Source organism: Hymenobacter mellowenesis (genome assembly GCF_030581005.1).
In the GTDB taxonomy this organism is placed as follows: Bacteria; Bacteroidota; Bacteroidia; order Cytophagales; family Hymenobacteraceae; genus Hymenobacter; species Hymenobacter mellowenesis.
Genome location: NZ_JAUQSX010000022.1, coordinates 1 through 57287 on the forward strand (window position 1 = coordinate 1; position 57287 = coordinate 57287).

Here is a 57287-nt window from a genome sequence, read left to right on the forward strand (position 1 = left end):
CAGCAGGTTGGTGGCCGCGCGCGACTCTTCTGCCGCCAGCTCGGGATATACCGTCCCGGTATCGTCGGCCGTGGCCACCGTGCGTTCAAACGTGGAACGCACGGCCGTGGCGCCGGCCAGCAGCTCCACCTGCCACGGCTGTTCGGTGTTGGCTATCAAGCCGTAGCGCACCAACAACGGCAACGCCAATGTGCGCAGACGGGTATCGCGCAGGTCGTAAGCGGCGCTCCGCCGGCCCGTAGGAAAGGTGCGCCCATACGCGTAGATGCTGTGGCTCCGGTCCTGGCCATACACCGCGCTGAGCTGTACGGCCAGGTACGGGCTGAGCTGCACGCCCACGCTGGGCACGGGCGAGAGCACCCGCCGGCCCGACTCATCGCGCTGAAGCTGGTAGCGCCCGAAGCCCGCGCCCAGGCCCGCAAACCAGCGGGGCCGCCAGGGCTCCCGCAGCGTGGCCGCCGGCAGGGGCAATGCGCTGCCCGACGGGCCAAAGCGGTAGCGCAGGCCCAGCAGCACGGTGCCGGTCAGGCGGTCTGCCAGCGGCGGCACCGGCTGAGAATACAAGTAGTAGGCAATCCGGTTCTGAAACAATGGCTCACGGGGCGTCAGCGACAGATGGCCCAGGGCATCCAGTGTGAGCTCCAGGTGCCGACTCAGCGTCCGGTGCAGGCCCAGGCCTGCCGTCAGGTTGGCCCCGGTGAAAGTTTCGCTGTATTCGGACCGGCGGAAAGTAGTGCCCGCCGTCGTAATGTTCTCCACCTCGTTCACGGCCAGCCGCTGGGTTTGCAGCCACGCCCCGCCGGCCAGCACGTCGAACTGCCAGCCCGCAGTGGGGTTGCGGGTCAGTCCGTAGCGCAGCAACACCGGCACGGTGAAGGCGCGGCGGCGTTCGGTGTTAGACTCGATTTGGGTGAGTAACGTGCCGCCCGGGTTGAAATGGGCCGCGTCGTAGGTGCCATTGAACCCATAAAAATCCAACCTTTGATAGAACACTAAACCCACCTGCACGGCCAGCCGCGGCGTCAGGTAGCGCCCCGCCGTCACGGCCGGGCCATAGCCCTCGTGTTGGGCCAGCCGCGCCGGTTCCTGAAAGGTGCCCCAGGCCCCGCCCACGCCCACAAACCAGCGGGGAAGTGGCGGTTGGGCCGTGTCCTGGGCCAGCCCGGTTATCGGAAAAGCCAGCGCCAGCAGGCCGCCCCATGCAATGGTTTTCGTGTTCATAAAAGAAAAAAGGACGATAGAATTATTTCATAACTGAGGCGAACAGAACACCGGTGAGTAAATAGTTATTGTGTTTTAAAGGCAAATAATTCGCAATCAATTAATAGCGAAGCCCGGTGCCAAATAGTGCCAGATTTCTCTGGCAACTCAGCTGCCGCCGCTGCACCGCCCAAGGCCCGCAACCACGGGTAGCAACAAAACGAGCGGACCCAAAGGGCCCGCTCGTGTGGTGTGAAGGCAATTGGGCAGACGTCTCCGCCGCCTAATACTGCGCCTGCAGCTGCTGGAGCCGCCGGTGCGTCTGCTGCGATATTTCGTACTGGCGCTCTATCTCCCGGCGCAGCGAGCCCATGACCGTGCGGTCGCGCAAGGCTTCCTGGTAGGCGGCCAGGGCCCATTCCTCGCCATAAACGTTGGAGGCGAGCACGGCGGCTTCGCTGTAGCCGGTCACGGCCGCTTTGGCTTCCATCCAGGCGCGGTAGAGCTTGCCCTTGAGGGTGGTGCCGGTTTCCAGGTCGCTCTGCTGCACGCGCAGGTAGCCGTTGAGGCGGATGGCAAACTGCTTGCTCTGGCCCGCCAGGTCTTCGTAGTAGTTGCGCAGGTCGGCGTCCTGGCTTTCGCTGGCGGCGCGCCGGTAGCCCTGCACCCGGTCGTTGACAAAGAGCAGCAACTCGTGCAGTGCGCCGACCGGATTGGCGGCGCGCTGCCGCCTGCTGGCTTTGCCGGGGCGCAGCAGGAGCCAGCCGGCGCCCGCCAGCACGGCTCCCCCCAGTACTTTTTGGGTGGTCGAAAGCTGGCGCCAGCCGTTGCCGGCCCGGTCGGTCAGGCGCTTGAGGGGCGCAGGGATTTCCTTGAGTGAATCGGGCAAGTGGACGCCCTGCACCCATTGCTGGGCCTGCGACAACAGGGCTGCGGGGCCGGCGGCTGGGGCGGCCGGTTCGGCGGTGCCGTCGGTGGCAGCGGTGGTGTCCTGGGTCGGTTGGGCCTGCTCGTCGTCGGCATGGGAGAGGGCAGTGGCGGCAGCAGAATCGTTGCCGACGCGGGGGCTATTGGGGTGGCTCATGAGAAATGAAAACGTGCGCGGTGAAGGCCGGACCAATGCAGCCACGCCGGTTTCTTTTTCGCGTAAGCCACCCGAAAGGTTGCGAAAAAAGTAGGTTGTGGCGATTGGTTTTGGCTGGCAAAGTATTGAAAATAAGCCATGTTCAAGGCTTCGCTTCGCCTACTGCAGCGTGCGAATTAGATTCAGTATGCCGGCTGCAAATCAGAAAGCCCGGCACTTTTTGGTACCGAGCTTTCTGATAACTTCACAGCTGCTTAAGCTTCGGCAGTCGCTTAGTGCCGCTACTGCCAGCCGCCCCCCAGTGCCCGGTACAGGCCCACGCTTTGCAGCAGCTGGCGCTGGCGCGACTCGGCCAAGCTCAGTTCAGCCTCCAGCACGCTGCGCTGGGCAGTAATCACTTCCAGGTAAGTAGCGTAGCCGGCCACGAATAGCTTGTTCGAAGTAGTCACAGCCTTGGTGAGCAGCTCCACTTCCTGCTGGCGGGCGGCCGAGGCGGCGCGGTAGTTTTCCAGCCCCTGCAGGCCGTTCACTACCTCGCGGAAACCGGTTTGCAGACTCTGCTGGTAGCGGTAGTAGGCCTCGTAGCTACCAGCCGTGGCCAGGCGAAAATCGGCTCGGAACTGCGCCCGATTGAGCAGCGGGCCGGTGAGGCCGGCCAGCGCCCCGTAGGCCAGCGAGGCGGGGTCGAAGAGTGTGCCGGTGCGGTAGGAGTTGAAGCCCACGTAGGGCGTGAGGGTGAGCGAGGGCAGGAAGGCGGCGCGGGCGGCGGCCACGTCGGCGCGGGTGGCCTGCAGTTCCAGCTCGGCCTGGCGCACGTCGGGCCGGCGCAGCAGGGCGGAGGCGGGCACCCCGGCACTCAGCCGCTCAGGCAGCGCCTGGCCGGGTAGCGGCTGGCCGCGGGTGATGGGCTGCTGGTAGCGCCCCAGCAGTTGGTTGAGGCCGGTTTCGGCTTCGGTCACGCGCTGACGGGCTTCGTGCGAAAGGCTTTCGGTGCGGGCCACCTGGGCCGCAAACTGCTGCACCGCCAGCTCCGTAGCGCGCCCAGCCTGCTTCTGGATACGCATCAGCTTCAGCGCCTCGCGTTGCAGGGCAATGTTGCGGTCGAGCACGGCCAGCTGGTTGTCGGCCGTCAGCAGCTCGTAGTAGAGACGGGCCACCTCGGCCACCACGTTGGTCGTGACGAGGTGGCGGCCCTGCTCCGAAGCCAGTACGCGCAGGTAGGCGGCCTGGCGGCGCTGCTTCAGCTTGCCCCAAATGTCAATTTCCCAGGAGCTCCGCAGCCCCACAAAAAAATCCGGCGTCAGCGGCCCCGGGATGCGCTGCTGCCCGTCGATGTTGGGCGAGAGGTTGGTGTCGAAGTTGCCCACGCCGTTGAGGGTGTAGCGGCCGTAGCGGTCGGCGCTGGCCGTGGCAGCGGCGGCCACGGTGGGCAGCAGGGCGCCGCGCCGGGCCAGGTAATTAGCGCGGGCCGTTTCCACGCGTTGCAGCGCCACTTGCAGGTCCAGGTTCTGGCGCAGGGCCGTGTCGATGAGGGCCGTGAGGGCGGGGTCCTGGAAGAACTGCCGCCAGGGCTGGCGGCCGGCGCTGGTGGTGTCGGCCGTGGCGTTTGGGGCGAAGGCAGCGGGCACGGCCGGGGCGCCGGTGGGGTCGGCGGGGGCGGCCACGCGGCAGCCGGCGGCGAGGAGGAGGATGGAGAGGAGGGCAGGGAGTAGGCGCATGGGATGGTCGTTCTGGCGTGGCGCCTCACCCCCCGGCCCCCTCTCCCGTGGAGAGGGGGAGCCACGGCGGCGCGGGCGGTGTAGCGCGGACTCTGCGAGTCCGCGTCTGGGCCGGGTTGTTGGTCAATCAATGCGCGGACTCACAGAGTCCACGCTACAAATCGTCAGGCTCCCCTCTCCGCGGGAGAGGGGCCGGGGGTGAGGTCAATGCGCCACCAACTCCCGCACTTCTTCTGCTTCTGCAGGCTCCTCAGCATCTACGTTCTTCACCTTTTCAAACGAGGCAAACAGCACGTACAGCCCCGGAATCAGCACCATGCCGAACAGCGTGCCGATGAGCATGCCGCCCGCCGCCGCCGTGCCGATGGAGCGGTTGCCCAGCGCGCCGGCGCCGCTGGCCACCACCAGCGGAATCAGGCCGGCGATGAAGGCGAAGGAGGTCATCAGGATGGGGCGCAGGCGGGAGACGGCGCCCTCCACGGCGGCGGTGAGCACGCTGGCCCCGGCCCGGCGGCGCTGCTCGGCAAACTCAATGATGAGGATGGCGTTTTTGCCCAGCAAACCCACCAGCATCACCAGCGCCACCTGGGCGTAGATGTTGTTTTCCAGCCCCAGCAGTTTGAGGCTGAGAAAGGCGCCGAAGATGCCGGTGGGCAGGCTCAGCAGCACGGGCAGCGGCAGCAGCAGGCTTTCGTACTGCGCCGCCAGCAACAAATACACGAAAATGAGCACCACGCCGAACACGTACAGGGCTTGGTCGCCGCTCAGGATTTGCTCGCGCGTCATGCCGCTCCACTCGTAGGCGTAGCCGCGCGGTAGCTCCCTGGCGGCCACCTTTTCGATGGCCGTGATGGCGTCGCCCGACGAGAAGCCGGGGGCCGAGTCGCCGTTGAGCATGGCCGAGGTGTACATGTTGTAGCGCGTGAGCTGGTCGGGGCCGAACACGCGCTCCAGCTTGATGAAGGTGGAAAAGGGCACCATCTCGCCGCGGTTGTTTTTCACGTGCAGGGCCAGCAGGTCGTCGGGCCGCGTGCGGTACTCGGGGCCGGCCTGCACCATCACCTTGTACATCTGCCCGAAGCGGATGAAGTTGGAGGCGTAGTAGCTGCCCATCAGCGTTTGCAGGGTGCTCATGGCCGCGTCCACGGTCACGCCCTTTTTGGCGGCCATGTCCTGGTCGACGTGGATGAGGTACTGCGGGAAGTTGGGGTCGAAGCTGGTGAAGGCGCCGCCGATGGCCGGGTCCTTGCGCAGCGCGGTGAGGAAGGTCTGCGACACGGCGGCGGTTTTCTGCAAATCTCCCGTGCCCGACTTGTCCAGCAAGCGCAGCTCGAAGCCGCTGCTATTGCCGAAGCCCGGCACCGTGGGCGGCGGCAGAAACTGAATGTCAGCGTCGGCAATGTTCCTGGTTTTTTCTTCCAATTCAGCGATAAACTGCGCCACCGACTGCTCCCGCTTGTCCCAAGCTTTGAGGTTAATCATGCCCATGCCGTAGCTGGAGCCGGCCACCTCGTTCACCAGGCTGTAGCCCGCCAAGGTCGAAACCGATTCCACCGGCCCCAGGCGGCTGGCAATGCGCTGCACCTCGTCCAGCACGGCCTCGGTGCGCTCCACGGTGGCGCCGGCGGGCGTGGTCACGTTTACGTACACCATGCCCTGGTCCTCGGTCGGGATGAAGCCCGAAGGCAAAATTTTATTCACGCCCCAGGTAGCCGCGCAGAAGCCCAGCAGCACCAGCAGCGTCACCAGGCGCCGGCCGGCCACGGCCCGCAGCAGGCCCTGGTAGCGTCCCGCCAGCGCGTCATAGCGTTTGTTAAAGCCGGCGAAGAATCGATTAATAAGCCCTTTAGGCTGTTTACCCTCCGCCAGCTGCGTATGCTTGAGCATGAGCGCACACAGGGCCGGCGTCAGCGTCACGGCGTTGATGCCGGAAATGACAATGGCAATGGCCAGCGTGAGCGAAAACTGCCGGTAGAACACGCCCACCGGCCCATCCATGAAGGAAACCGGGATGAACACGGCCGACATCACCAGCGTGATGGCAATGAGCGAGGAGCTGATTTCGCTCATGGCCTCGAAGGTGGCGGCGCGGGCCGGTAGGTGCTTTTCCTGCATCTTGGCGTGTACGGCTTCCACCACCACAATGGCGTTATCGACCACAATGCCAATGGCCAGCACCAGCGCAAACAGCGTGAGCAGGTTAATCGAAAAGCCCAGCATCTGCATGAACGCCAGCGTGCCTACCAGCGCCACCGGCACCGCCAGCGCCGGAATCAGCGTCGAGCGCCAGTCCTGCAAAAACAGGTACACAATCACGAACACCAGCAAAAACGCCTCCACCAGCGTCCGCAGCACTTCGTGAATACTCGCGTCGAGGAAGCGCGACACGTCGTAGGCAATGCTGTATTTCATGCCGGGCGGAAAGCTGGTTTCCTGCAGCTCGGCCATGCGCGTTTTCACGTTGGCAATGACGTCCGAAGCGTTGGAGCCCGGGCGCTGCTTGAGCATGATGGCCGCCGAGGGCCGGCCGTCGGTTTTGGAAGCCATGCTGTAGGTGAGCGAACCGAATTCCACGTCGGCCACCTCGCGCAGGCGCAGCACCGAGCCGTCGGCATTGGCCCGCACCACGATGTTGCGGTACTCCTCGGGCTCGAAAAACTTGCCGGTGTAACGTAGCACGTACTGCATGGCCTGCGCCTTGTCGGCCCCCGAGCTTTCGCCCGATTTGCCCGGCGCCGCCTCCACGTTCTGCGCCCGAATGGCCGCTACCACCTCATCTGTGCCTACATCGTAGGCCGCCATGCGGTCGGGCTTGAGCCACACCCGCATCGAGTACTCGCGCGAGCCCATGATTTCGGCAAAGCCCACGCCGTCAATGCGCTTGAGCTCCTGCAACACGTTGATATCGGCGAAGTTGTAAATGAACTTCTCGCCCACGGCCTTGTCGTCGCTGGTCACGTTGAGGTAAAGCAGCATGGAGTTCACCTCCTTCTCCGTCGTCACGCCGGCCTTGATGACTTCCTCCGGCAGCTCGTCCAAAATGGTCGTCACCCGGTTCTGCACGCCCACGGCGGCCAGGTCGGGGTCGGTGCCCACCTTGAAAAACACGGTGATGAGCGTCACGCCGTTGTTGGAGCTCACCGAGTTCATATAAGTCATGCCCGGCACGCCGTTGATGGCGCGCTCCAGCGGCGTGGCCACGGCCTTGGCGCACACCTCAGCGTTGGCGCCGGTGTACTTGGCCGTCACCGTCACCGAGGGCGGCACGATATCGGGGAACTGCGTGATGGGCAGCGTGAACAGCGCCAGCCCGCCCAGCAGCACCAGAAACACCGAAATAACCAGCGAGAGTATCGGCCGGCGAATGAAGATATTGAACATAGGAAGTAGCGCGGACTTTCAGTCCGCGGCTAAATGGATGTTTGTGATGTAGCGTGGACTCTGCGAGTCCGCGCATTCCGGAACGTTCGACCAGGCGCGGACTCGCAGAGTCCGCGCTACAGCCCTACCGCGCCGCCAGCAGCGAGTCCAGCGTCACCGGATGTGGGCTGATGCGCTGCCCGTCCTTCAGGCTGGCGGCGCCTTCGTACACCACCCGCTCGCCAGGCTGCAGGCCGTCCTTCACCACGTAGAAATCGCCGGTGCGCGCCTGGGGGTGGAAGTTGCGCATGTGCACCACGCCCTGCCCGTCCACCACGTACACGTAGTTTTTGTCCTGAATCTCGAACACTGATTTCTGCGGCAGCAGCAGCGCCGCTGGCAGGGTAGTGGTCAGCCGCACGCGGCCCGAAGCGCCGTGCTTCAGCATGCGCTGCGGGTTGGCAAACCGCGCCCGGAAGGCCAGCGAGCCCGTATTGGGGTTGAACTCGCTCTCAGTGGTTTCGATGCGGCCGGCCAGCGGGTAGGCCGAGCCATCGGCCAGCGTGAGGCGCACCGAGTCGGAGTGGCGGTCGGGGTGGCGCTCCCGGGCCTTGATGTAGCGCAGGTACTCGCCCTCGCCCACGTTGAAATAGGCATACACCTCGTGCAAATCCGACACCGTGGTGAGCAGCGTGCCTTCCTCTACCACGCTGCCCCGCTTGAGCGGAATCCGGTCAATAATGCCGTCAAACGGCGCCCGCACCAGCGTGTAGCCCAGGCTGAGACGGGCGGCGGCCGCGCCGGCCCGGGCCTCGGCCACGCGGGCCTCGGCGTCCTTCACCTTGCTGGTCGATAGCGCCAATTCAGTCTTGGCAATGATGTTTTCCTGCACCAGTAGGCTCACCCGGCCGCGCTCCAGCCGGGCGGCGCTGGCCTGGGCCTGCGCGCTGGCCAGCGCCGCCTGCGCTTGGCTCAGCCGGTTCTGGTGGGCGCTGGCGTTGAGGCGAAACAAGGGTTGACCCTTCTTCACGGGCCGCCCCTCGTCTACCAAAATTTCCTCCAGAAAGCCCGCCACCTGGGCCCGCACTTCCACGTTGCGCACCGCCTGCACATCGGCCACGTAGTCCTGAAACAGCTCCTGCTCGGTGGTTTTGAGGGCCACTACGGGCAGCACTTCCGGCGCGGCGGCCTTCTCTTGGTTCTTGCCATCGGCCTCGCCCGAGCAGGCGCCCAGGCCGGCCGCCAGCAGCACCGCCAGCGCGCTACCCCAGAGCCTGCGGAAACGCAGTGCCCCAGGTATTTTCGGTACAATAAACAGGGTTGGGGTCAGCGAAGACAAGCTCATTTGGAAGAGGAAAAAGCAGATGAATGGTCGGCCAACGCGGGGCTGCCCACCGGGCCTTGCAGCCTCACCAGGCTGTCTTGCCGCACCTGCTGCTGCTGGCACTGGGCCAGCAGGCGCTGGGTGAGGTGCAGGTCGGCGGTGGTGGCGGCCAGCGCGTCATCGTCGTCGGGCCAGACCTCGGGTCGGGCCGTCAGCAGCACCCCGTTCAGTCCCAGCGACAGCACCAGCGCCCCGCCGAGTAGCAGGGCCAGCAGGTTGGTCGGTTGGGATTTAAGTGGAGTCGTCGGCATAGGCTAGAGCCTCAAATGGAAGTGCCACAAAGGACCCGCCGCAACATTAGAACGAGATGAGAACGGTATTAGAAAACATGAAAACGGCCCTGCCGGTGAGGCAGGGCCGTTTTTAGAGTTCTTTTGATACGGTAGTATGATGGCGCATCCGTAGCGTGGGCTCTGCGAGTCCGCGCATTCCAGAACGCATTCCAGTACGTTCGACCAGGCGCGGACTCGCAGAGTCCACGCTACAAATCTTCTGGTTCCTCTTCAAGGCCTCGCGTCAGGCCGCCGGCAGCCACACCGTGGCCGTGGTGCCCTCGCCGGGCGCCGACGTAATTTCCAGCCGCCCGCCGTGGCGCTGCACCACGCGCTGCGTGAGCGGCAGGCCCAGGCCGTAACCAGGGCGGCCCAGCGCGCCGGTGGCCCGGTACAGGGGCTCGTATATCTGGCGCAGCTCGTCGGGCGAGAGGCCGGGGCCGGCATCGCTCACTCGCACGCGCAGGGTGGTGGCATCGGCGTAGGCTAGCTCAGTGCGCACGGGACCGTTGGAATACTTGCCGGCGTTGTCGAGCAGGTTGAGCAGAGCCGTCACCAGCAGCTCGGCGTTGCCGGGCACCATGAAGGGGTCCGCGTCGGTATCGGTCGGGAACTCGCCGAAGCTGAGGCGCCACTCGCGGCCGGGGTACTTGGCGCGGGCAAACTGTAGGGCCTGGTTCAGGCACTCGTCGAGCCGCACCGGGGCGAAGGCCGGCAGGGCGCCGTCGGCCTTGGCCAGATTCAGCAAGCCGTTGGTGAGGGCGCTCAGGTGGCGGGCGGCGTCGAGGCTTTGGGCCAGGCTTTGGCGGGCATCGGGCAGCGTGGTGTCGTAGGCTAGGGCAGTTTCGAGGGTTCCGGTGAGGGTGGTGAGCGGCGTGCGCAGCTCGTGCGAGGCGTGCGCCAGAAAGCTTTTCTGGCCTTCAAACGCCTGCTCCAGTCCCGCCAACATGCCGTTGAAGGCGTGCGCCAGCTGGGCCAATTCGTCGCGCCCGTTGCCTTCCGACAGGCGCCGGCCCAGGTTGGTGGCTGAAATTCGGCCCGCCTGCCGCGTGATGCGCGCCACCGGCCGCAACGCCGCCCCGGCAAAAAACCAGCCCGCCAAAATGGTGAGCACCAGCGCCCCTACGTTGCCCAGCACCAGCAGCAACCCCAGCTGCCGCAGCTGCGCCGCCCCAATCCGGTCTTCGGCCGACACAAAAATTCGGTACGGCTCGGCCCCAGCCTCCGACTCGTGCAGAAACACCAGCCCGATGGCCTCGCGGTGCCCCACGGCCGGGTACGTCACCGTCTTACCCGGCTGCAGGCCCGCCAGCCGCGCCCGGTTCACCGCCTGGTCAATGTGGTCGGCGCTGCTGTAGCGCAGCGATTTATCGGGCCCGTAAATGCTGACTTCTTCCGCGGCTAGCGTCAGCAAGTCGCCGCGTCGCAGGCTGCCCAGGATGCCGGTTTCCAGCTTGTGGGTGCGCACCAGCAGGCGGCCCGCCAGCAAGGCGCTGTTGGTAAGGCGGTGCTCGAAACGCTGGGCCCGCATGCTGGCGTTGAAGTAAAAGATGAACGCCGAAAAGCTAACCTGGATGCCCAGCACCAGCAGCGTAAAGCGCAGCATCAGCTTATTGCGAATCAGCATAGGCTCAACTGGTTATCCTTCACGCATCACGTAACCCATGCCTACCACCGTGTGAATGAGCTTGGGTGTAAAGTCGCGGTCAATCTTCTTACGCAAATAGCTCACGTACACGTCAATGACGTTGGTTGTGGTATCAAAGTCCAGCTCCCAAACCCGCTCGGCAATGTCCACCCGCGATACAATGCGCCCCTGGTTCAGCAGCAAATGCTCCAGCAGCGAATATTCCCGGGTCGTCAGGTCGATGCGCTGCCCGGCGCGGGTCACGATTTTCGACTCCAGGTTCAGCTCCAAATCGGCCATGCGCAGCACCTGGGCCACGCCCGTTTCCGAGTAGCGTTTGGTGAGGGCCCGGGCCCGCAACAGCAACTCCCGAAAGGCGAAAGGCTTGACGAGGTAGTCGTCGGCGCCCGCTTCAAAGCCCGCTTCCTTGTCAGCTAAGCTGTCGAGGGCGGTGAGCAGCAGCACCGGCACGCGGTGATGGCCCGCCCGAATGCGGCTGCACAGTTCCACACCATTCAGATAGGGCAGGTTCACATCCAAAATCACCAGGTCGTAGGGCTGCTGCTGGTAGAGCGACCACCCCGAGCGCCCATCGTAGGCCACGGTCAATTCATAGCCTTCGTGCTCAAAGCCCTTTTTGACAAAAGAAGCCAGTTGGGGCTCGTCTTCAACCAGCAAAACTTTCATAGCCGCAGTGCATCACAGAGGCTCAAAAGTACGCACCGACGCGGGACGCGGGCAGCTGCCCAAGCGTCCAACCTCATCCCCGGCCCCCCTCTCCAAAAAAGAGGGGGCACCGGTCCTGCTCCTAATGAGTTTAGCCGTGAAGTCGTCCTCACAAGCCGGTGCCCCCTCTTTTTTGGAGAGGGGGCCGGGGGTGAGGTCAACGCTAGGACGACACCAACAAAAAAAGCCCGGCACCTCACGGCACCGGGCTGGTAGAAATGGGAAAGGAATAGATTAAGCAGCCGCTTTCTCGCCATTCTCGCGGTCGTCGATGGCTTTGCGCAGCTTGGCGATGGCCTGCACGGCGCGCTCCTCATCGAGGCGGTTAATGTTGAGCAGCATCTTGGTCTTCTCCGGACGGGTGATGACCGGGTGGTTGAGCAAGCGGATGATTTCTTCTTTCTGCGCGGCCGTAGCGTACTGCACGGGGGCCACGGCGGCTTGCTCGGCAACGGGGGCCGGGGCCTCGGCGGGCACTACCTGCATGGCGGGCACGGCCTGCGCTACGGCTACAGCCGGGGCGGGCGCAGCGGCAGCCACCGTGTTGGTGTTGTAGTCCATTTCCTCGGCGGGCGTGGGCTCGTAACCGGCGGCGCGGATAATCCAAGCCAGGCAGTTGCGGTAAGCCTTGCCGATGGCGCGGGTCTGGGCCATGCTCATGATGGCAAATTCCTGGTAGAATTTCTTGCCGCTCTCCTTGTTCGAGCACACCGCAAAGCCGGCGCCCACCGTGGTGCCGTGGCGCAAGTCAAACAGCGTCACCTTGGCCTGGTACTTCATTTCCTCGGGCGAGCTCACGTTGATAACGTGCTCCACGATGGGCACGATGCCCAGGCGCGAGCCGGCGTACTGCCAGCCCTCCACGTTCACGAACTCCTTGCCCTGCACGTTGGTGGTCAGCTTGTTGTCCTTGATGAACTTAGCGAGGTCCTTCGCCAAATCCAGCGTTTCATCGGAGCGGCTGATGTCGTAGCTCTCGACTTTAACTTTTTTGGTAATGTCCTTGGTGGTTTTGGTGGCCTCGTTCATGGCGGTGGGGTGTTTTAATGTGTCCAACTGATGTTCGTGTTTATAACCCAAAGTTAGAAAGAAACGTGCCAGAAAAGCCAAAAATATTGGTAAATTTTATTGCTGTAAATCAGGTATTTAAAAGCAATAAGAAAATTTGTTTGAGCTAATTAGTTTGGGAATGCGTCGTTCGGATGGGAAACACCGGCTGCTTTACTAAAATTCCGGCTCATTCTTTATTTATAAGCTGAGGGTTTAGCCAATGAATTTGGGGCGCTTGTAGAAGCCGCCGGAACCTGGGACGTATTTCCCAGTGCACTTCGCTGCCTCGCCCCACCGAATATTCCGCACCGCCCAGCCAACCATTTTCCGCTGCCTTCCGAGTAGCAGGTAAAGCCCCCAACCCCGGCGCGCCTGCCCTCACCCAGGCCGCGCATGGGGCGCCGGCTGGCCCGTGAACGGGCGGCCGGAAGTCGGCGCCGACTTCCAGTTGCCCGCTCACCTGCCGGCTGGCCGTTTTCCTTCTTTTTAACTCAGCCCGGCGCTTCGCCTGGCTTCCGCCTCCCAGCCCGTTTCCGGTTGGGACCGGGACTCGCTGCGCCAAAAAATAAGCCATCAGGTCCGCAATTCACTTTTCTCTCAGTCTCTTAATCGACTACTCACATGGTACAATCGGTAAACTCAATGCTAACGCGGTTCTGGTCTTTCGGGCTCGCCCTCACGCTGGCTGCCGCGCTAAGCGCCGGCACCGCCGGCTGCAAAAAAGATTCCACTCCGGAAGCCGACCCGGACGCCGTGGCCAACGTGAAGCTGGCCACCTCGGCCACCCTCGGCACATACATGACAGATGCCAGCGGCAACACGCTCTACTTCTTCGCCCGCGACGTGGACGGCACCAACGCCTGCACCAGCGCCACCTGTATGCCCCTGTGGCCGGTGTACTACGAAGCCAACATCAAAGTGCCCAAGGCGCTGAACGCGGCCGATTTCGCCACCAAAACTACCACCGACGGTCGCCTGCAAACCACCTACAAGGGCTGGCCGCTCTACTACTATGCCCCGGCCACGGGCGGCGTGTATACCCGCGAGGCGCCCGGCACCACCGGCGGCAACGGCATCGGCGGCATCTGGCACGTGCTCAACCCCGACTACGGCGTGGTGCTGGCCAGCAAAACGGTGGTCGACAAAACCGCCGGCACGTCGTCGTCCAAAACCTTCCTGACGGATATCAACGGCCGCACGCTCTACTATTTCGCCAAGGACAACACCAGCCCCGGCACCCTGCCCACCAACTGCACGGGCGGCTGCGCCGCCATCTGGCCGGCGTTGTACATGGGCAAGCCGGCCATGCCCTCCACGCTGGTGGCCAGTAAATTCACCACCATTGTCCGCGACGGCAACCGCGAGCAGCTCGTCTACAACGGCCACCCGCTCTACTACTACGCCGGCGACGCCGCCTCGCGCGGTAAGGCCGAAGGGCACAACCTGAATGATTCCGGCGACTTCTGGTTTGTGGCCGACCCGGCGCGGTAGGCGCGGGGTCTGGAAGGAATTAATGTCGTAAAATAAGAACGTCATGCTGAGCGCAGTCGAAGCATCTCTACCGCATTAGTAATTTGATTTACTGCTGCGGTAGAGATGCTTCGACTGCGCTCAGCATGACGTTCCTTTTTCGCTTTATTGCTTCCTCCGACCGGAGCCCTACCCGCCTTCCATAATATGCCCGTCGCGCATCACAATCTTGCGGTCGGCCATTTCGGCCAGCTGGTCGTTGTGCGTCACGATGACGAAGGTTTGCCCCAGCTCTTTGCGCAGCAGGAAGAAAATCTGGTGCAGCTCCTGGGCGTTTTTGGTGTCGAGGTTGCCGCTGGGCTCGTCGGCGAAGATGATTTCGGGCGAGTTGATGAGGGCGCGGGCCACCGACACGCGCTGCTGCTCGCCGCCGCTCATTTCGCTGGGCTTGTGCTCGGCGCGGCCTTCGAGGTTGAGCATGCCGAGAAGCTCGCGGGCCCGCACGCGCACTTCTTTTTCGGAGCGGCCGGCCAGGTAGGCGGGCAGGCACACGTTTTCGAGGGCCGTGAACTCGGGCAGCAAGTTGTGAAACTGGAAAATGAAGCCGATGTGCCGGTTGCGAAACCGGGCTAAGTCGTTGCGCCCCAAGGAGCTAACCGACTCGCCATCGAACAGCACCTCACCCGAATCCGGGTTGTCCAGCGTGCCCAGAATGTGCAGCAGCGTGCTCTTGCCCGCGCCCGAGGAGCCCACGATGCTGACGATTTCCGACTTCTCAATCGTTAAATCGATGCCCTTGAGGACGTTCAGAGCGTTGTAGCTCTTATGAATGTTGATAGCTTGCAGCAACGGAGCCGGCGATAGACGTGAACGGAATGCGGTAGTGGCAAAGCTACGCACAATCCGGGCGCAGCGAAGCCGGGCCTTATACGCGGTTCGCACCTTGGCGTCGCTGTTCTCCCTCCAATGGCGGAAATTTCACCTATGATGCCTACGTTTCTTTCGGTGCGCCGCTTATTGTTCGCGGCCGGGTTTGGGGCGGCTTTGCTGTGTGTGCTGTGGTGGCTGTTCGGCCAGTGGCTGGCTTACCACAGCGAAAGCGGCCCGGCTGCTCGGGGAATAGAAGCCGAGTTTGCTAATGCTTCGGCGGTGGCCCCCAGCAATCAGGCCGTGATTTTCGACAGCACCCGGCTGCGCGGCGTGAGTTGGGTGGGCGGCGACTCGGTGACAGAGGCCGAACTGGCCCCGCCGCTGCGCGACCACATCACCTGGATTGCCCAGATGCCCTTTGGCTGGCAGGCCGGCGCTACCGAGCCGGGCATTCGCACCAACACGGCCCGGCCTGTGGGGCGCCGGGGCCTGTGGGGTGAAAGCGACGCGGGCCTCGTCTACACGGCCCGGCTGGCGCGGCAGCACGGCATCCGCACGCTGCTCAAGCCGCATCTGTGGGTGCGTGGCCGCGCCGCCTGGCCCGGCGACATTAATATGACTAACAAAGCTGATTGGGATGCCTGGTTTGCCAACTACTCGGCCTTCATGCTGCACTACGCTGCGCTGGCCGAAAGCGCGCATTTCGACAGCCTTTGCATTGGCACCGAGCTGCTGCACGCCACCGAGCCGGCCCACGAAAAGGCTTGGCGCGGGCTCATCAAGCAGATTCGGAAAGTGTATCACGGCCCGCTCACCTACGCCGCCAACTGGGCCGTGGAGTACCAGCAAATCCGTTTTTGGGACGCGCTGGACTACGTGGGCATTCAGGCCTATTTTCCGCTGAGCCCGGCCGCCAGCCCGCCGCTTGACACGCTGCTGCGCGGCTGGCAGCCCCACCTGCGCGCCCTGGCCGCATGGCAGAAAAAAATCAAGAAGCCCATCGTTTTTACCGAAGTGGGCTACAAAACCACGCCCGATGCCGCCGCCCGGCCCTGGGAGTGGCCCGAGCGCCTGGCCACCGCTACGCCCGACGAAGCCACCCAGGCCCGCTGCTACGAGGCGCTGTTCCGGGCCACCTGGGGCCAGCCGTGGCTGAAAGGCATGTTTATCTGGAAGTGGTACCCGGGGCTGGCGGCCGACGGCCCGGCCCGCCGCCACGCCGATTTCACGCCCCAGCATAAGCCCGCCGAAACCGTGCTGGCGCGCTGGTACGGGCAATAACATGTAGCGTGGACTCTGCGAGTCCGCGCGTTTGCCGGAGCGGGAATGCGCGGACTCGCCGAGTCCCCGCTACAATGCTTGCCATTCGGTTGCGACAATCAAATCCGGGCGCCGTACTTTCGCCTTCGCAACCGCAGGGCTGCAAGGCACAACCCACCCCTTTACCGTTTTTATGAACATTCACGAATACCAGGGTAAGGAAATCCTGAAAAAATACGGCGTCCGCGTGCAAGAAGGCATCACCGCCGACACTCCCGAAGAGGCCGTAGCCGCCGCCGAGAAGCTGACCGCCGACACCGGCACCAGCTGGTACGTCATCAAGGCGCAAATCCACGCCGGGGGCCGCGGCAAAGGGGGCGGGGTGAAGCTCGCCAAAAACCTGGAGCAGGTGAAAGAAATTGCCGGCAATATCCTCGGCATGCAGCTCGTGACCAAGCAAACCGGCGCCGAAGGCCGCAAGGTGCACAAGATTCTGGTGGCCCAGGACGTGTACTACCCCGGTCCTTCGGAAACCAAGGAATACTACATGAGCGTGTTGCTGGACCGCACCAGCGGCAAAAACGTCATCATCTACACCACCGAGGGTGGCATGGACATCGAAGAGGTGGCCGAGTCGCACCCCGACAAAATCCTGAAAGAACTCGTGGACCCCGCCGTGGGCCTGCAGGGCTTCCAGGCCCGCAAAATTGCCTTCAACCTGGGCCTCGAAGGCGAAGCCCAGAAGGAAATGGTGAAGTTCGTGACGGCCCTCTACAAGGCCTACGACGAGACGGACTCCAGCATGTTCGAAATTAACCCCGTGCTGAAAACCTCGGACAACAAAATCCTGGCCGTTGACGCCAAGGTGACGCTGGACGAAAACGCCCTCTACCGCCACAAGGATTTCGTGGCCCTGCGCGACTTCAACGAGGAAGACCCCCTGGAAGTGGAAGCCAGCCAGAACAACCTGAACTACGTGAAGCTCGACGGCAACGTGGGCTGCATGGTGAACGGCGCCGGCCTGGCCATGGCCACCATGGACATCATCAAGCTGAGCGGCGGCGAGCCCGCCAACTTCCTCGACGTAGGCGGTGGAGCCAACGCCCAGACGGTGGAAGCCGGCTTCCGCATCATCCTGAAAGACCCGAACGTGAAGGCCATCCTGATTAACATCTTCGGTGGCATCGTGCGCTGCGACCGGGTGGCCAACGGCGTGGTAGAGGCCTACAAAGCCATCGGCGACATCCGCGTGCCCATCATCGTGCGCCTGCAAGGCACCAACGCCGAAGAAGGCGCCCGCATCATCGACGAAAGCGGCCTGAAAGTGTCGTCGGCCGTGCTGCTGAAAGACGCCGCCGCCCGCGTGAAAGAAGTGCTAGCTAACGCTTAGTTGTCAGTTGTTCGTTGCTAGTTGTTAGCAGCAAAAGGCCCGCCTGATAATTCAGGCGGGCCTTTTTATTTGAGCTGTTCGTTGAGCTAACAACGAGCAACTAACAACTATTTTCCGGCCACGCCGGCGTTTTCCTCGGCTTGCACCGGAATGGCTTCGCCCTGCACTTTCAGCTCCACTTCCATGTTGCCGCGGGTGCCCACGGAATAGGGACAGATTTTGTGGGCCTGGCGCACCATGTCGATGGTTTTGTCGCGGTCAAAGGCTTTGAGGTCGACGTCGAGCACGGCGCTGAGGCCGTAGCCTTCGCCTTCCTGAAACAGGGTGACGGAGCATTGCACAGTGGTTTCGGGGTCGAGCTTGTCGCCGCCGCGCTGGGCGATGACGAGCAGGGCCTGCTGGAAGCACGAGGCATAGCCAGCAGCAAACAGTTCTTCGGGGTTGGTGGCGTTTTTCTTGCCGCCCAGGCCCTCAGGTACCGACATGTCGAGGTCGATGATGCCGGTGGCGGAACGGACGTGGCCGCTGCGGCCACCCACGGCCGAAGCGTCGGCCGTATACAGGTTCTTTTTCATTTGGTGGATGGAAGGTGAAAGAAGATTGACGTGTGATATGCTTAGGCTTAACTGCATTTGCCAGTCTCGGGTTGTGGCGGAGCTTAGTTGTGAAGCCAAGGATTTTGCCCGCAAATTTGGTAGCCTTCGCTTTTGCGGCTACTTTTGCATTCCTATCCAGGACCTGGTGATGTCGTACAACGGATAGTATGAGAGTTTCCGAAGCTCTTGATTTAGGTTCGATTCCTAACATCACCACACCAAAAAGGCCTTTCGCTCAGCGCGAAAGGCCTTTTTAGTTTTCGAGGCAGCTTCCGGCGGTCCATGAGCTACTGGTATTATGCCATTGGCTCATTATGCCAAGTTGCGAATTGTCATTGGATGGCCATGTCAAGCTGGCCGAGACAATAACCCGTTAATTGATACCCCAGGCGAGACGCCCCGGCCAGCTCGACATGGCCAGCGAGAAACGGTCCGAAGGAAGTTGTTTAATGAAATAATTATCTCATTCTTCCCCTGGTGCATCCGTAGGGCCTATTTTTGCGTAAAATAATGCCCGGGCACTGCGCTCGTTATCAAGCGCCTATGCCCCGTTCTATTGAGCTGACTTGCTGGCAAAATCCCTGCAAAGGGTGGCGCAGGCAGTTGATAGGGTGGGGGCTAATGGGAATGCTTTTGTTACCGAGGCTGGTCCAAGTGGCCCAGGCTCAGGCCAGCCCGCCACAAATTGCCGACGCCCCGCGCCCGCTGCCCCGCGCCCAGGCATCGCCGCCCCCATCCCCAACCACCGACTTGGCCCGCTTGCGAGCCACCCGCCCCCACCCGCCGGCCGACTCACTCAGCCAACTGCTGGCCTACGTGCGCCGGGCCGATGAATTTCGAGGGCAGTCCCGTCCCGACTCGGTGGCCCGCTACCTGCACCGAGCCTGGCGGCTGGCCGGGGCGCGGCAGGCGCGGCAGCAGCCGGTGGTGATAAGGCTGGCCGACCAGCTGGCCCGGCAGTATTACGCCCGGGGCAATTACGACAGTACGCTCTACTACTTCCAGCAGGCGGCCCGGCAGTTTCAGGTGGCGGGCTTCGACAGCATTGGCTACCCCACCGCTTCCCGCGAACTGAAAGAAGTCCACTTAGCCGGCCTCTTGGCGGGAGCCGGCTCGGCCTGCCGCGCCCTAGGCCGCCTGCCCCTGGCCTTGCGCTACTACGAGCGAACGCGGGACCTCTACCAGCAGCAGGACGCGGTGAGCGGCCTGGGCTGGACGCAGTGCCTGATTGGCGAAACCTATGCGGCCCAAGGCAGCTACGCCCAGGCCGAGCAAGCCTACGAGCAGGCGCTGAACACCTACCGCCGCCACGCGCCGCGCAGCAACGGGGAGGCCGGGCAGGGGGTGGCCGACGTGCTGCTCAACTACTACCTACCCCTGCTGCTGGAAGGACGCGGCCGCCACCCAGCCGCCTACGCCAGCACCCTGGCCACCGAGGCCGTCGCCCTGCTACAAGCCGATAACCCGCCCGCCGCGCTGCGGGCCACCCCCAGCGACGCCCTGCTGCTCACGCACCTGAGCCTAGTGCCGGCCCAGGTGGCGCTGCGAGCTGGCCAACCCGCTGCGGCGGCCCCCTGGCTGCGCCGCGCCCGCGCCTGGCTGCGCTACGGGGCCTCGGCCGACACCACGGTGGCCGGCTGGCCGGCCCGCGACCTGCCCTACGCCGAGGCCCGGGCCCTGACGCTGGGCCTGAGCGCCTGGCAGCAGCACCGCGCCCGCCCCGAGCGGGCCCGCCGCCTGCTGGCCCAGGCCGTGGCCCTGCTCACCCAAAATCCTCGCACCGCCCCCCAGCCCAAGCCCCGGCAGGCCCTGGCGGAAATTGCCCTGGCCATGGGCGAGCCGGCTCCCGCGCTGGCGTTGCTGCGGCCCTTGCAGCGGGGCTACCGGCAGTCGGGCAGCCTGCTGCCCCTGAGCCAACTCACTGAGCTGCTCACCCAGGCCTACGCCCAGGCCGGCCGCTACGACAGCGCCTACCGCTACGCCCGCCGCACCCAGGGCCTCACCGATACGCTGCGCCAGGCCCAGCAATTTGCGGCCCTAGCTGCTACCGAGGGCCGGTACCGGGCCCGCGAGCAAGCCGCCCAGATTACCAACCTCACCGAACGCGACCGCCAGCAAGACCGTCAGATACGCTTAGGTGCCGCGGGAGCCGGGCTGCTGGCCTTGCTGGCACTAGCCATTTGGCTGGCCCTGCGCACCACCCGCCGCCTGAACGGGCGGCTGGCCGCCCAGACCGCTCAGTTGCAGGCCCAGGCTGAGCGGCTGGGCGAGCTGGACGTGGCCAAAAATCAGTTCTTTGCCAACGCCAGCCATGAGTTGCGCACTCCGCTCACCCTGGTGCTGGCCCCGCTCGAAACCCTGCTCGACCATCCCACCCAGAAGCTGCCCGCGGCCGTGCGCGCGCCCGTGGCTTTGGCCCACCGCCAGGCCCGCCGCCTGAGCGAGCTGATTGACCGCATTCTGGACCTGACCAAGCTGCAGGCCGGTCATCTCGCCGTGCAGGCCGTGCCTACGGCCGTGGCGCCGCTGCTGCGCCGGGTGGTGGCCTCGTTTGCGCCGCTGGCCGCTGCCCGTAGCGTGGCCCTGCACGGGGCCGAGCCTTTGCCCGAGGAGCTGACCCTACTGCTGGACGCCGACAAGGTGGACCAGATTCTGACCAACCTGCTCAGCAATGCGCTGAACCACACGCCCGCTGGCGGCACGGTAGCCCTGACGGCCGCCTTGCCTGCCGCCGATGGCTTCTATACCCTGACCGTGCGCGACACTGGCCCCGGTATTGCGCCGGCCGAGCAGGAGCGGGTGTTTGAGCGATTCTACCAAAGCCCGCAGAACCAGGCGCAGGGCGGCACCGGCCTGGGCCTGGCCCTGAGCCGCGAGCTGGCCGAACTGCTGGGCGGCACCCTCACGCTGGCCAGCGTGCCGGGGCAGGGGGCGGCGTTTACGCTGCGCCTCCCGGCGGAGGCAGTGACAGTGTAAAGCGCTAGTAGTGAAGGAATAAGCATGGAGAAAAAGCCGGGCTTAGTGGTGAACAAGGAGGTAAGCGTGGAGAAAGGCGCGGGGCAAACGGGCTTGGACAATCTGCCTCAGCTCCCCGCGCCCGTCCTCACCGTTCCCACTCAACCCTCAGCTCTTAACCCTCAAAACTTGCCGAAACCCCGCGTGCTGGTGGTGGAGGACGAACCCGACCTGCGCGACTACCTGCGCGAATTGCTGGCGTCCACCTACGAGGTGCTCACCGCCGCCGACGGCCAAGCGGCGCTGGAGGTGCTCAGCCGCGAAGCGCCCGTCGACCTCATTACCACGGACTCGATGATGCCGCGCCTGAGCGGCACCGAACTGATTGCAAAACTCAAGGCCGACCCCGCCCGTGCTGGGGTGCCGGTGCTCATGCTCACGGCCCGGGCCGACGATGCCCACCGCCGCGCCGCCCTCACCGTGGGCGTTGATGACTACCTCACCAAACCCTTCGCCCCGGCCGAGCTGCTGGCCCGGGTGCAGGTGCTGCTGGCCCGCCACGACGTGCGCCGCCAGTTCGCTGCTCTGACCGGGGACGCGCCGGATGAGCCCGCCACCGCCGCTACTCCGGCAACTCCGGCCGCGCCGGAAACGGAAGTGGCCGAAACCGCCACCGAGGTCCTGGCCCCGCCGTCCGGCGCCGCCGAGCAGCTGCTGCAGTGGCAGGCGCTGGTGGCCGGGCACTTGGCCGACGAGCAGTTTGGGCCGGCCGAGCTGGCCGGTTTGCTACACCTGAGTGAGCGGACGCTCTATCGCCGGCTGGGTGAGTTGGCCGGCCTCACGCCGGCGGCCTGGCTGCGCGAACTGCGCCTCAACCAAGCCCGGCAGCTGCTGGAGGCCGGCGGCTTCGGCACGGTGGCGGCGGTGGCCCAGGCGGTGGGCTTTGCCACGGCCAAGCACTTCAGTAACCTCTACGCCGAGCGGTTTGGCCGCCGGCCCAGCGACTACCGCGCGACGGGGGAGTAGCCCGTGGCCGGCAGGGAGAGGGGCGGGGTGGCGGACAGCTATTACCTACCCGGCTGGGAAAATTGGGTGGCTGAGCCGCCGGATAGGGTCAAAATCCTGCCAAAATTGGAGTGAAAGTGGGACAAAATGAATTTTGGCAGGAATTCGGCCATGTTTTTTTGGCGGAGCATGGAGCTTTGTTGACGGCTATTGGCTGCCGTGCTGCAAGCTCGCCGGTGAGGTGACTTTCGAGGTTGGTGGCCTTAGTCTTGCGCACACATCCGCTCGCCGGCCCAGCAACTACTTCCCGATTTCCTCGCTCCTCAATCCCCTATTTTATGCCTAACATTTCCCCTGCCTGCCTGGGCGCATTGGCCCGGCCTTGGTACGTCCTGCTGGCTAGCCTGTGGCTGGCGCTGCTGCCGCTGCTGGCCCTGGCCGGCGCTCCCTCCGTGCTCACGCTGCAAGCCACGGTGGCGGCAGGCCCCGGCGTCGATGCCACCGTCTTTGTCGACCAGGTGGTGGTGCTGAACGCGAACACCGGGGCGGTGGTCGCCAGCGCCGTGACCAACTCCAGCTTTGAAACCCCTGGGGCCGGCTGGGCCTTTGCTACCAACAGCGGCATCATCGCCAACGGCAGCAACCAATCCAACCCGGCGGCCCCCGATGGCACCAATGCCGGCTACCTGCAAAGCAACGGCAACGGCGTGGGCAGCTTCGGCCAGACGCTGGCTTCGCTGCCGGCCGGCTCCTACCAGCTGCGGCTGCAATTGGCCCAGCGGCCCACCAACACGACCGCGCAGGGCGTGCGTCTGCTGGTAGACGGCACACCGGTGGGCACCTTCACGCCCGCTTTCGGCGCCGGCTACACCACGTACACCAGCACGGCTTTCGTACTCGGTGCCGTGCTGAGCCTTGAGGCGCTGGGCAGCGCCAGCCAGGGCACGGCTACCGACGTAACGGCCTTCGTCGACCAGGTGGAGCTGCTTCACGTGAGCACGGGCACCAGCGCCAGCGTGCCCAACGCCAGCTTCGAAAACACCGGCAGCCTGGGCACGGGCAGCTACGGCTACAACCCCAACGGGGCCGACTGGACGTTTGAGAGCAACAGCGGCCTGGCCACCAACGGCAGTGCCTTCAATAACCCCGCCGCCCCCAACGGCACCCATGCCGCCTTCCTGCAAACCATTAGCAGCGGCAGCGGCTATGTCAGCCAGGAGCTGCCGACCTTGCTCGCGGGCAACTACCGGGTGCGCCTCTACGGGGCGCAGCGGGGCACGGCCCCGGCCGACCAAGTGGTGCTAGTGCGGCTCAACGGCCTGGAAGTCGGGCGCTTTCAGCCCACCACGGCCGGCTTCGTGCAGTACACCCTGCCCTCGGCTTCGACCACCGTAGCGCTGCCCAATAGCCCCCCCGGCAACACCATCACGGCGAGTCCATTTGTGGGGGTGCCGAACACGGTGCTCACCCTGACGGGCACGAACCTGACGGGCACCACCAGCATTGCTTTTGCTGGCGCGGGGGGCGCACGGGTGGTGAGGAGCGGCTTCGTGGTGAACGCAGCGGGCACGAGCATCACCGGGGTAGTGGTGCCCGGCGGGGCCCTGAGCGGGCGGGTGCTGGTGACGGGCCCCGGCGGCAGAATCGGCACGTTCCTGTTCGTGCGGGCCAAAACCCAGGACGCGGGCGACTCCCACACGGTGGCGGTGCGGCCCGATGGCACCCTCCGGGCCTGGGGCGACAACGTCCAGGGCCAGCTGGGCAATGGGACCAGGAACGATAGCAACGTGCCCGTGCAGGCGGGCACGGCCACCAACTGGGTAAGCGCAGCGGCGGGCACTATCTACACGGCGGCGGTGAAGGCCGACGGCACCCTCTGGGCCTGGGGCGACAACGGCTCCGGCCAGCTGGGCGACGGCACGAACACCCAACACAATAATCCGACGCGAGTGGGTACGGCCACGAATTGGGTGAGCGTAACGGCCGGCCAAAGCCACACGGTGGCGTTGCGGGCCGACGGCACGCTCTGGGCCTGGGGTAATAACAGCAACGGCCAGCTGGGCGACGGCACCACCACGCAGCGCACCAGTCCGGTGCAGGTGGGCACGGGCACGAACTGGGTGAGCGCAGCGGCCGGCCAAAGCCATACGGTGGCGCTGCGGGCCGATGGCACGCTCTGGACCTGGGGCGACAACACAGCGGGCCAGCTGGGCAATGGCAGCAGCAGCGCTACGGTCAATACCCTGGTACCCGTGCAAGTAGGCCAGGCCACGAGCTGGGTCAGCGTGACGGCGGGCTACTTCCACACCCTGGCGGTGCGGGCCGACGGCACCCTCTGGGCCTGGGGCAACAACAACAACGGCCAGCTCGGCATCAACAGCACCACCAATAGCCCCAATCCGGTGCAGGTGGGCACGGGCGCGAACTGGATAAGCGTAGACGGGGGCCAGTCCCACACGGTAGCCCTGCAAACCGACGGCACGCTCTGGGCCTGGGGCAGCAATTCCAGCGGCCAATTGGGCAATAGCAGCAGTACCAGTAGCAGCATGCCCGTGCAGGTAGGCACGGCCACGAGCTGGACCAGCGCGACGGCGGGCCGTAGTCACTCGGCAGGCGAGCAAACCTGCAACGCCCTCTTGACCTGGGGCAACAACAGCTATGGCCAGCTGGGCAACGGCAGCAATTCCAACAGCACTGTGCCCGTGCTTATTTTTAATCCCGAGTCTCCTACGCTGCTCACCTTCAGCCCTACCAGCGCGGCAGCAGGCACCACCGTGGCCGTGACGGGCCGGGGCCTTATTGGCATAACGGCGCTGAACGTAAACGGGTTTGACGCCTTTGCCAGCGTGACCAATCTCACCGATACGGGCTTCTCGTTTGTGGTACCGGCCGGGGGAGCCCCGACCACCCCCAACACGACTGTGACGGGCAACTGTGGCGCGAGCAGTACCACGGCCTTTACCATCACAACCGGGCTGACGGCGGTGAGCCCCTTTGTGGGGGTGCCGGGCACGGTGCTCACCCTAACGGGCGTGAACCTGGCGGGCACCACCAGCATCGTCTTTGCTGGCAGTGCGGGGGTGAAGGTGGTGACGAGCGGCTTCGTGGTGAACGCGGCGGGCACGAGCATTACCGGCGTAGTGGTGCCCGCCGGGGCCCAGAGCGGACTGGTGCAGGTAGCGCGGGGCACCTTTACGAGCACCGGGGGCGCGGCCCTGTTCTCGCGGGCCAAGACCCTGGCCACGGGCTACGCGCATACGGTGTCGGTGCGGGCCGATGGCACGCTCTGGGCCTGGGGCAACAACGCCTTCGGCCAGCTCGGCAATGGCAGCACGACCAGCAGCAGCGTGCCCGTGCAGGTAGGCACGGCTACCAACTGGGTGAGTGTGGCGGCGGGCGACTTTCACACGGTAGCGGTGAAAACCGACGGTACGCTCTGGGCCTGGGGCGAAAACTTCCAGGGCCAGCTCGGCAATGGCAGCGCGGCCGACAGCAGCGTGCCCGTGCAGGTAGGCACGGCTACAAACTGGGCGAATGTGGCGGCGGGGGCCTCCCATACATTGGGGGTGACCTCTGCTGGCACGCTCTATACCTGGGGCAGCAACAGCAATGAACAATTGGGAGCTTACATTACCGTAGGCAGTAATAGCCGTGTGCCGGTAGCTATATTTCCGCCATCTAACGCACTTCAGGTTACCACCTGGGTGAGCATAGAAGCGGGCGACCTTCACTCAGTGGGCGTAATGGCGAATGGCACGCTCTGGGCTTGGGGCGACAACGGCTATGACCAGCTCGGCATTCCTGTATACTCCGGCTCCCCCCTCCTACGAACTGGATTAGCGACGCAGGTGGGCACGGCTACCAACTGGGTGAGTGTGGCAGCCGGCTCAAACTATACGCTAGCCCTGCGGGCCGACGGCTCGCTCTGGTCCTGGGGCTATAGCTATGACGGCCAGTTGGGCTTTACTCCCGATATCAGGCAACTTACCAACACGCCGACGCAAGCAGGCACCGACTTAAACTGGACCAGCGTGGCGGCCGGCGAAAGCCACACGGTGGCGCTACGGGCCGATGGTACGCTCTGGGCCTGTGGCAGCAATGCCCAAGGCCAGAGCGTCGGCACCCCCATAGGCGTGTTTGCGCAGGTGGGCACGGCCACGAGCTGGACCAGCGCGGCGGCGGGCGGCTACCACTCGGCGGGCGAGCAAAGCAGCTGCCGCGCCGTGTGGGCCTGGGGCTACAATTACTACGGCCAGGTGGGCGACGGCAGCACCAACCAGCGCAACGCGCCGGTGCAGGTGTTCAACGGCGTGAGCCTGACCAGCTTCTCGCCCGCCAGCGCGCCCGTGGGCAGCACCGTGGCCGTGACCGGCACCGGCCTGCTGGGCCTCACGGCCCTCACCGTGAACGGGGCCAACGCCCTGCCCAGCGTCACCAACCTCACCGACACGGGCTTCTCTTTTGTGGTGCCGGCCGGGGCCGCAGCTACGGGCACCGTTACGGTGGCCGCCAGCTGCGGCACGGCCAGCAGCCCCTTTGCCCTACCGCCCGCGGTGCAGCTCACGGCCATCAGCCCGGCGGCCGAGCTGCCAGGGCAGGAAGTGGTGCTCACCGGCACGGGCTTCGCGGCCGGCAGCACCGTCAGCTTCGGCGGGGTGGCGGCCAGCAGCGTTACTTACACCTCGCCAACCTCGCTCACGGTCGTGGTGCCGGTGGGCGCGGCGGCGGGCAGCAGCGCCGTGGTGGTGGGCACTGGTAGTGGCAACAGCAGCACCAGCAGCCCGGCCTTCGAGGTGTTGCAAGTGTACCGCAGCACCGCCGCCAGCGGCTGCCTGGCCACGGCCAGCGTCAGCATCACGGGCGCGGGCGGGGCCGGCGCGTGGCGCTGCCTGCGCCTGCCCGGCGCGGGTGGGGCCGTGGTGGCCGCCATCGAAGATACCTACAACCTGGGCACCGTGGCGGTGGGCGTTTCGGCACTGGGCACGGCCACCAGCAGCGCCGTGCGCCGCGACGCCGGCAACCGCGCCTACCTCGACCGCAACTTCTACCTCACGGCCACCAATAAAGTCTTCCCCGGCAGCAGCGTGCGGATGCGCTTCTTCGGCCTGAGCAGCGAGCTGGCCCGCCTCACCGCCGCCGATGCCGCCGCCACGGCCGCCACCCTCAAGGCCAGCCAGTACAGCGGGACCAACGAGGACTGCGACCTGACCAACAATGACCCGGCCGGCGAGCGCCGCCTGCTGGCCGCCCCCGCCACGGTGCTGCCGGGGGCCGACTGGTTCACGGCCGAGGCCCGGGTGGCCGACCACTTCTCGGAGTTCTACCTGACGGGCGCGGGCTCGCCGCTGCCCGTGCAACTCACCGCCTTCACCGCTACGCTCGCCCCGAGCCAGACCACCGTGCAGCTGGCCTGGGCCACCGCTTCGGAGCAAAATAGCGCCGCCTTCGAGGTGGAGCGTAGCCTGAGCGGCACGAGCTTCGAGCGCATCGGCACGGTGGCCGCTGCCGGTAGCAGCAGCACTTCCCGCAGCTACGCACTGCTGGACGCTCGCCTGCCAGCCGACGCTACCACCCTCTACTACCGTCTGCGGCAGGTAGACCAAGACGGCACCGCCAGCTACTCGCCGGTGCGCACCGTGGCCCTGACGGGCGCGGCGGCCGGCCTAGCCCTGTTCCCCAACCCGACCCACGGCGGTTCGGCCACGCTCACGGGCGCGCAGCCCGGCACGGTGGTGACGGCGTTCGACGCCCTGGGCCGGGAAGTAACCCGTGCTACTGCCGACGCTTCTGGCACAGCCGCGCTGGCGATGCCGGCCGGGCAGCCGGTGGGCGTGTACGTGGTGCGCGTGGGCAGCACAGCCCTGCGCCTGATGGTAGAATAGCCCCCGCAGTCTTCCCCAAACGCCAAAAAGCCCGTCGCCCACCGCGACGGGCTTTTTGGCGTTTGGGGAGCAGAAGCCGCCGCCTGTGCCGGGTTCGGCAGCTGCTCAGGGCCGACGACTTTAGCTCAAGCAGGCTGGGCCGAGGCGGTGGGCTTTGCTTCGGCCAGGCACTTCAGCAACCGCTACGCCGAGCGGTTTGGCCGCTGGCCCGTCGACTACCGCGCTACCTAGCAGTAGTGGCCAGAACGACATGCGGTACCGCCAGCCGGCCGCCTCGCGCCCAGTGGGTGAGCAGAAGTCCGCCACGGGCTGGCCGGACAGGGGTAAATCCCTGCCAAAATGCTTGAAAGTGGGCTAGAGGCTGAAGATTGGCAGGAATTCGACCCTGTTCCGGCAGCGCTTTGTCCAATTTTGTCGGCTGATAATTACCGGTTAGGGCTGGTCAGTCAGGCTTCTTTTCTCGGGGAGTAAGGTCCCACGGTCCGCGCGCGCAGGCTGGGCCGCGCGCGACCCGGTCTCGGCCAGCCGGCCATTCCACCCGCTGACCGGCCACCATTCGTTCGCTTTTCGCCAATCCCATTTCCGTTTTCTTATGAACTATTTCTCCCCTGTTTCGGCGTCGTTGCGGCGCGGCGCGGGCGGCTGCCTGGTGTTCTTGGTCGGGCTGCTGGCCGCCGCGCCGCTGGCCGCGCAGGCCCAAACCGGCGCGGTGGGCATCGGCACCACCACGCCCGCCGCCTCGGCTGCGCTCGACGTGAGCAGCACCAGCAAGGGCCTGCTACCCCCGCGCCTGAGCCAGGCCCAGCGCGACGCCATTGCCAGCCCGGCGGCGGGCCTCACCATCTACAACACCAGCACCGGGGTGCTCAACACCTGGGACGGGACCAAGTGGGTGGCGGCGCTGGCCGACACCACGCCCGCACTCGCCACCTTTGCCTTCATGGGTACGGCCCAGACCTACGTCGTGCCGGCGGGCGTTACGGCGCTCCAGGTGGACCTGGCGGGCGCAATGGGCGGGTATACCTACAATACCAACACCGGCCAGGGGCTGGGCGGGCGGGTGCAGGCCACGCTGGCCGTGACGCCCGGCCAGGTGCTGACGGTGTACGTGGGCGGGGCCGGCACCAATGCCAACGCCGGCAGCGGCGGCTACAACGGCGGCGGCAGTGCGGTATTCGGCGACGGTGGCGGGGGCGGGGCCAGCGACATCCGCCTTGGGGGCACAGCCCTGGCCAACCGGGTGCTGGTGGCCGGCGGCGGCGGTGGCGGCGCCGACGAGGGGGCCGGCGGCGCGGGCGGCGGCCTGACGGGCGGCGCGGGGGCCGCTGGCACCGCCGGCAGCGGCGGGCTGGGCGGCAGCCAAAGTGCAGCGGGCACCGGCGGCGCGGGGAGCGGCTCCTATGCGGCGGGCAACGGCGGCAGCGGGGCCACGGGCGGCAACGGCACCTTCAGCAACGGCGCCGGCGCCGGCGGGGGCGGCGGGGGCTACTTCGGGGGGGGAAGCGGCGGCGGCTTCAGCGGCGGGGGCGGTGGCTCGTCGTATGCGGGCGCGGGCACCAGCGCCGTGGCGCACACCCAGGGCGTGCGCAGCGGCGACGGCTACGTGCGCTTGTTGCCCGTCGCCTACGCGTCTTTGCCGGCACCTTTTCTGGATGCCAGCAACATTGCGGGCGTTATCCGAAACCAAACCAGCCCGCAGCTTGGGGCCAACTTCAACATTGAGGGCAACGGCACCATCGGCGGCAACAGCACGGTGGCCGGCAATGTGGGCATCGGCACCAGCAGCCCGGTCGCCAAGCTCCATGTGAGCGGCAACCTGCGGGCCGACCTGGCGAGCGGTGCCTTCACGCTCAACAACTTCGCGCCCAGTAACGGCACGGTGCTGCTGGGCAATTTCACCGGGGCCGCCACCAGCGCCCCGCAGCTGCGCTTCGAGGGCGTGGGCAACTCGTTCATGGACATCGGCCAGGATGCGGCCGGGGCCTTCGTGGTGGAGGGCAATGACCAAGCCCGTCTGACCGTGCAAAACGCGGGCAACGTGGGCATCGGTACCACCCAGCCCACCCAGAAGCTCGACGTGAACGGGCAGCTGCGCGTGCGCGGCCTGAGCGGCACCGACACCCGCCTGCCCGTGGTGCTGCCCGACGGCACCCTGGGGGTGAGCGCGCCCGTGTTCAGCAGTGCGGCCAACACGGCCACGCCCATCCCCGCCGGGGCCACGGGCACGGTGGGCACGGGCCGCAACCCGACCAGCGTGGCCGTGAGTGGCCTCCGGGCCTACGTAGTGAGCGAAGGGAGCGGCAGCAGCGTGTTGCAGGTGTTCGACGTTAGCAACCCGGCCAGCCCGGTGGCCCTCGGCACCGTGGGCACGGCTCTACAGCCCAAAGGCGTGGCCGTGAGCGGCACCACGGCCTACGTGGTGGGGGGCAGCAGCGGTTTGTTGCAGGCCTACAACGTGGCCAACCCGCCAGCCCGGTGCTGCTGGGCAGCATCAACACCACCGACAGCGGCCCCAGCAACGTGGTCGTGAGCGGCACCACGGCTTACGTGACAACCTTCGGGCTGCTCGAGACTTATAATGTGGCCAACCCGGCCAACCCGGCCAGCCCGGCCCTGCTCGGCACCGTGGTCACGGGCGTGAAGGGCACCGGCCTGGCTGTGAGCGGCACTACGGCTTACGTGGTGGTGGACGGGAGCAGCAAGTTGCGGGCGTACAACGTGGCCAATCCGGCCAGCCCGGTGCTGCTGGGCGACGCCGCCACGGACCCCAGCCCCAGCGGCCTGGCCCTGAGCGGCACCACCGCCTACGTGGTGGGCAGCAGCCTGCAATTGTTTAACGTGAGCAACCCCGGCAGCCCGGCGCTGCTCGGCACGGCGCCGGGGGTTGCCGGGAAAATAGCCCTGGCCGGCACCAAAGCGTATGTGGCCGACGGCAGCACGTTGCGCGTGTTCGACGTGAGCAACCCGGCCAGCCCGGTGGCCCTCGGTACCGTGCCCCTGACAGGTAGCGCCAGCAGCCTGGCCGCGAGCGGCAGCACGGCCTATGTGACCACCGCTGGCAACAACTTGTTGCAGGTCGTGACCATCTCGGCCACCCCCCCAGACCGCGTGGTGACGGTGAGCCCCACCGGCAGCCTGGCTTCGGTGGCGCTGCCCGGTGCGGCTGATTTTATACAGAACCAAACGGCCCAGCCGCAAAACGGCGGGTTTTCGGTGAGCGGCGCCGGCACGGTGGGCGGGCTGCTCACGGCCGGCAGCGCCAGCGTAAACGGCAGCCTGGGGGTGAACGGCAGCACCACCCTGAACGGCAGCGGCTACGTAGGCGGCAACCTGGGCATTGGCACTGCCAACCCCAATCAGAAGCTCGACGTGGCGGGCAACGCCAACGTGAGCGGCAACGCCAACGTGGGCGGCAGCGTGGGCATCGGCATCAGCAGCCCCAGCGCCCGGCTGCACGTGGCCGGCGTGGCCCTGGTGAACGGCGGCGGCCCGCTGCCCAGCACCACCAACGCCACGGGCCTGGGCTGGAACGCGATATACGCCGGCAGCGGCGAGAGTGAGCTCTACAACTACCGGGGCTTGGGCAACGGCGGCTTCCGCTTCTTCTCGGTGCCCGGCACGGCCGCGCCCACCGCCTCCAACCAGATTGCCCAAATCAACGGCAGCACCGGCATATACTCGAACCTGTCGGACCGGCGGGTGAAAACCAACATCACCCCGCTGGCCCAGGGCCTGCGCACGGTGCTGGCCCTGCGCCCCGTCTCTTACGACTTCCACACCAGCCGCCACCTGGAGAATGGCGTGGTGACCTTCCTGCCCGATGATAAGCCGGTGCGGGCGCTGGGCTTCGTGGCCCAGGAGCTGCTGCCGCTCGTGCCCGAGGCCGTGGAGAAGCCAGCCGACGACAAGAAGGGGTTCTACGCCGTGTCCTACACCACCCTCGTGCCCGTGCTCACCCAGGCCATCCAGGAGCAGCAGGCCCAGATTGAGGCGCTGAAACAGCAGAATGCCGCCCTGCAAGCCCGCGCCGCTACCGCCGAGGCTACCGCCAGCAGCGCCAAAGCCGAAGCCGCCCGCGCCACCGCCACGTTGGAAACCTTTGAGGCCCGGCTGCGGCGGCTGGAGGCGGCTGGCGGGCAGGCCCAGCGCTAGTTTTTAAGCTAATAGCTCAACATATTCTTCTTATGAAATCACTTATGACCCTGTCCCTGCTGCTGCCCGCGCTGGCTGGCCGGGCCCAGCTCGTCAACGACGGGGCCACCCTCACGGTGCAGCCGGGGGCCACGCTCTACGTGGCCGGCGCGGTGCAAAACAATGCCAATGGCACGTTCGCCAACGCCGGCACCGTGCAACTCACCGGCGACCTCATCAACGCGGGCACCCTGGCCTCGCCCGGCAAGCTGCTCTTCAGCGGCACCACCAACCAGACGCTTACACCCGGCGCGGCCTCCACCGTGGGCACGCTGGTGCTGGCCAACACCGGCGCGGTGGGCCAGCGCACCCTGGCCCTGCCTGCCAACCTGACCGTGGGCACGGCCCTCATCCTGCAAAGCGGCCTGTTGCGCACGGCCCCCGCCGTCACCCTCACCCTGCCCGACGGGGCCACGCTCAGCGGCGAGCAAACCGGCCAGTATGTGCAGGGCAACCTGCGTATCGAGCGGGCGGCCGGCAGCGGCGTGCTCGACTTCGGCCACGGCGCCACCCTCGACCGCTCGGGCTTGGGCGCGGTGGCCATCACCCGCACGGCCGGCCTGCTCACGGATAACCTGAGCCGGGCCGTGGGCCTGGGTAGCCCCGGAGTCCGGGGCATCGACCGCATCTGGACCGTGGAAACGGCCGTGGCTCCCGCCGCGCCCGTGCCCGTAACGCTGAGCTGGCTGGCCGATGACGACAACGGCCTCGCCAGCTTCGCCACCACGCAGGCTTGGCGCGCGCCGCTCGGCTCCAGCAACTGGGCCGCCACGGGCAGCGCTGGCCCGGCCGCGGTGAGCGGCAGCACGCGGAGCTTTTCCTTCAGCACCGCGGTGCTGGACCGGCTCACGCTCGGCGGGCTGGCCGCGCCGCTGCCCGTCACGTTGGTGGCCTTCACGGCTGAGCCGCAGGGCGCCGACGCGCTGTTGCGCTGGGCCACGGCTTCGGAGCTGCACAACGACCGGTTCGAGGTGGAGGCCAGCGCCGACGGGCGCACGTTCGGCCGCATCGGCACGGTGGCGGGCGCGGGCAGCAGCACCCAGGTCCACACTTATCAACTGGTCGACCCGGCCATTACGCGTTACGCGACCCCGCTGGTGTACTACCGCCTGCGCCAAGTCGACACCGACGGCACGGCCAGCCACTCGCCCGTGCGCACGGTGGCCGTGCCGGCGCGCGGCCCGGCCGGGCTGGCGCTATTCCCGAACCCGACCCGGGCTACGGCCACGCTCACCGGCGCCGCGCCGGGCGCGGCGGTGGTTGTATTTGACGCCGTGGGCCGGCACGTGCTCGATGTGACGGCCGCCGCCGACGGCACGGCCACCCTGGCGCTGCCCTTTGGCCTGGCCAGCGGCGTGTACGTGGTGCGCACCGGCAGCCAGGCCCTGCGCCTGACGGTGGAGTAGCGGCGGGCTATGGCAAAACCGGCAAAGCCCCAGCAAGACGGCACCTGGCTATCGAGGTGCTGCCCCGCCGGGGCTTTGCCGTGGCAGACGCACGATTTTGGGAGTTTGAGACGCATCAGGAGGCTTTGGGGCTCACGCTGCCGGACCACCAAATCGCGTTGCTGCAGCGAATCAAACCCATTGCTTGTACATGTGCGTATAGTTGGACAGTAGATACGCTTAACTCCAACTCCCAATTCCATCCCATGAACAAGAACACATTCTTCGCCGCTGCTGCCTTGCTGGCGGTCCTCGCTACGCCCGCCTTTGCCCAGGACGGCATGAAGACCAAGTCGGACGACGAAAAAACCAAGACCAAGGCCGACGGCATGACCACCAAAACCAAGATGTCCGACGATGGCAAGATGAAGGTGAAAGGCAAGTCGGACGCCGGCGATAAGATGAAGGCCAAAACTATGCCCCGCAAGGGCGAGGCCATGAGCACCACCAATTCGGCCATCACGACGACCACCATGAGCACCACTACCACGGGCGGCGTGATGGTAGGCGGCGCCATGATGACGCCCGATAAAGACATCGTAGACAACGCCGCCGGCAGCGCCGACCACACCACCCTGGTAGCTGCCGTGAAAGCCGCCGGCCTGGTAGAAACCCTGAAAAGCACCGGCCCCTTCACCGTATTTGCGCCCACCAACGCGGCTTTCGAGAAGCTGCCCGCCGGCACCGTCAATTCGCTGCTAACGCCCGAAATGAAGCCTAAGCTCACCGCCGTTCTCACCTACCATGTGGTGCCGGGCCGCTACACCGCCGGCAACCTCACCGCCGGCCAGGTGCTCACCACCGTGGAGGGCGAAACGCTGACGGTGATGAAAAACGGCAACGGCGTGATGATTAAAGATGCCAAAGGCGGCATGGCCCGCGTCACTATTCCCGATGTGATTTCGAGCAACGGCGTCACCCACGTCATCGACACCGTGCTGATGCCAACCAAGTAAGAGGCGAAGTCGCCGCACAGAAAAGGCCCGCTGGATTATTCCAGCGGGCCTTTTTATATCAAATAATTTGCCCGAGATGTCTCGGCAAGCTCGACATGACGTTCTAAAGCTTCTCTAAAACAGCTCTCAATCGAATTGCGCAGCCTTATTCCAGCATTAGCCGGCGGCCCACGGTGCGGCCATCGGCCAGGGTGAGGCGCACCGTGTAGACGCCCGCCGGCAGGGTAGGCAGCGGCAGTATGGCTTGGCCAGCCTGCGCGGCCGGCTGCTCCCACACGGTGCGGCCCAGGGCGTCGAGCAAGGTGGCGCGGGCAAAGGCCGGGCCGTCCACGCGCACGGTGCCGTGGGCGGGGTTGGGGTAGAGGCTGTAGGCGGCGGCTTCGCGGGCCGAGGCGGTGGCCGTGGTCACGTTATTGGTCATCACCGGACGCATCATGAAGGCACCGCGCCGGGGCTGGAAGCGCACCGAATCCCAGATGCCCACGTTGCTGCGGCTCCAGAGGTAGCCGCTGGGGAAGGAGTTGTTCAAGTCTTTGCCGTAGTGCAGGTCGCGCCCCGTCGAAGGCTGTGAGTAGCCCACGTAGAAGATGCCCGACACCGGCACAGGCTGGTCGAAGGTGATTTCGACGTAGGGCAGGCCGCCGGCCGCCGGGGCCGTGCCGGGCAGGGTGGCGGTTTTGCTGGCAATGGGCGCGGCGCTGGGCTTGCCCGAATCGTCGCTCCACACGCTGATGGTGACGGGGCGCACGTTCACATCGGATGCCGTGTACACCGGGTAGAGGCGCAGGCCACCTACGTGGTCGGGCTGGTTCAGGTTGAAGCGGTAGGCCAGGGCGGCCGGCTGGCCCGTAGAGTAGGCAAACTGTTGGGTGTAAGCCTCGGCCGTGCCATCGTCGTAAGCGAAATAGTTGTTGAGGTCTACATCGCGCGAAATGGTGTCGTTGGGCATGGCCCGCGGCATTTCCAGGCCGTTGGTGTTGATGACCAGGCTGTAGCGCAGGCGCTTAGGCGTGGCCGTGGCGGGCACCGCCACCGAGGCCGCCGACCCTATTTGCGGCGAGTTGCGCACGTTCGGATTGATGAGGCGCGAGGCTTGCAGCCAGGTGCCGAACGTGGTGTTGGTGGTCAGGTTGCGCACGGTGCCGGTCACGTCGATGGGCCGGGGCAGGGGTGGGGTAGGCAGCTCCAGGTTGGTCAGGTTCACGCCCAGGTTGGGGTTCAATTCGCTGGTGGTGGCGGCGTTGAACTGCCACACCGGCATGGCCGTGAAGCGCCGCAAGGGGCTGCGCAGCCCGCCCGAGGGGTTGCCGCCCAGCAGGCCGGCGCCGGTGGCCACGTCCACAAAGGTGGTATCGGCCAGGCCGCGGGTGCGGTTGCGGTCCAGCAGCACGTAGTCCACGCTCCAGTTGTCGAGGTTGTCGGACGTGTTGCCGCTGGCCACCAGCATAAACTGGAAATTACCGTGCAGGTACTGAGTCTGGTTCAGGGCGACGACCTGCTGGCGGAAGCCGGTGAGGGCGCGTTGGCTGTTGTAGAACCAGGCCCGCACCCAGGTATTGGCGCTGGTTTTCAGGTACAGCTCCAATTTGACCGGAGTGGTGGTGGAATTGGGGTTGGGCGTGCCCAGAATGCTGCCGGCCTGCCAGGCAAAGCTCAAATACACCTGGTCGTTGGCCGTGAGGCCGCTCAGGTCAATGGGTTGCGATGTCAGCGAGTCGATGGTACCGTAGAGCACTGTGGTGCTGCCGCTGTAACTCTGGCCGTTGGCCTTGATGCCGTCCAGCGTAGCCGCGCCGCGGGAGAGGGGCGCCAGGGCCAGTCGGTTGCTCACAAAAGCGCCGCCCGTGGGAACCCACCGCCGCACATCGGGCGCGCCTTCGAGCGGCGTGGTGAAATCATCAAAAAAAGGCAACGCCAGCGCCGTGGTGCGCTGCCGCACCGCCGGGTCGATTTTGGGCAGGTAAGCCGCCCGGCTGGGGTCGGCCGCGAGCGGGCCGGAGGGCAGCACGACCTGGGCCTGGGCCACGCCGGTGGCCAAAAGCAGCGCCGGAACTAGCAGGCGGCAATACGTGCGGAATCGTGTCATCATACGGTTGCGTGGAAAGTTGTAAGCCCAACGCCCGAGCCTTTACAAAAAGTGCGTGACGAACAACTATTTTGCCACCCAGATGTCCACCAACTGGCCGGTGCGAATGGTGGCATCGGGACCGGCCACGGGGCGCTGGCGTACCACGGTGCCGGCCGTCTGGCCTTGTTCAGCGGGCTGCTCAAACACTTCACCCTTCTGCAGGCCCTGGCCCACGAGCAAAGTAATGGCTTCATCCCCGGGCATATTGATGAGGTTGGGCACGGCAAACGTCTGGTTGCCCTGGCCGTCGCCCACCACCAAATCCACGGTGGCGCCCTTGGTGATGGGGGAGCCGGCTGCGATTTCCTTGCCGTTCACCAGCTGCTTTAGCACCTGCCCCGTGGCCAGGTCGGGCACCAGCTGAATCTGGCCCACCACAAGGTCGTAGCTTTTCAGGATAAGTGTAGCCGCTTTGGAGGAGTTGCCGATGAGCTTGGGCATCTTGATGACGGGCGGGTTTTTCATGCTCACCTGCACGTAGATTTTGCGCCCTTCCTTCACCTTTTCGCCCGGCGCGGGGTCCTGCACCAGCACCGTGAAGGCCCGCACGCTGGGGTTGTAGCTGGAGTCATCCACGAAGTAGGCCAGGTTGCGCTCGTCGAGGTAGTTTTCCAAGTCGGCCACGTTCATGCCCGTCACCTTGGGCACGGTGATGGTTTCGCCGTGGTGCGTGCTCATGGGCAGGTACACGTAGAAAAAGCCCAGCACCAGCAGCACGCCCACAATGGCAATGAGCACGAGGTGCTTCACGAGGTCAAGCGGGGAATTAGCAGAGAAAAACGACATGCGGTAAACGTAGTGACAATGATTTTATCCCAAAGAACGTCATGCAGAGCGCAGCGAAGCATCTTTACCTCGGAAGTAAATAATTACTGCTGCGGTAAAGATGCTTCGCTGCGCTCTGCATGACGTTCTCGGTAATACGACGGTTTAGCTGGCCGGAACGGCCCGCGCCACCCGCGCCTTGCCGAACTCCAGAATCCGGTCGATAAACTCGTAGGGCGTGTAGCCGGCCAGCGCCGTTTGGTGGAAAATACAGGTGGCTGGCGTCATGCCTGGCAGCGAGTTCACTTCGATAATGAGCACCTCCACTTCGCCCTCCTGGCGCACCCGCACGAAGGCATCGATGCGCGCATAGCCCTGAATATCGAGCACTTCGGCCACGCGGCGCAGCACGGCCTTCACCTCGTTCGAGATGCGCTGGCGCTCGGCGGGGTCTACGTCGTAGCGGGCCGGGGTGATATTCTGGCCTTCGCCAGCCAGGAATTTCTCTTCCAAACTCAGCACCTCGCCGGTGGCCAGGGCCTCGCTGGCCTCGAACACCTCAATGTCGAGCAGTCCGTCCTCATCGTAAGACGTGAGTAGGCCACCGGTTACTTCCAGGAAGTGGGCGGCGCCGTCGCGGCTGATGAGCGTTTCGACCAGGAAGGCATCCTTACGCGGAAATTCTTCCTTGAAGCCCAGGTGTAGCACCTCGGCCGGACCTTCCAGCAATTCTTCTTCGGTGCGAAAAATGAGCTGGCTGAAGGCTTCCAACTCCGCGCGGTTCTTGATTTTCTTCACTGCCGACGAGCAGCCGTCGTCGGCGGGCTTGGCGATGAAGGGGTAGGGGAACTGCGTTTCGAGGCTGCGGTAGAAGCTTTCGGCGTCGGCCTGCCACTCCAGCTTGCTGGCCATGCGGTGCTCGGCCACGAGCAGGCCGGCTTCGCGCAGGCGCTTGTTCGTCTCGAACTTGTTGATGGTGACGCTGCTGCTGGCCACGCCCGAGCCGTTGTAGGGCAGGTTGAAGCGTTCCAACTCCTGCTGCAAGGCGCCATCCTCGCCAGGGCGGCCGTGCAGGGCAATGAAGACTTCATCCGCCATCTGGGCTAATTCCTCGAATGAAATGCGGCGCGGCTGGGCCAGCGCCTGCCCGGCGTAGGTGCTGGTGATGGTGCTGGCCTCGCGCCGGATGCGTTCCAGAATAGGATGCGGGGCTTCGCCAGCTTCGGCGTGCTCAATCTTCTCGCGGATGTCGTCGGCGTTGTCCTTCAGCATCACGTTCACGGGCAGCACGTAGAGCTTGTGCTCCTGGGCCGAGCCCGTGAGGAACACCGGCACCGGCGCGTACTTGGCCGAAGAGCTGAGCTTCTCGTAAATGTTGCGCCCGCTTTCCACCGAAATGTGCCGCTCCGAGGAGTAGCCGCCCATTATCACGGCCACGCGGATACGTTCGGTGGCCTCGTGCTGGCGGCCGGCCACGGCGGCGTCCAGCTTGTCGAGCAGCTGCGCCAGCTTCACGGGGCGCAGGCCGGCCCGGCGCCGGGCCGCCAGCGAGGTGCGGATGAGGTAGGTGAGGAATTGACTCGGATTCAGCCCGATTTCGGCCGCTTGGTGGAAGAAGAACGAAGCCGGCAGCATGCCCGACGTCGTGTTCGGGTCGTTCAAGAACAACCGGCCGTCATGCCCTACAAAGCCATCGAGCCGCGCGTACACCTGGAAACCGAAGGTGCGAAACATCTCCTCGCACGCCTCCCGTATTTCCTGAATTTTCTCCTCCGGCAGGTCTATGGGCGTGATTTTACGGGCCAGGCCGGGCAGGTATTTTGAGCGGTAGTCGAACATCTCCTCGCCCTTCACAATCTCGGTGGGCGGCAGGGCCAGCGGCAGGCCGTTGGGGTCTTCCACCACAATGCAGCTGAATTCGCGGCCGGCCACGAAGCTTTCCACCAGCACCTGGGTTTCGCCGTCGATGTTGGTCAGACGGACTTCCTCGGCCGTTTCCAGCGCCTCGGTCAGCGTGTAAAGCAGGGTTTCGGGGTGGTAGATGGGCGCGGTTTCATCGTTGATGACAACCGGCAGGCCAATGCCTTCGCGGATGTCGGTCAGATGCTGCACCCAGGCAATGCGGTCCTGCTCGCCGAGGCGCTGCCAGTCGGCGCGGGTCACGGTTTTGCGGAACAGGCTTTTGTCGATGGCCGCCTCAAACTTGGCCAAATCGTCGGTTTTCAGGATGCTCACGCCGATGCTGCTGCCTTGGCGAGGGGCCTTCAGCACCAGCGGCAGGCCCAGCTCGCGCACCAGGTAAGCCAAGGTGGCGGCGTGGTCCGTGGTGTCCCATTCCTCAGCCTTGATAACGCGGAAATCGGGCGTGGGGCGGCCCAGCGCGTGCAGCAGGTTTTTCTGCGCGATTTTATCGATGCCGAAGGCCGACGGCAGAATGCCCGAGCCCGAATACGGAATGCCCAGCCACTCCAGCAGGCCCTGAATGGCGCCGTCCTCGCCGCCCGGCCCGTGCAGGGCCAGAAAGGCAAAATCCATCAGCAGGGGCAGTTCCTGCGCTTTTATTTCGCGGCCCACTTTGGCAATGGCCTCGAACCGCTCGTCGTGGCTGAGCTCGCCCAGGCTTTCAATGTAGACCTGCAAATGGTGCAGCGAAGGCGGTTGCGAGCTCACCGGCGGGTAGAAATCCCGGATGGTGCCTTTATAGATGAATTGCCAGTCGAGCAGGATGAACTGCCCGAGGCTGTCCACGAAGATGGGCACGGGCTGAAATAGCGCCTTGTCCAGATTATCAAAGACGGTGCGGCCGCCCGCGAACGAAATTTCCCGCTCGCGCGAAGTGCCTCCGAAAAAAATGCCAATTTTCATAAGTGTCGCAAAGGTAAGAAGCCGTAGCGCGGACTTTCAGTCCGCGAACGAACAACCGACGCGCGGATTAAAAGTCCGCGCTACAGCAACGCCACCAGCTCGGCCACCAAAGCGGCATCTGTTTCAAATTGTTCCGTCTGGAACAGCCCGTCGGCCGGGTTGGCAGGTACTTGGCGCTTGGCGCTGGTGTGAAACTCCTGAGCGCCCGTGTGGCGGGCCAGCTCCTGAATATTAGCCGCCGAAACCCCTGCGCCCGGCATGATACTGATGCGCCCGGCCGCTTGCGTCACCAGCGCCGCCAGCCGCGCCTGGCCCGCCGCGGCCGTGGTCTGCCCGCCCGAAGTGAGCACGCGCTGGCAGCCTATTTTGATGATTTCCTCCAAGGCTTCGGCTTGGTTGCGGCAGGAATCGAAGGCGCGGTGAAAGGTGATTTGCATAGTGCCGGCCCGCTGGATGAGGGCCTGGCAGGCGTCAATATCCACGCGCCCGGCCGCATCCAGCGCCCCCAGCACCACCCCGGCGGCACCCAACTCACGGCATACCTCTATGTCGGCCCGCATGATGGCCAACTCATCGTCGTTGTAACCGAAGCCACCCGGCCGGGGCCGAATCAGCACGAACACCGGGATGCTGAGTTGCGCCAGCGTCTCCCGAATCAGGCCGTAGGACGGCGTGATGCCGCCTTGCTCCAGGTTCTGGCACAGCTCGATGCGGTGCGCGCCACCCGCCTGCGCCGCCAACGCAGAGGGGAGGGAGGCCGCGCAGATTTCGAGGGTGAGGGGCATTGGCTAGTTGATACTGGGGGCGTTTTGGTAATCGGCTGTCATCCTGAGCGGAGCGAAGGACCTTATCACGTCGAACGACTTGTGCTGGCTGGATAAGGTCCTTCGCTCCGCTCAGGATGACAGCCGATTGTTCAATACTTACTTCAGCAAAAACTCGCTGTCGCGTAGCACCGGCGTATCGGTGGTGCTCACAGTGAAATTGAAGCCTTTTTGTAGGGCGTACGCGCCCGTCTGACCGGTTTTGCTGATGGCGATAAAGGCCACTTGAATGTCTTTGGCCTTGGCGCCTTTGATGGCGGCAATGCGCTCAATGGCCTCCTTGCAGGCCTGTTGCGGGGTGCGCCCTTGGCGCATCAGCTCCACGATGAGGTGGGCACCGGCGATGCGCACCACGTCCTCGCCCTGGCCGGTAGCGGCGGCGGCGCCCACGGCCGGGTCCACGAACAGGCCGGAGCCGATGAGGGGCGAGTCGCCCACACGGCCGCGCATTTTGAAGGCCATGCCGCTGGTGGTGCAGCTGCCGCTGAGGCGGCCTTGCGCATCCAGGGCCAGCATGGCAATGGTGTCGTGGTTCTGGGGGCCGCCCACCGGGCCGGTGGGGCGGCTTTTCGAGTTTTCGATGTTGACTACGGGCTGGTACTTACTGGTTTTCAGCCACTCCGCGTAGGCCTTTTTCGCGTCGGCACTTAGCTGCTGGGGCTCCAGTGGGAAGCCCTGGGATACGGCAAACTGCTGGGCGCCTTCGCCCACCAGCAGCACGTGCGGGGTGCGCTCCATCACGCGGCGGGCCACGCTGATGGGGTGCTTGATGCGCTCAAGCCCGGCCACGCCGCCGCAGTTGAACTTCTCGTCCATGATGCAGGCGTCGAGCGTCACAATGCCGTCGCGGTCGGGGTTGCCGCCCAGGCCCACGCAGCAGCCCTGTTCCGACTCGGTTACCATCACGCCGGCCTCCACGGCGTCGAGGGCGTAGCCGCCGGGGCCGATGACTTTCCAGGCGCCCTTGTTGGCGTTCACGCCCGCATCCCAGGTAGAAATGACGACCGGCTTGCCGGCCACCGGGGCGGCGGGCAGTGCCACGGCCGCCAGGGGCGAAGCGGCCAAGCCGGCCAAGCCAGCGGCGGAGGATTGCAGGAATTTGCGGCGGGTGGGCATAACGGAGAAGCGGAATGTGGTGGGTGGGCTAAAAAGACGTCATGCCGAGCGTAGCCGAGGCATCTCGCGTGCCGAAGTAATAAATGGCATCACAACGAAGCGAGCGAGATGCCTCGGCTACGCTCGGCATGACGGTCAAGTGTCGTTTCCCCTATATTACCAAGTGGCGAAATATACGGCCGGCTGCCAACTCCCGCGTACTTTCGCAGCCTATGATACTCATTGCCGATGGTGGGTCCACCACCTGCAGCTGGGCCTTGCTGGCCGGCGGCCCCCCCCAGTATTTCAACACCGAGGGCTACAATCCCTATTTCTGGGACACGCCGGGCATTGCCGCGTCGCTGGTGCGCAGCGTGCCGGTCGATGTGCATCAGGCGCCCATCCGTGCCATTCATTACTACGGCTCGGGCGTGCTCTCGCCGGTCAAAGCCGAGGTAGTGGCCGGGGCCCTGCGACAGGTGTGGCCCCAGGCCGGGGAGGTGTCAGTGGCCGAGGATTTGCTGGCGGCGGCCCGCGCCCTGCTGGGGCGGGAGGCGGGTTTTGCGGCCATTCTGGGCACGGGCACTAACTCGTGTTTGTATGATGGCCAGCGCATTACGCAGGTGATTGAGTCGTTGGGCTACTCGCTGGGCGACGAGGGCTCGGGCACGTCCATTGGCCGGCAGGTGCTGCGCGACTACCTGCGCGGCCGGATGCCCGCGGCGCTGGCGGCGAAATTGAAAGCCGACTACCAGCTTGGCGAGGTGAGCGAGGTGCTCGACCGCCTCTACAACCACGCGCTGCCCAACCGCTTCCTGGCCGGCTTTGCCCGGTTTGCGGGCGAACATTCCCACGAGCCCTACTGCCAGGAAATTGTTACCCGCTCCTTCGAGGCTCTTTTTGAGCAAATTGTGACGCATTACCCCGATTATCAGCGCCATGCTTTCAACTGCGTGGGCTCGGTGGGGTACTACTTTCGCGACGCGCTGGCCGCCGTGGCGCAGCGTCACGGCATGGCCGTGGGCCAGATGCTTCGCGAGCCGATTGAAGCGCTGGTGCGCTACCACGAAGTTGCCGCCCGGCCATAGAGCCGCGAAACAGAGCGCCTCTGCAACGCGCCAACGCGGAAATCCACACTTTTGCATCCCTGACCAATCACTCTCACACTCCGTTTCACTTTCTCTTATGAACACCCTCGATTCCTATAATTTCGCCGGCAAGCACGCCGTGATGCGCGTCGATTTCAATGTGCCGCTCGACAAGGACCTGCAGATAACCGACGACACGCGCATTCGCATGGCCACCCGCTCGGTGATGAAAATTCTGAACGACGGCGGCTCGGTGGTGCTGCTCTCGCACCTGGGCCGGCCCAAGGGCGGCTACGAGAAGAAGTTTTCGCTCGAAAGCCTCGTGGCGCGCCTCTCGCAGGAGTATGGCCGCGAGGTGCAGTTCGGCGGCGACGTGCTGGGGGAGGAGGCCGCGCAAAAAGCGGCGGCCCTGCAGCCCGGCCAGGTGCTGCTGCTCGACAACGTGCGCTTCTATAAGGAAGAAGAAGCCGGCGATAAGGACTTTGCCGCCAAGCTGGCCAAGCTGGGCAACGTGTACGTGAACGATGCCTTCGGCACTGCGCACCGCGCCCACGCCTCTACGGCCGTGATGGCCAACTCGTTTGCGCCCGAGGACCGGGTGGGCGGCTACCTGCTGCAATCCGAAATCGATAACGCCAAAAAGGTGCTGGAGCAGGCCGAGCGGCCCTTCACGGCCATCATGGGCGGCGCCAAGATTTCCGACAAGATTCTCATCATCGAAAAGCTGCTCGATAAGGTGGACAACCTGCTCATCGGCGGCGGCATGGCCTACACCTTCGCGGTGGCCGAGGGCGGCAAGGTGGGCAGCTCCCTGCTCGAAGCCGACAAGGTGGACCTGGCCCGCGAGCTGATTCAGAAAGCCAAAGACAAGGGCGTGAACCTGCTGCTGCCCACCGATTCGCTTATCGCCAACAAGTTCGCTAACGACGCCGAAACCAAAACCGCTCCCAATCACGACATCCCCGACGGCTGGATGGGCCTCGACCTGGGCCCGGAAAGCCGCAAAGCCTTCGCCGACGTCATTCGCCAAAGCAAAACCATCCTCTGGAACGGCCCCATGGGCGTGTTCGAAATGCCCAACTTTGCCAAAGGCACCGAAGACGTGGCCCGCGCCATTGCCGACGCCACGGCGGCCGGCGCCTACTCCCTCATCGGCGGCGGCGACTCGGCCGCGGCCGTGCAGCAGCTGGGCTTCGGCGAGCAGGTGAGCTACATCTCGACGGGCGGCGGCGCCCTGCTCGAGTACATGGAAGGCAAGGAGCTGCCCGGCGTGACGGCCCTAGGCTAGACTGCCCCATTAGTTGCAAAAAGCCCCGGCCGTGTAAACGGCCGGGGCTTTTTGCTGAAATTAACAGTGGTTACTTCGACTCCTTTTCCAGCAATTGAAGCAGCTCATCAGCGGCCTTCTCGATGTCGGAATAGCCTTGCTGGGCGGCGCGTTCCTTGACGGCAATCAGACCGTCGCGGTGCACGGTTTTGAAGTCGCCGTAGGGAAATTTGTAGCGGCCTTTGGTGTCTTCGCCCTTGCTTTTGTCGAGGCCGAGGTGCCAGTTGGCGTATTCCTCCATTTCGTGCTTTTTGAGGAAGGTATTTTCCTCGTTGGTATCGGGGTTGTGCTGGCCCCAATGGCCCTGGTCGTTCTTGAGTTTGCCGTCCTGAATGAGGCGCCGGGCGTAGGCCACGGCCTGGGGGTTGAGGGAAACGCTCATGGCTGAAAATCGGGAAGAAAGGTGGCTGAATGGCCTTCCTACGCGCCTCAACAGGTCGGGTTTCCAGTGTCCAGCTTCGGGTTTAGCTTTTGCCGTGGAGCAGGTATTTGGTTTGTTTGAAGCTGTAGCCCACGGCCACCACCAGGCGCCCGGCGCTGACGGGGTGGTCGGTGTCGGCGTTGTACACGGGCAGCTGGAAGCTGGTGTTCAAGGACAGGTTTTTGTAGTACACGCCCAGGCCGGGGCCCAGTAGGGCGTTGTTCATGGCGTGCTCGCCGGTGAGGCGGCCATCGAGCATTTCGCCCTGAGTCTTCTCATAAAAAAACTCGGCCGAGGGGTACACCTGCCAGTTTTCGCCCAGCGGCAGGCGGTAAAACAGGCTGGCAAACGTGGCAGTGCTCGGCGCCAGGCTGTTCAGAAACCGGTTTTCGGTGGAGCGACGGTAGCTGCTGTTCACGCTCAGCCCGAAGCTATGATAGCTGCCGATGTAGTTGGCGTAGATAAACCCGTCGGTGGTGCCGGTGCCTACCTGGTTGAGCAGTGGGTAGCGGTGGCCCTGGGCATTCTGGCGGGTGAACTCGCCGGTGGGCAGTTTCAAGCCGCCGCCCACGATGAGGCGGCTTTGCACGCCGGCCGTTTCGATGGCCCGGATGAGGTGGTAGCCGGCAAAGACCGTCACGTCGCCCACGCCCGAGGAGTTGAGCTGCCGGCCGTTTATCTGCGACGTATTCATCACATACGGCACAAAGGCGTTTAACTCGACGCGCTGCGAGAGGAAGTATTTGCCGCGCAGCTCCATCACGCGGAAGGCCTCGAAGTCGTTCGGGTTGCCGGCGTGGTTGTGCTCGTAGCCGTTGTCGCCGTTGAGGGGCGAGGGGAAAAACGGGCGGGCGCCGGCCGGAAAAAACTGCGGCGACTGCCCGTAGGCCCGGTAGCCGTTGAACACGCGGTAGCGGTGCATCAAGCTCAGGCTGCTCTGGTTATCGTAGGGCGTGATGCCCATGAAACAGCCGCAGATGTCGCAGGCGCGGCCCGAGCGGGGCGCCAGCCATAAGCCGGCGCCCAGCAAAAACAGGCAGAAATATTTCATGCCCCGGCCTTAGTTGGCGTGGATGTGCCCCACCGAGAACATGCCCGCTGCGATGTTGTCGGCCAGCTTGGAGGCGGTAGTAATGGGCGTTGAGGGACTCATGGTGGCGCTCAGGCTGGAAAATTTCACGGGGTTCATGAACGGCGGATTGGCCACGCCTGCGGGGTTCGGGCCGTCGAACAGCTTCGCAATATTGACGAGCATGTGCACCTCGGGCTTGTGGTCGGCCCGGATGAGCAGGTTGGTGCCCGCGGGGAAGGGTACCGTCACCGTGCGAATGGTGTTGGTGGTGGAGTGCTGGTAGCCCGCCACGTGAAAAACCAGTCCGCCCGTGGTGGCCGGGGCCGTGAACCGGGCCTGCGGCGAATAGCCTTCGAGCTTGAAGTTGATGAACTCGCCCGTGCCCCCGTTCATGGGCCAGAACATGCCCTTACTGGAATTGAGCACGCCCGTGCCGAAATTGCCGGCCTTGGTGCGGGCACTGTCCACGCCCACAATGAAGCTCACGCTGCTATAGTCGCCCACGGGCGCGCCGGTCATGGTCAGGTCTTGGGTGGCGGGGTCGGCGTGGTCCACCAGGAAGTAGCTGTCGGGCACGGCGTAGCTGCTGCCGTCGGCCTTGTTCAGCTTCACGTTCGAGATGTAATACTTGAGGGTGCTCACGGTGAAGTCGTCGCCGTTGGCGTTTTTGTAAGAGCCAGAGCCGAGCACCAGCGACGTGAACACGGGCGTGCCGGCGGCGTTGTTCACCAGGGCGCCGTTGTCCATGTGCAGCGTGAATTCGGTTTGGGGCACGGCCACATTGTCTTTGGAGCAGCCGGCGAAGCTAAAAGCGGCCACCACAACGGCCAGGGAGGAGAAAGCAGAGAATTTCATAAAGGAAAAAGCAAATACCAACACTGATTGAAACAGCGGCATGCAGCCGCCAGCCGGCGCCCCACCGGGGCACCCGCAAAAATCCGGCCTGAAGCATTAGCAGCAGGCAGAACCAGGCAATCAGGCCAGTAGGAGCGGGGGGCGAAACACGCCCGGGCCGGCCACGGCGGCGTAGTGGGCCGCCGGCGGCAGGGCGTAGCGCCGGGCCGGCTGGCGCCAGCGCCCGGGCGGGCGCAGTGCAAACGGCACCGTGGGCAGTACCTCAAATTTTACCTTGGCCAGCGGGCCGGCCGGGGCTTTTTTGTCGGCACCGTCGGCTTTGCGCAGCTGCTTGGCCAGGTGGCATTTGCCGTTGCAGTTCAGCTGCGGGCGGGCCTTGTTCACGCAGTATAGCTCCGTGATGCGGGCTTTGTTCAAATGGTAATCCAGCACCAGCACTTCCTGCCCCAAGGTCTGGAGCAGCATAAGTGCCACGAGGAAAAAAGCCAGCAAACGAGCCATAAGAGGAGTGGGGCCGCCGGGACCGCCGCGCCAAAGATAGGCAAGGCGGTGCGGCCGGGTAGTGAGAATGTGCCGGGAACGGTTTTGGGGTGGGGCTTGTCCCTGCATCGTTCGGCGACATTCATTCGCATCCCAATGCGAATTTGAGCGATAAGTACTTTCCTGAAAGCAAAGTGCAGCTTAAATAGGTGCCCGTTGCAATGTATCTTTCCGAAGAAATTGTCTCTCCACTATTTTATAGTATGACCCAACCCCTACGCACCGCCTGGCTGGCGGCGCTGCCCTTGCTGGTGGCCGCCACCGGCGCCGCCCAAACCCTGCCCACCGACGGCACGCCGCAACTGCGGCCGCTAATGGCAAAAACGGCCGCGGCCCAGCGCCAGCTACCCACCGACAGCCGCCTGCTGCTCCGCCAGGAGCTGGGCCTGCGCCCCGCCGACGACCTGCGCGCCCTGCGCGTGGAAACCGACGAGCTGGGCCAGCGCCACGAGCGGTTTCAGCAGTATTTCAACGGGGTGAAGGTGGAGCACGGCCAGTACACCGTGCACCGCGACGCCGGCGTGCTCAGCGGCGAGTTCAAGCCCGTGCCGGCCAGTTTCAGCACCAAGCCGGGCCTGAGTGCCGCCGCCGCCCTGCAGCGCGGCCTGGCCGCCGTGGGCGCCCGCCGCTATATGTGGGACGATGCCGCCGAAGAAGCCGGCCTGCAGCGCGAAACCGGCAACCCCGCCGCCACCTACCGCCCCACCGGCGAGCTGGTGGTGGTGGAAGACTACCGCGTGGCCAACGCCGCCCAGCGCCCGCTGGTGCTGGCCTGGAAATTCAACATCTACGCCCAGCAGCCCGAAAGCCGCGCCTGGGTGTATGTGGATGCCCGCACCGGCCAGGTGGTGCTGCAGGATGCTATCATCAAGCACGCCAAAGGCTTGGAACCGGCCGCCACCGCCGCGGCACACGCCGCCCCGGCCGCCCGGCCCGCCGGCGCCCGCGGCGTGAAAAGCACGGCCACGGGCACGTTTGCCACGCGCTACATGGGCACCCGGCAGGTAGCCACGGACCTGTTTAATGGCAGCTACCGCCTGCGCGACTATACCCGCGCCGCCGGCATCGAAACTTATAACCTGCGCAACGGCACCAACCTGGCCGCCGGCATCGACTTCACCGACCTCGACAACAACTGGACGGCGGCCGAATTCAACAACACCGCCAAGGACAACGCCGCGCTGGATGCCCATTTCGGCTCGACGCAGGTGTACGACTATTGGCTGACCGTGCACGGCCGCAACTCCTGGGACGGCGTCGGCGGCAAGCTGGTGAACTACGTGCACTACTCCACCAACTACGACAACGCCAACTGGAACGGCTCGGCCATGCGCTACGGCGACGGGGCCACAGCCTTCACCCCGCTGACGGCCCTCGACGTGTGCGCCCACGAAACCGGCCACGGCGTGTGCCAGGCCACGGCCGGCCTGGTGTACCTGAACGAATCGGGCGCGCTGAACGAGGGCTTTTCTGACATCTGGGGGGCGTCGGTTGAATACTACGTCGACCCCACCAAGCAAACCTGGATAGTGGGTGAGGACATCTGCCGCACCGCCGCCGGCCTGCGCTCGATGAGCGACCCGCTGAGCACGACCGTGCTGACCTCGTGCCCGGCCAACTACAAGGGCCAGCGCTGGAACTTCGGCACCACCGACAACGGCGGCGTGCACACCAACTCGGGTGTGCTCAACCATTGGTACTACATCCTGAGCGTGGGCAAAACCGGCGTGAACGAGCAGCAGCAGGCCTACAACGTGACGGGCCTCGGCCTCACCAAAGCGGCCCGCATTGCCTACCGCGCCGAACGTCTCTACCTCACGCCGAACTCCGACTACCGCTCGGCCCGGGCCTTCACCATTCAGGCCGCCACGGATTTGTACGGCGCCGGCTCGGCCGAAGTGCAGGCGGTGACCGATGCCTGGTTTGCCGTGGGCCTGGGCACCAGCAGCACCGCTCCGGCCGGCACCCAGGCCCAGTGCCCGACGGATGACGCGGCCGTGCTCACGGCCACGGCCTCGGCTAGCAACGTGTGCGCCGGCACTGCCGTGCGCCTCTCGGCCACGGCCACCTACCCCAACACCCGCCGCCTGCGCAATGTGGCGGTGGTGCCCGTACCCGATGGCAGCACCGCCTACACGTCCATCATCGCCTACAGCACCGTGGTTTCGAACGGCACCACCTACCAGCACGGCCTTGAAACCATCTACCGCAACTACAGCGACCTGAAAGGCGTGCGCGTGCGGCTCAACCACGCCCAGCCCAGCCAGGTGGCTTTGCGACTGGCCGTGCGCACCAGCACCGGCACCACCACCTACGTGAACCTGGCTTCGGCCTTGCCCACGGCGCCGGCCGGCGGGCCCCCCGTGGCCCTCGACCTCACCTTTGCCGACAACGCCACCGCGGCCCTGCCCGCCACCGTGAGCGGCACCACGCTCACCGGAATCTATACTCCCGCCGCGGCTTTTTCCAGCGTTGCCCCGACGGGTACCCTCACCACCATCAACGTGGAAGTGATGGACAACCAGGTGGGCAGCGCCGGCACCGTGGAGCTGGTGGAGCTGCTCTTCAACCGCCTGAGCACCGACGTGCCGGCCGTGCGCTGGGTAGGCCCCGGCCTGGACGTGACCGGCCTGACGGCCACCGCCACGCCCGCCGCTCCGGCGGGTGGAGGCTCGGCCACCTACCGCTACACCGTGCTGGCCGCCGACCCCTACTTCGGCTGCACCAGCGTGCAGGCCCTGAGCGTGACCGTGAGCCAGCCCGTGCTGGCCGCCGCCGCTACCCAAACCGACCTGTGCGCCGCCCGGGGCCAGGCCTTTGGCTCCGTGGGCCTGCGCGTGACGGCCGACGACAGCATAGCCGGCCAACTCTATACCTGGACCGGTCCCGCGGGCTACAGTGCCCTGGGCAAACGCGTGAGCGCCACCCCGACCACGGCCGGCCTTCAGCGCTACACGGTGGCTACTGCCAACCCCAGTTCAACCTGTGCCACCCAGCAAACCGTGGCGGTCATCGCCCGCCGCCAAACCGCTGCCGCGCCCGCGGGCATCGACTCTGTGGCGTGTGCTGGCGGCACCACGCGCCTGCGCAGCCGTTTGTTCGAGAATCAGTTGACGGGCCCGTACCAGTTCACGGGCAGCGTGCAGATTCCCGATAACAACCTCAATGGCGTGCGCATTCCGCTGGTGGTGGCCGGCTCGGCCGAAAGCTTCTTCAACCTGCGCGGCATCCGCGTGAGCATCACCCACACCTATACCGGCGACCTCACGCTGTATGTGGAAGCACCCGACGGCACCCGCGTGCTGCTGAGCAACAAGCGCGGCAGTGGCGCCAACTTCCAGAACAGTTTGTTTGTCGACTCGGTGGGTGCTCGCAACCAGGGCATCGGAGCTTCGCCCTTCGCCGGCACCTGGCAGGTGGACGAGCCCACGGGCTTCGCCAAGCTGCGCAGCGCGCCGCAGTCCGGTACCTGGAACCTGTTTGTGGTCGATAATGAGATTAACGACGTGGGCCCGGTTACGGCCTGGAGCATTGTGACGCGTGACAACGACGTGACCTGGGCCGGCCCCAACGGCCTCACCGCCACCGGCTCCAACGTGCTGGCCGCCGTGCCCGCCACCGCCGGCCGCTACCGCTACATTGGCACCACCACAGCTGGCGGTTGCACGTTCCGCGACACCGTGAACGTGCGCGTGGCTCCTGGCCCGCAGTGGCAGCGCCGCCAGAACACCGACCTAGCCCTGGCTGCCAACTGGACCTGCCTGCCCACGCCCACCACCGATGCCGAAGTACGCGGCGCCACTTCGGCCCAGCCCGTGCTCACCACCGGCCTCGTGCAGGTGCGCAACCTCACGCTGCGGGCCGGCACCGCCCTGGCCCTCAACGGCGGCACCCTGGAAGTGTACGGCACCCTGACCCTGGAAACGGGCGCCACCATTGCCGGCACCGATGGCACGCTCAGCATGCGCGGCGCCGCCGTGGTACTCAATGCGCCCACCAACACCGCCCTGCGCGTGCCGCGCCTGCTGGTGAACCTGCCCGCTGCCACCGACACCGCCCGCCTGGCCCAGCGCCTGACGGTAAGCACCGCCCTCACCATGCAGCGCGGCGTGCTGAAAACCCAGACCGCCGATGTATCGCTGGTCCAGAGCGCCACCATAACTGAAACGGCCGATGCCTATGTGTCGGGCCGCGTGCTGGCATTGGGCCAGCTAAGCGTGGGGGGCAGCGAAAATTTCGGGGGTCTTGGCCTCAGCCTAAGCCAGGCCACCGGTTCCGCTCCGCTCAACCTGACCCGCGTGACGGACCAGGCCATTGGCCGGGCGCCGGCGCGCACCAGCATTCGCCGCTACTACACGCTGGGCTACGTCACGCAAAATGTGGTGAATGCCACCGTGCGCCTGGGCTACCGCGATGCCGAGCTGAACGGGTTGAACGAGGCCGACCTGCAGCCCTTCCTGTCGAACTCGCTGGCCATTCCGGCCGTGGGCCCCTGGGTGCCCGTGGCCCGCACTGCCCAAAGCACCGCGCTGAATTACGTGGAAGCCTCGTCGCCCATCGCCGGCACCTGGACTTTGAGCACGCCCACCGCCATGCTGCCTACTCGCAACGCGGCGGCCAGCTTTGCGGTGCAGGCCCAGCCGGTGCCGTTTGGCGCAGCCGGGTTCTCGCTGGCCCTGCAGGTGCCCCGGGCGCCTCGTGCCGCTTCGGTGGCCATCTACGACCTCACGGGCCGCCTGCTGGTGCAGCGCCCGGTAGCAGTGCCCGCCGGCCTCAGCGCCGTGGCGTTGCCCGAAGCCGGCCGCCTGGCTGCCGGGGTGTACGTGGTGCGCATGGTGCTCGATAATGAAATTCAGACCCTGCGCGTGACGCGAGAGTAAGCTGTCATTGCGAGCGCAGTGCGGCAATCCGTCCTGTTCTCAGCGACAGCCCTTTCAATGCAAAAAGCCCCGACTCTGGATGGAGTCGGGGCTTTTTGCTGGTTGATTTATCAACTCTTCTCGTCATGCAGAGCGCACCGAAGCATCTCGCGTGCTTCAACTAACTTTTTGGATTGAGCTACTACCCCACGCGAGATGCTTCGCTCCGCTCTGCATGACGTTCAAGGCATAACTGAGTTCCTGACCTCCTTCTTTCTAATTCAAATACGGCGCTTCCAAATCCTGGCCCATGCCTTTGAGCGGGGCGGTGCTGCGGCGGCCGGTGAGGCGCGTGCTCAAGGCCTGGGCCTCGCGGGCGCTGAGCACGTCGAGCTCGTGCAGCCAGGCCACGCGGCGCAGCTGCGGCTCGATGAAGCCCAAGGGGTTGACCTGGCCGTATTCGGTGCGCAGGTAAACCTTGGTGCGGCGCTCCAACTCGGCCACCAGGGCCCGGAACTGCTTGCGCTGCCACGGCCGGCCCGCTAGCGTGACCACAAGATGCGCAGTTTGCAGTCGGAAGGTGCTCCACTGCTGCTCGAAGCGCAGCCAGCTGGCCAACGCATTCAGGCCCAGAATGCCCCACCACAGGTACAGCGACAAGCTGGCCTGGCCCGTAGCCAGCCACTCTCGCCACGGCTGGTAGCCCAGAAACACCAGCAGCAAGCCGGTGAGCAGTAGTTGATTGACGGGAATGTGCCGGTGCTCACTGGCTTTCACCGGCAGAATTTCTTCGTAAGGGACTTCGGTTTCGAGGGTGGCAACGCCTTGCGGGTTGCGCTTGCAAACGTAGAGGCTTTCGGCGCGTAGCGCAATGTGGGTGTTGCCTTGGAAAAGTTGCTTTTGGTTAAAAATCATGCAAGTGCGCCGACAGATGTCGGCTAAAAATCAATCAAAAAAGCGGAGTCAGTTGGACAGTCATGTTGGGCGTAGCCGAGACATCTCGCGTGGGATAGTAACTCAATCGTGAAAACGGGTCTGATTACTTCGGCACGCGAAATGTCTCGGCTGCGCTCGACATGACGTGCTAGGAGTTCCTACTCGCTATGCGCTATTTCCTCCTTCTTCGCTACTTAAACGGGCTGGGCGTGAAGCACAGCACAAAAATAGCCACCATCACCCAGCCCAGCACCTGCCGGCCGGCGCTTAGGGGGCGCTCGTCGGGCGCAGGCGGGTGCGCCACGCCGGTGAAGCGCCCCAGTAGCAGCCCAAACACCAGCCAGCCCGGGTTGCCCACCGCGCCCGGCACGGCCGTAGCCACCGCCAGCTGCGCCGCCCAGATGCCCACCGCCAGCAGCAGCCCCAGCCAGGGCCGGGACAACACCCGCCAGAAAATGAGTGCCAGGTAGCCCGCATAAATCGGCCCGCCGTAGGCCCAGGTTTGCCAGTCGTCGTGCAGCGTGAAAAGGCCCAGCCCGGCGTAAAAAATGAGGCCGGTGAATAACACCACTGCCAGCTTATCGAAAATGCGCCGGCCCAGCAGGCCGTACAGAATGTGGCCGCCGTCGAGCTGGCCCATGGGCAGCAGGTTGAGCGCCGTGAAAAACAAGCTCAGCGAGCCTGCCAGCAGCACCGGGTAGTGCAGCAGCTCGTTGGGGTGGGGCAGGCGGGCGGGGTCGGCAAAGGCGGTTTCCAGCCACTGGTAGAGCAGCGGTTTGGCAATGGTGAGGGCTTGCGCGCCGGGCGGGTACACGTGCTGCGCATAGTCGGCCCCAAACCGGGCGTATTCGGGGTGAATCTGATAGAGGTAGTCCAGCGGAGGCAGGTGGGTGAAGCCGTAAATGAGCAGCGGTACCGCCACCAGAAATCCCGCCAGTGGCCCGGCCAGCCCAATATCGAAGAACTCGCGTCGCGAAAAAATCCGCTCCCGCAGCCGAATAACCGCCCCGAACGTGCCCAGCCCCATCGGAAACGGAATGTAGTAGGGCAGCGAGGCCCGCACCCGGTTGTAGCGCGCCGTGAAGTAGTGCCCGAACTCGTGGACCGTGAGCACGCCCAGAAACGGCAGCGCAAACCACAGCCCGCGGGCCCACTCTTCCGGCTGCGGCGCGGCCGGAAATATCCAGAAACCCAGCGGCAGCAGCCCCACATCGCCGCGCGTGAGCTGAACGCCCGCCAGCGTGGTGCTGAGCAGCGTAATCAAAAACAGCCCGATGTGTAGCGCCGCCGTGCGCGCCGGCGAGGGCGCCGGCCGCTCAAACCGCCGGAACAGCTGGCGCGCGGCCCGCAGCCGGGCCTGTGGTTCGGTGGCATCGAGCGGGCTGGCGGGGGGCGCCGCCGCATCGGCGGGCCAGCCGGCCAGGTCGGGTTCAGGAATGGGCGGGGGCGTATTCTCGGGGAAAGGCACGGAGGGCTTCGGGCAGGGCGGAAACGAGGGTGAGGGGAGGGGCCAGGTGCAGCACCCGCAGCCCCAGCCGCCGGGCCGTGGCCACGTGCTGCGGGCTGTCCTCGATGAACAACACGTCTTCGGCCCGCCAGTTCATTTCGCGCAGTGCGTGCCGGAATATTTCCTCGCCCGGCTTGCGCAGGCCCACTTCCTGGGAGTAGAACACGCGGTCGAGTACATCGGCAATGCCATTTTTGAAGCCGTACTTGGCGGCCAGCCGCTGGTTGATTTCGGCAATGTGCAGGGTGTTGGTGTTCGAAAGCAGCGCCGTTTGGTGGCCCTGCGCCCGCAGCTCGCCAATGAGGGCAAGGCGCTCGGCGGGCACGTCGAGCAGCATGGCGTGCCAGGCGGCGTCCAGCTCGGCGTCGGTAGCGTCGAGGTCGTAGGCTTCGCGCAGGCCCGCCCGGAATTCGGCGGGAGAGAGGTGGCCAGTTTCAAACTTGTCGAACAGCTCGGCCTGCTGGGCCTGCGAGAAGGCAATGGTGCTGCCGGCTCGGCTCAGGCGGCGCATGGCCGCCGGGGTGGCGTCGTAATCGAGGTCGATGATGACGCCGCCAAAATCGAATAACAGGTGGGGGAGCATAGGCAAGCTTTGGTTTTCCAGCCGCGAAGGTCGTACTTTTGCTCCGTTGGAGGGCCGGCAACGGCACGGGTTGAGGTGAAAGATGACTGCCTCCGGCACCGGGCCTATAGCTCAATCGGTTAGAGCAACTGACTCATAATCAGTAGGTCCTCGGTTCGATTCCGAGTGGGCCCACGAAAAAGCCTCTCACAGCAATGTGAGGGGCTTTTTTTGTGTTTGCACCCAATTTGGCATCCGATTTACCTGGGTTATTCCTGTCATTGGGTTCAGTTGGCGTACTTCTACAACCAAAGTTATTACATGGCCCGGCGCTGGGAGTGCGCGAAATCCACTGGCGCGGCTACCTGCTGCTGGGTCCACCGGGCCAGCGCAAGCGGCACCCCGTCTACTGGCTGGGCGAGCCGGATTGGGATTGTGACTTCGAAGACGAGATTTTTTCCGTTAATCAGATGCCATTTTAATGACAAGCCCCGACCAATCGGCAGGGCTGCACGAAGCATGAGTTTCGCGCGTGCTGTGAGAAGCGCTCGCAGCGGTTTGTCACTGTACCTTTGCAGGATAACCAGCCTATCATCAAATAAATAGCAGTGAAAAAGTTTCTATTAGTAGCCTTTTTGGCGGTTGCATCCGCTTGCTCCAGCTCCAAAAAAAGCGACCCCCAGCCCAACCCGGTTGCCGAATTCACTGCCAGCCGCCAGGTGGTGGACTTGAATGAAGCCGTCGTCTTCACCAATACAAGCACCAATGCCGCCCGCTACGAGTGGAATTTTGGCAATGGCCGTACCTCTACGGACGCCAACCCCACCACGACCTACACCACCGCGGGTACCTACACCGTCATCCTGAAAAGCTACAACAGCGAGAATGTTCCAGCCGTCAAAACCTTCCAGGTGCGAGCCGGGAGTCGAAGGTTGTATCTCGTTTCTATTTACGCACTGAATTTCCGCGACCCGGCGGGGCTGCCATGGGACCCTACGTCCGGCCCTGATGTAACGATTGGGTACTCCGTGGACGGAAGCACCATCGTCCGCTCCTACACCAGTGGCGACCTCACGCCGGCGTCTTTGCCTTATGGCACTGCTAGCAGAAATGAAATACTGGGCAACAACTTCAGCGTTTACCTTTACGAGTACTCCAATATTAGCAGCATCCCCGAGCGGCTGATGTATTCCAATACCATTTCCACGGCTGCTCCATCGGCTAACCGGGACGCTGATGGCAAAGGCTATTACTTAAGTGCGAGCCCCAGCGGCGATTATCAAGTTCGGGTCGAGTACATCACCCAATAGCTTGCATGCCTACAGCTTAGTTTATAAGGAAAAGCCCCGACCAACCGGCCGGGGCTTTTTTTGGTGGCTCTGGTGTTTTCTCAGCTTGGCCAGCAGCTGGTGTCCACGTCACAAGGATAGGCGCCACGCCAGCACTAGGCAAGCGGCGTAGGTTATGATTCCGAGAACAAACCCGGCTTCTGGCGCCACGGCAGCCAGGCGGCAGGAATGAATCGAGCCGTGCTCCATTCCCAGGCCGCGGTGCTCAGCACGGCCACCAGCGCAAACACCCACCACGGCAGACCGCCGGGCTTCGTCGTTGCGCTGGCCTGGGCCTGCGGGGCCGTGGCGGCTGCGCCGCCTTTCTGGCCGGCTTTCGTGTTGTCGGTGGGCGTGGCCACGTTGCCGGTGCCGGCTTGGAAGATGACGGTGGTGGCCTTGATTTTACCCCCTCCCCACAGGAGAGGGGTGGGGGGTGAGGCGCCCGAGTCGGGCGGCAGTACCAGCGGCGCGTGCCAGGTCGAGCGGGCGCAGGACGTGAGCGCCAGGAGCAGGAATAATAGGTAGCGCTTCATCGTGACCAGTCGCTTAAGGCATCGATGCTGGCCACCGGCCACAGGCTACGCTTCAGACCCGCTGTACGCTTCCCCATTCGGTAAGCCAGTCGTTAGCAGAGGCTAAGCGACTTGTTTAAATTCGGTGGGGGTCATAAA

At 64.9% G+C, this 57287-nt stretch carries 39 protein-coding genes and 2 tRNA genes; 17 read left to right on the top strand and 24 right to left on the bottom strand.

Annotated features, from left to right (window positions below):
* The 9 genes from Q5H92_RS25790 to Q5H92_RS25830 all read right to left on the bottom strand — a co-directional run.
* The coding region (locus tag Q5H92_RS25790) for a hypothetical protein (protein ID WP_305014461.1) at positions 1 to 1221 on the bottom strand (1221 nt) is incomplete at its 3' end.
* Between the two features lie 262 nt (positions 1222 to 1483).
* Positions 1484 to 2284 (bottom strand): PA2169 family four-helix-bundle protein, encoded by an 801-nt coding sequence (locus Q5H92_RS25795; protein WP_305014462.1) that lies wholly within the window; start codon positions 2282 to 2284, stop codon positions 1484 to 1486.
* A 281-nt stretch (positions 2285 to 2565) separates the two neighbouring features.
* Entirely contained in the window at positions 2566 to 4002 is a 1437-nt protein-coding gene (locus tag Q5H92_RS25800; RefSeq protein ID WP_305014463.1) for an efflux transporter outer membrane subunit, read from the bottom strand.
* A gap of 204 nt (positions 4003 to 4206) precedes the next feature.
* A complete protein-coding gene (locus tag Q5H92_RS25805; protein WP_305014464.1) occupies positions 4207 to 7383 on the bottom strand; it encodes an efflux RND transporter permease subunit in 3177 nt (1058 codons plus the stop codon).
* Positions 7384 to 7507: 124 nt separating this feature from the next.
* Positions 7508 to 8707, bottom strand: coding sequence for an efflux RND transporter periplasmic adaptor subunit (locus tag Q5H92_RS25810; RefSeq protein WP_305014465.1), 1200 nt, complete (start codon positions 8705 to 8707; stop codon positions 7508 to 7510).
* Positions 8704 to 8997, bottom strand: a complete 294-nt coding sequence (locus Q5H92_RS25815; RefSeq protein ID WP_305014466.1) for a hypothetical protein — start codon at positions 8995 to 8997, stop codon at positions 8704 to 8706. Before Q5H92_RS25815 ends, Q5H92_RS25810 begins: the two co-directional genes overlap by 4 nt.
* Positions 8998 to 9262: 265 nt before the next feature.
* A complete protein-coding gene (locus Q5H92_RS25820; protein WP_305014467.1) occupies positions 9263 to 10645 on the bottom strand; it encodes a sensor histidine kinase in 1383 nt (460 codons plus the stop codon).
* Positions 10646 to 10657: 12 nt separating this feature from the next.
* Positions 10658 to 11332: a response regulator transcription factor gene (locus Q5H92_RS25825; RefSeq protein WP_305014468.1), complete on the bottom strand. Its 675-nt coding sequence runs from the start codon at positions 11330 to 11332 to the stop codon at positions 10658 to 10660.
* A 273-nt stretch (positions 11333 to 11605) separates the two neighbouring features.
* Positions 11606 to 12427 (bottom strand): hypothetical protein, encoded by an 822-nt coding sequence (locus Q5H92_RS25830; protein WP_305014469.1) that lies wholly within the window; start codon positions 12425 to 12427, stop codon positions 11606 to 11608.
* A gap of 636 nt (positions 12428 to 13063) precedes the next feature.
* On the opposite strand from Q5H92_RS25830, the gene Q5H92_RS25835 reads away from it, so the two are divergent.
* Positions 13064 to 13912, top strand: coding sequence for a hypothetical protein (locus Q5H92_RS25835; RefSeq protein ID WP_305014470.1), 849 nt, complete (start codon positions 13064 to 13066; stop codon positions 13910 to 13912).
* A gap of 168 nt (positions 13913 to 14080) precedes the next feature.
* Here the strand turns inward: Q5H92_RS25835 and Q5H92_RS25840 are convergent, their stop codons facing one another.
* Entirely contained in the window at positions 14081 to 14740 is a 660-nt protein-coding gene (locus tag Q5H92_RS25840; protein WP_305014471.1) for an ABC transporter ATP-binding protein, read from the bottom strand.
* Between the two features lie 135 nt (positions 14741 to 14875).
* Here Q5H92_RS25840 and Q5H92_RS25845 point away from each other — a divergent pair, with 135 nt between their 5' ends.
* Together Q5H92_RS25845 and sucC are read left to right on the top strand one after the other, a co-directional pair.
* Positions 14876 to 16042 (top strand): glycoside hydrolase family 113, encoded by a 1167-nt coding sequence (locus Q5H92_RS25845; RefSeq protein ID WP_305014472.1) that lies wholly within the window; start codon positions 14876 to 14878, stop codon positions 16040 to 16042.
* Positions 16043 to 16214: 172 nt separating this feature from the next.
* Complete coding sequence (gene sucC, locus Q5H92_RS25850) at positions 16215 to 17411, top strand: ADP-forming succinate--CoA ligase subunit beta (RefSeq protein ID WP_305014473.1); 1197 nt, start codon at positions 16215 to 16217, stop codon at positions 17409 to 17411.
* Between the two features lie 107 nt (positions 17412 to 17518).
* On the opposite strand, the gene Q5H92_RS25855 is transcribed toward sucC, so the two are convergent.
* Positions 17519 to 17986: an Ohr family peroxiredoxin gene (locus tag Q5H92_RS25855; RefSeq protein ID WP_305014474.1), complete on the bottom strand. Its 468-nt coding sequence runs from the start codon at positions 17984 to 17986 to the stop codon at positions 17519 to 17521.
* A gap of 165 nt (positions 17987 to 18151) precedes the next feature.
* On the opposite strand from Q5H92_RS25855, the gene Q5H92_RS25860 reads away from it, so the two are divergent.
* From Q5H92_RS25860 to Q5H92_RS25895, 8 genes are all read left to right on the top strand, one after another.
* Positions 18152 to 18223 (top strand) — tRNA-Arg (locus Q5H92_RS25860).
* A gap of 438 nt (positions 18224 to 18661) precedes the next feature.
* On the top strand, positions 18662 to 20983 hold the full coding sequence (locus Q5H92_RS25865) for an ATP-binding protein (protein ID WP_305014475.1): 2322 nt from the start codon (positions 18662 to 18664) through the stop codon (positions 20981 to 20983).
* Between the two features lie 168 nt (positions 20984 to 21151).
* Positions 21152 to 21988: a response regulator transcription factor gene (locus Q5H92_RS25870; RefSeq protein WP_305014476.1), complete on the top strand. Its 837-nt coding sequence runs from the start codon at positions 21152 to 21154 to the stop codon at positions 21986 to 21988.
* Positions 21989 to 22305: 317 nt separating this feature from the next.
* Entirely contained in the window at positions 22306 to 27849 is a 5544-nt protein-coding gene (locus Q5H92_RS25875; protein ID WP_305014477.1) for an RCC1 domain-containing protein, read from the top strand.
* A gap of 592 nt (positions 27850 to 28441) precedes the next feature.
* Positions 28442 to 30379 (top strand): phage tail-like protein, encoded by a 1938-nt coding sequence (locus tag Q5H92_RS25880; RefSeq protein ID WP_305014478.1) that lies wholly within the window; start codon positions 28442 to 28444, stop codon positions 30377 to 30379.
* Complete coding sequence (locus tag Q5H92_RS25885; protein WP_305014479.1) at positions 30325 to 32001, top strand: tail fiber domain-containing protein; 1677 nt, start codon at positions 30325 to 30327, stop codon at positions 31999 to 32001. The genes Q5H92_RS25880 and Q5H92_RS25885 overlap by 55 nt, the downstream gene beginning before the upstream one ends.
* A 32-nt stretch (positions 32002 to 32033) precedes the next feature.
* Positions 32034 to 33446: a T9SS type A sorting domain-containing protein gene (locus Q5H92_RS25890; protein ID WP_305014480.1), complete on the top strand. Its 1413-nt coding sequence runs from the start codon at positions 32034 to 32036 to the stop codon at positions 33444 to 33446.
* A 245-nt stretch (positions 33447 to 33691) separates the two neighbouring features.
* On the top strand, positions 33692 to 34441 hold the full coding sequence (locus tag Q5H92_RS25895; protein ID WP_369811184.1) for a fasciclin domain-containing protein: 750 nt from the start codon (positions 33692 to 33694) through the stop codon (positions 34439 to 34441).
* 145 nt (positions 34442 to 34586) lie between these two features.
* Here the strand turns inward: Q5H92_RS25895 and Q5H92_RS25900 are convergent, their stop codons facing one another.
* The 5 genes from Q5H92_RS25900 to Q5H92_RS25920 form a co-directional block, all read right to left on the bottom strand.
* On the bottom strand, positions 34587 to 36530 hold the full coding sequence (locus Q5H92_RS25900) for a T9SS type A sorting domain-containing protein (protein WP_305014481.1): 1944 nt from the start codon (positions 36528 to 36530) through the stop codon (positions 34587 to 34589).
* 63 nt (positions 36531 to 36593) lie between these two features.
* Positions 36594 to 37355 carry a PASTA domain-containing protein gene (locus Q5H92_RS25905; RefSeq protein WP_305014482.1) on the bottom strand — a complete coding sequence of 254 codons (762 nt, stop codon included), beginning with the start codon at positions 37353 to 37355 and terminating at the stop codon, positions 36594 to 36596.
* 144 nt (positions 37356 to 37499) lie between these two features.
* Positions 37500 to 40199: a D-alanine--D-alanine ligase family protein gene (locus Q5H92_RS25910; protein ID WP_305014483.1), complete on the bottom strand. Its 2700-nt coding sequence runs from the start codon at positions 40197 to 40199 to the stop codon at positions 37500 to 37502.
* A gap of 80 nt (positions 40200 to 40279) precedes the next feature.
* Positions 40280 to 40984 (bottom strand): copper homeostasis protein CutC, encoded by a 705-nt coding sequence (locus Q5H92_RS25915; protein WP_305014484.1) that lies wholly within the window; start codon positions 40982 to 40984, stop codon positions 40280 to 40282.
* Between the two features lie 138 nt (positions 40985 to 41122).
* The gene (locus Q5H92_RS25920; protein WP_305014485.1) at positions 41123 to 42139 is read right to left on the bottom strand and encodes a glycosylasparaginase; all 1017 of its coding nucleotides are present in this window, start codon (positions 42137 to 42139) and stop codon (positions 41123 to 41125) included.
* Positions 42140 to 42351: 212 nt separating this feature from the next.
* On the opposite strand from Q5H92_RS25920, the gene Q5H92_RS25925 reads away from it, so the two are divergent.
* Together Q5H92_RS25925 and Q5H92_RS25930 are read left to right on the top strand one after the other, a co-directional pair.
* Positions 42352 to 43206 carry an N-acetylglucosamine kinase gene (locus Q5H92_RS25925; RefSeq protein ID WP_305014486.1) on the top strand — a complete coding sequence of 285 codons (855 nt, stop codon included), beginning with the start codon at positions 42352 to 42354 and terminating at the stop codon, positions 43204 to 43206.
* A 97-nt stretch (positions 43207 to 43303) separates the two neighbouring features.
* Positions 43304 to 44494, top strand: a complete 1191-nt coding sequence (locus Q5H92_RS25930; protein WP_305014487.1) for a phosphoglycerate kinase — start codon at positions 43304 to 43306, stop codon at positions 44492 to 44494.
* 70 nt (positions 44495 to 44564) lie between these two features.
* Here Q5H92_RS25930 and Q5H92_RS25935 read toward each other — a convergent pair whose 3' ends face one another.
* From Q5H92_RS25935 to Q5H92_RS25950, 4 genes are all read right to left on the bottom strand, one after another.
* Complete coding sequence (locus tag Q5H92_RS25935; RefSeq protein ID WP_305014488.1) at positions 44565 to 44915, bottom strand: hypothetical protein; 351 nt, start codon at positions 44913 to 44915, stop codon at positions 44565 to 44567.
* Positions 44916 to 44997: 82 nt separating this feature from the next.
* Positions 44998 to 46005, bottom strand: a complete 1008-nt coding sequence (locus Q5H92_RS25940; protein ID WP_305014489.1) for a hypothetical protein — start codon at positions 46003 to 46005, stop codon at positions 44998 to 45000.
* A gap of 9 nt (positions 46006 to 46014) precedes the next feature.
* The gene (locus Q5H92_RS25945; RefSeq protein WP_305014490.1) at positions 46015 to 46881 is read right to left on the bottom strand and encodes an MbnP family protein; all 867 of its coding nucleotides are present in this window, start codon (positions 46879 to 46881) and stop codon (positions 46015 to 46017) included.
* A 120-nt stretch (positions 46882 to 47001) separates the two neighbouring features.
* The gene (locus tag Q5H92_RS25950; RefSeq protein ID WP_305014491.1) at positions 47002 to 47382 is read right to left on the bottom strand and encodes a hypothetical protein; all 381 of its coding nucleotides are present in this window, start codon (positions 47380 to 47382) and stop codon (positions 47002 to 47004) included.
* A gap of 242 nt (positions 47383 to 47624) precedes the next feature.
* On the opposite strand from Q5H92_RS25950, the gene Q5H92_RS25955 reads away from it, so the two are divergent.
* A complete protein-coding gene (locus Q5H92_RS25955) occupies positions 47625 to 52301 on the top strand; it encodes a M4 family metallopeptidase (RefSeq protein ID WP_305014492.1) in 4677 nt (1558 codons plus the stop codon).
* Between the two features lie 255 nt (positions 52302 to 52556).
* On the opposite strand, the gene Q5H92_RS25960 is transcribed toward Q5H92_RS25955, so the two are convergent.
* The 3 genes from Q5H92_RS25960 to Q5H92_RS25970 form a co-directional block, all read right to left on the bottom strand.
* Positions 52557 to 53195 carry a hypothetical protein gene (locus tag Q5H92_RS25960; protein WP_305014493.1) on the bottom strand — a complete coding sequence of 213 codons (639 nt, stop codon included), beginning with the start codon at positions 53193 to 53195 and terminating at the stop codon, positions 52557 to 52559.
* 211 nt (positions 53196 to 53406) lie between these two features.
* On the bottom strand, positions 53407 to 54684 hold the full coding sequence (locus Q5H92_RS25965; protein WP_305014494.1) for a site-2 protease family protein: 1278 nt from the start codon (positions 54682 to 54684) through the stop codon (positions 53407 to 53409).
* Positions 54647 to 55306, bottom strand: coding sequence for an HAD family hydrolase (locus Q5H92_RS25970; RefSeq protein ID WP_305014495.1), 660 nt, complete (start codon positions 55304 to 55306; stop codon positions 54647 to 54649). The genes Q5H92_RS25965 and Q5H92_RS25970 overlap by 38 nt, the downstream gene beginning before the upstream one ends.
* 100 nt (positions 55307 to 55406) lie before the next feature.
* On the opposite strand from Q5H92_RS25970, the gene Q5H92_RS25975 reads away from it, so the two are divergent.
* The 3 genes from Q5H92_RS25975 (at position 55407) to Q5H92_RS25985 (ending at position 56595) form a co-directional block, all read left to right on the top strand.
* Positions 55407 to 55480: transfer RNA gene (locus Q5H92_RS25975), tRNA-Ile, on the top strand.
* A gap of 38 nt (positions 55481 to 55518) precedes the next feature.
* Positions 55519 to 55767 carry a hypothetical protein gene (locus Q5H92_RS25980; RefSeq protein WP_305014496.1) on the top strand — a complete coding sequence of 83 codons (249 nt, stop codon included), beginning with the start codon at positions 55519 to 55521 and terminating at the stop codon, positions 55765 to 55767.
* A gap of 153 nt (positions 55768 to 55920) precedes the next feature.
* On the top strand, positions 55921 to 56595 hold the full coding sequence (locus Q5H92_RS25985) for a PKD domain-containing protein (protein ID WP_305014497.1): 675 nt from the start codon (positions 55921 to 55923) through the stop codon (positions 56593 to 56595).
* Between the two features lie 152 nt (positions 56596 to 56747).
* On the opposite strand, the gene Q5H92_RS25990 is transcribed toward Q5H92_RS25985, so the two are convergent.
* Positions 56748 to 57149 (bottom strand): hypothetical protein, encoded by a 402-nt coding sequence (locus Q5H92_RS25990; RefSeq protein ID WP_305014498.1) that lies wholly within the window; start codon positions 57147 to 57149, stop codon positions 56748 to 56750.
* Positions 57150 to 57287 lie beyond the last annotated feature (138 nt).

Coding starts and splice junctions, on each gene's coding strand:
- Q5H92_RS25820 (WP_305014467.1), bottom strand. CDS start 10,645: ATGCTGATTCGCAATAAGCTGATGCTGCGCTTTACGCTGCTGGTGCTG.
- Q5H92_RS25945 (WP_305014490.1), bottom strand. CDS start 46,881: ATGAAATTCTCTGCTTTCTCCTCCCTGGCCGTTGTGGTGGCCGCTTTT.
- Q5H92_RS25845 (WP_305014472.1), top strand. CDS start 14,876: ATGATGCCTACGTTTCTTTCGGTGCGCCGCTTATTGTTCGCGGCCGGG.
- Q5H92_RS25960 (WP_305014493.1), bottom strand. CDS start 53,195: ATGATTTTTAACCAAAAGCAACTTTTCCAAGGCAACACCCACATTGCG.
- Q5H92_RS25925 (WP_305014486.1), top strand. CDS start 42,352: ATGATACTCATTGCCGATGGTGGGTCCACCACCTGCAGCTGGGCCTTG.
- Q5H92_RS25940 (WP_305014489.1), bottom strand. CDS start 46,005: ATGAAATATTTCTGCCTGTTTTTGCTGGGCGCCGGCTTATGGCTGGCG.
- Q5H92_RS25930 (WP_305014487.1), top strand. CDS start 43,304: ATGAACACCCTCGATTCCTATAATTTCGCCGGCAAGCACGCCGTGATG.
- Q5H92_RS25890 (WP_305014480.1), top strand. CDS start 32,034: ATGAAATCACTTATGACCCTGTCCCTGCTGCTGCCCGCGCTGGCTGGC.
- Q5H92_RS25950 (WP_305014491.1), bottom strand. CDS start 47,382: ATGGCTCGTTTGCTGGCTTTTTTCCTCGTGGCACTTATGCTGCTCCAG.
- Q5H92_RS25915 (WP_305014484.1), bottom strand. CDS start 40,984: ATGCCCCTCACCCTCGAAATCTGCGCGGCCTCCCTCCCCTCTGCGTTG.
- Q5H92_RS25895 (WP_369811184.1), top strand. CDS start 33,692: ATGAACAAGAACACATTCTTCGCCGCTGCTGCCTTGCTGGCGGTCCTC.
- Q5H92_RS25920 (WP_305014485.1), bottom strand. CDS start 42,139: ATGCCCACCCGCCGCAAATTCCTGCAATCCTCCGCCGCTGGCTTGGCC.
- Q5H92_RS25805 (WP_305014464.1), bottom strand. CDS start 7,383: ATGTTCAATATCTTCATTCGCCGGCCGATACTCTCGCTGGTTATTTCG.
- Q5H92_RS25855 (WP_305014474.1), bottom strand. CDS start 17,986: ATGAAAAAGAACCTGTATACGGCCGACGCTTCGGCCGTGGGTGGCCGC.
- Q5H92_RS25815 (WP_305014466.1), bottom strand. CDS start 8,997: ATGCCGACGACTCCACTTAAATCCCAACCGACCAACCTGCTGGCCCTG.
- Q5H92_RS25825 (WP_305014468.1), bottom strand. CDS start 11,332: ATGAAAGTTTTGCTGGTTGAAGACGAGCCCCAACTGGCTTCTTTTGTC.
- Q5H92_RS25910 (WP_305014483.1), bottom strand. CDS start 40,199: ATGAAAATTGGCATTTTTTTCGGAGGCACTTCGCGCGAGCGGGAAATT.
- Q5H92_RS25875 (WP_305014477.1), top strand. CDS start 22,306: ATGCCTAACATTTCCCCTGCCTGCCTGGGCGCATTGGCCCGGCCTTGG.
- Q5H92_RS25900 (WP_305014481.1), bottom strand. CDS start 36,530: ATGATGACACGATTCCGCACGTATTGCCGCCTGCTAGTTCCGGCGCTG.
- Q5H92_RS25795 (WP_305014462.1), bottom strand. CDS start 2,284: ATGAGCCACCCCAATAGCCCCCGCGTCGGCAACGATTCTGCTGCCGCC.
- Q5H92_RS25835 (WP_305014470.1), top strand. CDS start 13,064: ATGCTAACGCGGTTCTGGTCTTTCGGGCTCGCCCTCACGCTGGCTGCC.
- sucC (WP_305014473.1), top strand. CDS start 16,215: ATGAACATTCACGAATACCAGGGTAAGGAAATCCTGAAAAAATACGGC.
- Q5H92_RS25935 (WP_305014488.1), bottom strand. CDS start 44,915: ATGAGCGTTTCCCTCAACCCCCAGGCCGTGGCCTACGCCCGGCGCCTC.
- Q5H92_RS25810 (WP_305014465.1), bottom strand. CDS start 8,707: ATGAGCTTGTCTTCGCTGACCCCAACCCTGTTTATTGTACCGAAAATA.
- Q5H92_RS25905 (WP_305014482.1), bottom strand. CDS start 37,355: ATGTCGTTTTTCTCTGCTAATTCCCCGCTTGACCTCGTGAAGCACCTC.
- Q5H92_RS25970 (WP_305014495.1), bottom strand. CDS start 55,306: ATGCTCCCCCACCTGTTATTCGATTTTGGCGGCGTCATCATCGACCTC.
- Q5H92_RS25990 (WP_305014498.1), bottom strand. CDS start 57,149: ATGAAGCGCTACCTATTATTCCTGCTCCTGGCGCTCACGTCCTGCGCC.
- Q5H92_RS25955 (WP_305014492.1), top strand. CDS start 47,625: ATGACCCAACCCCTACGCACCGCCTGGCTGGCGGCGCTGCCCTTGCTG.
- Q5H92_RS25800 (WP_305014463.1), bottom strand. CDS start 4,002: ATGCGCCTACTCCCTGCCCTCCTCTCCATCCTCCTCCTCGCCGCCGGC.
- Q5H92_RS25880 (WP_305014478.1), top strand. CDS start 28,442: ATGAACTATTTCTCCCCTGTTTCGGCGTCGTTGCGGCGCGGCGCGGGC.